A 54,041-nucleotide genomic window follows, 5' to 3' on the forward strand; every position below is an offset into this window, starting at 1 on the left:
TCCTGGAAGTGCATGACCTCATCGCCGGTCCCCCGCGCGTCGCCGTGCGACGCGTCGCTCGCGGTGTCACCGCTCGCGCTGTGTGCAGCCTCGCTTCGGTCGGCCGCGTGGCTCACGGCGTCGCCGTTCGCGCGGTCCGCGTCGCTGCGCGACGCGTGGATCAGCGTCGCCACCGGGTCGTCGCTCATCGGGAGGAGGGTGAGATCGAGGTCGAAGGCGTCCGCGAGCGTCCGCGTGACCTCCGTGAGGCTCTTGCCCTCGTCGAGGAGGCTCGTCCGTAAGAGGTGGACGGCGCGGTCCCGATCGCCGATCGTCATGAACTCGCGCGCCCCGGAGAAGCGCCGCCAGCGCGCGACGTCGCGGCCCGCGGTCTGCGCCTCGGCGTCGAGGTAGCGCGGCCCCGAATCGAGGCCCGCGCGCTCCGCGAGCGAGTCGAGCTCGTCGTGCGTCTCGTGGGTGTCGCCCTCGATCCCCCACCAGAACTCCCGGTCGAGGACGCCGCCGCGATCGAAGAGCACCGTGTCGAGGTCCGGCGAGACGAGGACGCCACCGAGTTCGACGTCGTCGCCCGTGTTGGCGACCACCGTCGTCTCCGCCGGGTCGAAGATCTCGGCCGCGCCGGCGAGGAGCTTGGGGGTCCCGGTCCCCCCGGAGAGGAACGTCGGCATGGATCCCGAGAGGAACGGCGAGCGGTAAACGCTTGCGTCAGCGGTGGGCGACGAGCGCGGTGACTACTCCGCGATCACGCGGTCGTCGTCGTGGTCGTCGTATCGCTGCTCGTCGACGTCTCGGTCGCAGTCGCGGACGTCGAAGTCGTCGTTTCGTTGCTCGCCGTCTCGTTGGCGAAGCGCTGTTCGGCCTGACTCAGCCACGCGGGCGTCGGATCGGTCGAGCCGATCGCGGTGTAGGTCCGCGTCGAGTCGAGCGTGGCCTGTTCGGTCGACACGTGGAACTGCTGGCGCTTCACGACCCCGTCGCTCGTGATGCCGAGCTGGACGGTGACGTTCGCCTCGCTGGCGTTCCCGAAGGCGGAGGTGTTCGCGATCGGCAGCGTCTCGGGGTGCGCGACGTACGTGTGGAGCGTCGATCCGTCGAACGTCGTCGTCCCGTCGTACGTGAAGTTCGTGCGCTCCGTGACCGAGGCCACACCGGGCGACGCGTACGCGCTCGCGTTCGCCGAGCGCAACGCGCCCTGCGCGAACGCCGTGCGGTTGCCGGTGGCGATGCGGGTGTAGGCGGTCCCGTTCGGTCCCTGATACACCTGACTGTCCCGCGCTCCCTGCATGATTCGCAGGGAGTACGCGTTCGTGTCGAGGTCCGCGCGCACCGCGGTCAGACGCGAGGCGGACTGGCCGCTCGCGTAGCTGGCGTTCGACTGAACGCGGTAGGTGAAGCTCCCCGCGTCGCGGACCGCGTCGGCGTGTACCCGGTCGATCTGCGTTCCGTTCAGCGGCGTCTGGTAGGGCTGGGCGGTCGTCGCGTCGCCGCTCGTCCCTTGCGGACCGGAGATCGCGCTACAGCCCGCGAGGGCCACTAGCGCGACGAGACAGAGAGCGGCAAACACTTTCCTGTGGCGCACGCCCGGAAGTCGGGACGCCCTCCGGTATAAGCTGTCGATCCGTCGCACGCCCCCGGCCGTTTTTGTAGGGCGGCGCGCGAACCACCGACCGTGACGACGATCAAGGACAGCGTCCACGACCACATCGAGGTGCGCGGCGTCGCGGCCGCCCTCCTCGATACGCCGCCCGTCCAGCGCCTCCGGCGCGTCCACCAGCTCGGCACCGCGAGCCTCGTCTACCCCGCCGCGAACCACACCCGCTTCGAGCACAGCCTCGGGGTCTACCACCTCGCCCGCGAGGCGCTCGACAGCCTCGACGTGGACGGCGCCCGGGCGAAACGCGTTCGCGCCGCCGCGATCCTCCACGATGCCGGCCACGGCCCGTTCAGCCACGCGATCGAGGACCTGATCCACGACCGGACCGGGAAGTACCACGACGACGTCGACGACCTGCTCGGCTCGGGGGACGTCGCCCGCGTCCTCGATGAGCACGGCCTCGATCCCGCGCGCGTCGCGGCGATGGTGCGCGGCGAGGGCGACCTCGCGGGGATCGTCGCGGGCGAACTCGACGTGGACCGCATGGACTACCTCGTGCGCGACGCCCACCACACCGGCGTCCCGTACGGGACGATCGACCACGGGCGTCTCGTGCGCGCGCTCACCCGCCACGACGGCGCACTCGTGCTCGACGAGGGGAACGTTCAGAGCGCCGAATCGCTCCTGCTCGCGCGCGCCCTGATGAACCCGACCGTCTACAACCACCACGTCGCGCGGATCTCGACGGCGATGCTCCGCCGCGCCGCCGAGCGCCTGCTGGCGACCACGGAGACGACGCCCGAGACCCTCCGCCGGATGGACGATCCCGCGCTCCGGACGGCGCTCCGCGACCGCGACGCGAGCGCCGCCTTCGCCCGACGCCTCGATCGACGCGACCTCTACAAGCGCGCCGTCTGGGCGGAGATGGCCGACGTCGCGGACGATCCGTTCGCGGACGACCCCGTCCTCGACGCCGACGGGGGCGAGGTCCGCGGGTACGAGCGCGAGATCGCCGCCCGGGCCGGCGTGGACCGCGACGCGGTCCTCCTCGACGTCCGCGAGCGCCCGACGATGCGCGAATCCGACTCGCGCGTCCTCGTCAACGGGGAGGTCCGGCGGCTCGACGAGCAGTCGACGCTCGTGCGCGCGCTCCAGATGGCCCAGCGCGAACAGTGGCGCCTCGGCGTCTACGCGCCCCCCGACGAGGTGGACGCCGTCGGCCGCGCCGCCGTCGACGTCCTCGGTCTCGACATCGACGGCGCGCTCGTCAACGAGACGACGCGCGGCCAGTACAACCTCGGTGACTTCGGGGAGAACTAAACCGATGTACCACGCAGACGACCCATGGAGCTAGAGGGAACGATCCTCGCGGGCCGCGACTTCGCGGCCGTCGAGGGGCGCGTCGTCGTCGAGGACGGAGAGATCGTCGCCGTCGAGGAGGCGAGCGTGGACAGCGACGACATCGTCCTCCCGGCGTTCGTGAACGCGCACACGCACATCGGGGACTCGATCGCGAAGGACGCCGGGCGCGGGCTCTCCCTCGAAGAGCTCGTCGCGCCGCCCGACGGACTGAAACACCGCCTCCTGCGCGAGGCGGACCGCACGGCCCTCGTCGAGGGGATGCGCCGCTCGCTGTCCTTCATGGCGGAGTCGGGGACCGCGGCGACGCTGGAGTTCCGCGAGGGCGGCGTGCCGGGCGTGGAAGCGCTGCGCGACGCGAGCGACGGGATCGAGATCGACGCGCTCGCGTTCGGGCGCGACGACCCCGACGTCCTCGACGTTTCCGATGGGTACGGCGCGAGCGGCGCGAACGACGCCGACTTCGCGGTCGAGCGCGGCCGGGCGCGCGACGCCGGCAAACCCTTCGCCATCCACGCCGGCGAGGTCGACGCGACCGACATCCACCCCGCGATCGACCTCGACCCCGACCTGCTCGTCCACATGGTCCACGCCGACGACGAGCACCTCGCGCGCGTCGCGGACGACGGGATCCCGATCGCCGTCTGCCCGCGATCCAACCTCGTGACCGACGTCGGCCTCCCGGACGTCCCCGATCTCCTCGCGCACACGACGGTCGCGCTCGGGACGGACAACGTGATGTTGAACTCGCCGTCAATGTTCCGCGAGATGGCCTATACGGCCAAACGCTACGACGCGACGGCCGTCGAGGTCCTGCGGATGGCGACGACCGCCGGCGCGGAGATCGCCGGGCGAAACGACGGCCTGATCGAGGCGGGACGGGACGCGAACCTCCTCGTCCTCGACGGCGACACGCACAACCTCGCCGGCTACCGCGATCCCGTGCGCGCGGCGGTGCGGCGCGCGGGCGCGAGCGACGTGAAGCGCGTCCTCCACGCCTGACTCGCACTCGCACTACTCCGCGGGGCGGAGGTGTTCGCAGTCGCCGGCGTGGACGATCCGGCGCTCGGCTCCGGTGTCGACGACGAGCGCGCCGGTGTCCGTCACGTCGACGGCCTCGCCGACGATCGTCTCCGAGGGGAGCGTGACGCGCACGCGACGGCCGAGCGTCGCCGCGTGCTCGCGCCACGCCGCACGGGCCGCGTCCGGATCGTCGCGCAGGTCGTCGAAGCGTTCCAACACGCGCTGGACGAGCACGCGGCGATCGACGGGGTCGCCGCCGCGCTCGACGAGGAGGCTCGTCGCGTCCGCCGGCAGCGCGTCGCCCGCCACGTTCGCGTTCAGCCCGAGGCCGGAGATCACCCACGACACCCGCTCGGCCTCGCCCTCCATCTCGGTGAGGATCCCCGCGAGCTTCCGCCCGCCGCGCTCGGCGTCGGGGTCGAGGACGAGGAGGTCGTTCGGCCACTTGATCCGCGCGTCGACGCCCGCCTCGCGGACGGCCCCGCAGGCGGCGGCGCCGGCGGCGATCGTGAGCAGCGAGACGCGCGAGGGGGCGAGCGCCGGCCGGCAGACGACGCTCAGCCAGACGCCGCCCGACGGTGACGACCACGCGCGATCGAGACGGCCGCGACCGCCCGTCTGCTCGTCGGCGAGGACGACGACGTCCGTCGCGCCGTCGGCCGCGAGCTCGCGCGCACGATCGTTCGTGCTCGGGATGCTGTCGTGATACTCGACCTCGAAGGGCGCTTCACAGCCGTACTCGACGGCGAGCCCGCCGAACTCCGGGATCGCGTCGAGGACGTATCCCTCGTCGGTGCTCTCGATGGCGAAGCCGGCCTCGCGCAGCGACTCGACGTGCTTCCACACCGCGGCCCGCGAGACGCCGAGGCGGTCGGCGAGCGCGGGGCCGGCGACGGGACCGGCCGCGAGCGCGTCGAGGATCGCGCGGCGCGTGTCGTTCATGCTCGCGGGTAGGTGATCCGGCGATAAGAACGCCTCCCCTCGCGGTCGGTCCGCCCGACCGACCGCGAGACTCCGCGGCGTGCGTCCAGTACGCTCGGCGCCGCTCGCTCACGCATCGCTCGCTCAGCGCCCGCTTGTTCCCGTTCGGCCACGCCCTCGCTCGTTCGGCTGTGCCTCAGTCGATGACGACGAGCGTATCGCCCATGTCGACGCTCTCCCCCTCCGCGACGGGGACCTGCGAGACGGTCCCGCCGTGGGACGCGACGACGTCGTTCTCCATCTTCATCGCCTCCAAGACGACGAGGACGTCGCCGGGTTCGACGACGTCGCCGGGTTCGACGTCGACGGAGAGGATCGTCCCCTGCATCTCCGCCGCGACGGTCTCGCCGCCGCCCTCGACGACCGTCTCTCCCTCGTCGTCCGCCACGTACGCGGGCGGCTCGGCGCCGTCGTCGTCGCCGATCCCGTCGAGGTCGACGTCGCCGAGCGCGGGTGCGTCGTGGGATTCGAGGGACACCTCGAAGCGCTTGCCGTTCACCTCGACGGTGAACTCGCGCTCGTTCGTCTCCGCGTCGTCCGCCGGGGCGCTCGCTTCGCTCCCCCAGCGCTCTTGGGCTTCGAGGAGACGCGTCTCGTCGAAGCGCTCGTCGAGGTACGTCGTCGTGTGTTCGCCGGCGACGAAGCGCTCGTCGTCGAGCATCAGCCGGTGGAAGGGGACGACGGTGACGATGCCCTCGATCTCGTACTCGGCGAGCGTACGCCTCGCTCGCGCGATGCACTCGGCGCGATCGCTCCCCGAGACGATCAGCTTCGCCACCATCGAATCGTAGTCGGTGACGAGGTCGTCGCCCTGCCGGAGCGCGTCGTCGACGCGGACGCCCGGCCCGCCCGGCGGGTCGTACGTCTCCAGCGTGCCGCCGGTCGCGGGCGCGAAGTCGTCCGCGGCGTTCTCGGCGTTGATCCGGAACTCAATCGCGTGGCCCTCGACGTCCACGTCGTCCTGCGCGAAGTCGATCTCCTCACCCGCGGCGACGCGGAGTTGCCACTTCACGATGTCGATGCCGGTGATCTCCTCGGTGACGGTGTGCTCGACCTGGATGCGGGTGTTCACTTCGAGGAAGTAGAACTCGCCGTCGGCGACGAGGAACTCGACCGTCCCGGCGTTCACGTAGTCGGCGGCCGCGACGCCGCGGCGGGCGGCCGCGTGGATCTCCTCGCGGAGGTCGCCCTCAAGGGTGGGGCTCGGCCCCTCCTCGATGATCTTCTGGTGGCGTCGCTGCAGGGAGCAGTCGCGCTCGCCGAGGTGCCGGACGGTCCCGTGCTCGTCCGCGAGGACCTGTACCTCGATGTGTTTCGGGTCCGCGAGGTAGCGTTCGAGGTAGACGGCGTCGTTCCCGAAGTAGGCCTCGCCCTCGCGTCTCGCGGCGTCGAGTTGCGCCTCGATCTCGCTCGCCGCCTCGACGACCTTCATGCCGCGTCCGCCGCCACCCCCCTCGGCCTTGATGGCGATCGGGTAGCCGTGGCGATCGCCGAACGCCCGGACCTCGTCGGGGTCCGTGACGGGCTCCGTGGTGCCGGGGACGATCGGGACGTCCGCGTCGTCCATCACCTCGCGCGCGCCGGTCTTCTCGCCGAGTCGGCGCATCGACTCGGACGATGGGCCGACCCACGTCACGCCGTCGGTGTCCTCGACGCGCGCCGCGAAGTCGGCGTTCTCCGCGAGGAAGCCGTATCCCGGGTGGATCGCGTCGGCGCCCGACTCCTTCGCGGCCGCGACGATGGCCTCGCCGTCGAGGTACGACTCGGCGGCGCGGGCCGGTCCGACGCGGTAGGCCTCGTCCGCGTACCGGACGTGGCCGGCGTGCTTGTCGGCCTCCGAGTAGACCGCGACCGTCTCGACACCGAGGTCCGCGCACGCCCGCATCACGCGCACGGCTATCTCCCCCCGGTTCGCGACGAGCACCTTCTCGAACATACGACCACTTCCGACAGCGATCACGTTAGCGTGTCGATTCGTGTTATCGACGATCGTCGGGACGGCGAGGCGACACCCCTATGTCCCCGAGGGCGCTCCCGGCGGAGGGACATGGCTCTCAGCGACCGACTCGCCGACGCCTTCGACCTGGACGCGCACGACACCGACCTCCGCACCGAGGTCCTCGCCGGACTCACGACGTTCCTCACGATGTCCTACATCGTCGTCGTCAACCCGGCGATCCTCGTCGCCGCCATCGACACGGGCGCGGGAGAAGCCGCGACGATGCAGATGCTCGCCGTCGTCACCGCCCTCTCCGCCGGCGTCGCCACGCTCGTGATGGCGCTCTACGCGAACCGGCCGTTCGGGCTCGCGCCCGGGATGGGTCTCAACGCCTTCTTCGCGTTCACCGTCGTCGGCGCGATGGGTATCCCCTGGGAGACGGCGCTCGCCGCCATCGTCGTCGAGGGCGTGTTGTTCGTCCTCCTCACGCTCGTCGGCGCGCGCGAGTACGTCATCCGGCTCTTCCCCGAGCCCGTGAAGTTCGCCGTCGGCGCGGCGCTCGGGCTCTTCCTCGCCATCATCGGCCTCGAAAAGACCTTCATCGTCGTCGCTGACCCCTCCACGCTCCTCACGCTCGGACGCATCGCCGCCGATCCCGTGGCGCTCATCAGCGTCCTCGGGCTCTTTCTCACCTTCGGCCTCTACGTTCGCGGCGTCACGGGCAGCATCGTCGTCGGCGTCGCCGTGACGAGCCTCCTCGGGTGGGGCGCGGCCGCCCTCGGCGTCGTCAGCCCGCACGAGTCGGTCCCGCTCGCGCCGAGCCTCCCCGCGCCCACGTGGGACGTCTCGCCGCTCGTCGGCGCGTTCCTCCGCGGCCTCGCGGACGTCGACGCCCTCGCGTTCACGCTCGTCGTCCTCACCTTCTTCTTCGTCGACTTCCTCGAAACCGCGGGGACGCTCGTCGGCGTCGGACAGGCCGGCGGCTTCCTCGACGAGGACGGCGACCTCCCCGAGATGGAAAAGCCCCTGATGGCGGACGCGATCGGCACGACGGTCGGCGGGATGCTCGGTACCTCGACCGTCACGACGTACGTCGAGTCTGCGACCGGCATCGAGGAGGGCGGCCGGACGGGGCTGACCGCGCTCGTCGTCGCGCTCTGCTTCTTCGCCGCCGTCGCGTTCGTTCCGTTCGCCGCCGCGATCCCGCAGTACGCGAGCCACATCGCCCTCGTCGTCGTCGCCGTCCTCATGCTCGGCAACGTCGCCGAGGTCGACTGGCACGACCCGACGCACGCCGTCCCGGCCGGACTGACGGTCATCGTCATGCCCTTCACCTACTCCATCGCGTACGGAATCGCCGCCGGCGTCATCGCCTACCCCGTGATGAAGGCGTTCGCGGGCGAGCGCGGCGACGTCCACCGCGGTCAGTGGGCACTCGCCGTCCTCTTCGCCGGCTACTTCGCCCTCCGGACGGGCGGCGTGCTCGGAAGCGTGTGACCCCTCAGAAGCGGTCCGCGCGCCCCGCCGCGCTCCACGCGTCCGTGGGCGCGCCGTCCGGCACCCGCCCGCCGCGGCCGTCCGCGCCCGTCGCCGCCAACCGCCCGGCGAAGCGCCACTTCGCGCCGTCCCACGTTTCGTTCTCCCCGTCGTCGCTCGCCGCCGCGGCGGCCGCGAGCGCCGCGCGTTCCCCGTCGAGATACGCGCTCACGGCCGCGATCGCCGCGGCCGCCTCCGCGTCGCTCGCCGCCGGCGGTGCCTCGACGGTCGCGTTCATAGCGGGATGTTGCCGTGTTTCTTGTCCGGGCCGTCCTCGCGCTTCGTCGCGAGCATTTCGAGGTCGCTGATGAGGCGCACGCGGGTCTCCGCGGGCTCGATGACGTCGTCGAGGAACCCCCGGTCGGCGGCCGTGTAGGGGTTGGCGAACTCCTCTCTGTACTCCTCGACGAGCGCGTCGCGGAGCTCGTCCGGGTCGTCGGCTTCCGCGAGCTCCGAGCGATAGAGGACGTTGACGGCGCCTCGCGGGCCCATCACGGCGATTTCGGCCGTGGGCCACGCGTAGTTGACGTCCGCGCCGAGGTGCTTCGACGCCATCACGTCGTACGCGCCGCCGTAGGCCTTGCGCGTGATGACGGTCAGCAGGGGCACCGAGGCCTCGCTGTACGCGTAGAGGAGCTTCGCGCCGTGGCGGATGATCCCTTCGTGCTCCTGATCGGTCCCGGGCAGGAACCCCGGGACGTCCACGAACGAGACGACGGGGACGTTGAAGGAGTCGCAAAAGCGCACGAACCGACTCGCCTTCTCGGAGGCGTCGATGTCGAGCGTCCCCGCGTTCACGCGCGGTTGGTTCGCCACGATCCCCACGGAGCGCCCGTCGAGGCGCGCGAATCCCACGACGAGGTTCTTCGCGTAGTCGGGTTGGACCTCGAAGAACGACCCCTCGTCCATCACCTCGTCGACGACGTCCGTCGCGTCGTACGGCTTGCGCGGTTCGTCCGGAACGATGTCTTCGAGGGCCTCGGGGCGCCGCTCCGGGTCGTCCCACGGATCCACCCGTGGCGGGTCCTCGACGTTGTTCTGCGGGAGGTAGGAGAGCAGTCGCTTGATGTTATCGAGGGCGGACTCCTCCGTCTCCTCGGCGAAGTGCGCGACGCCGGACGTCGCGGTGTGGGTCGTCGCGCCGCCGAGCTCGTCGAAACCGACCTCCTCGCCCGTGACGGTCTCGATGACGTCCGGGCCGGTGATGAACATGTGACTCGTCTCCTTCACCATGAAGACGAAGTCCGTGAGCGCCGGCGAGTAGACCGCGCCGCCCGCACAGGGTCCCATGATCGCCGAGATCTGGGGGACGACGCCGCTCGCCTCCTGGTTCTTGCGGAAGATCTCCCCCACGCCGCCGAGGGACTCGACGCCCTCCTGGATGCGCGCGCCGGCGGAGTCGTTGAGGCCGACGACGGGCGCGCCGACCTCCATCGCTTTATCCATGACCTTACAGACCTTCTCGCAGAACACCTCGCCGAGCGACCCGCCGTAGGCCGTGAAGTCGTGGGCGAAGACGAACGTCTTCCGCCCGTTCACCTCGCCGTAGCCGGTGACGACGCCGTCTCCGGGGAGTTTGTTCTCCTCCATCCCGAAGTTGTGCGAGCGGTGCGTCCGCAGCGCGTCGAACTCCCGGAAGGTCCCGTCGTCGAGGAAGTAGTCGATGCGTTCGCGCGCCGTCATCTTGCCCTTCTCGTGTTGGGACTCGATGCGGGATTCGCCGCCGCCCTTCTCGGCGCGGCGTTTGCGCTCGCGCAACTCCTCGATGCGCTCGTCCATCGTCATCTGTTGAATCCCGTTTCACCGGTCGTCGTCAAAAGGTCACCGACACCGACCGCCGGGTCAGAAGACGGAGTCGGGGCGTCGGAGACCGAGGACGGCGATCACCGTCAGGACGACCGCGGCGGCGAGCACGGCCGTCGAGGACGCGACGGTGACGCCGAGCACGGAGAGGGGGGCCGCGGAGACGCCGAGCGTGCTGAGCAGCCGGCTGATGACGGTGAACAGCAGGAAGATCGGGATCGGGACGCCGACGAAGAGGAGCCACGGCGACCCGAGGGCGCGCCCGAGGGGGCCCGCGCCGGCTTCGTACTCCGACAGCGCGTTCTTCCCGAGCACCCACCCGACGAAGAGGAGGAAGCCCGCGAGGCCCGTGGGCATTAGGAGGTTCACGAGCGTGTCCGCGAAGAGGCTGAAGACGCTCGCGTCGAGCGCGCAGACCGCGGCGCCGACGGCGACGACGCCGGCCATGACGCCGGTCGCCCGCCCGCGCGAGAAGTCGCGTTCGTCGACGAGGTAGGCGACGGGGATCTCGAGCATGCTGATCGAGGAGGAGAGCGCCGCGAGGAGGACGACCGCGAAGAAGACGACGCCGAGGACGCGCCCGAAGAGGCCGAGCGTCGAGAACGCGCTCGCCACCGAGACGAAGATCGCGCCGGGACCGCCGCTCCCGACATCGAGCCCGAAGCTGAACAGCAGCGGGAAGACGAGCAGGCCTGCGAGGACGCCGACCGCCGTGTTGAGGACGGCGATGGTCGTGGCGTCGAAGGGGAGCGAGCGCTCCTCGCCGAGGTAGGAGGCGTACGTGATCATCGTCCCCGTCCCGACGGAGAGCGTGAACATCGCCTGTCCGACGGCCGCGGGGAGGATGTCGAGGAAGTGCGTTCGGAGGTACGCGAGGTCGGGCGAGAGGAAGAACGTCAGCCCGTCCATCGAGCCGGGGCGCGTGAACGTCCACGCGATGAGCGCGATGAGGAAGACGACGATGGCGGGCATCATCAGCTTCGTCGCGCGCTCGATGCCGCGCTCGACGCCGCCGTAGACGATGACCGCCGTCGCGGCGAGGAAGAGCAGCGCGAAGCCGAAGGCCGGCAGCCCGTAGTTCACGGAGCCGAAGTAGGCGCCGGGGTCGGCGAAGTAGCCGCCCGTGATCGAGGCGGCGGTGTAGCGGACGAACCAGCCGCCCACGACGGTGTAAAACGAGACCAAGAGAACGGTCGTACAGACCGCGAGCAATCCGAACGCCCCCCAGAGGCGCGAGCCACCGGAGAGCGAGCGGAGCGCGCCGACCGGGTTGCGTTTCGATCGGCGCCCGATGACGAATGCCCCGAGGAGTCCGGGGACGCCGACCAGCACGATGATACAGAGATAGAGGAGGAGGAACGCGCTACCGCCGTTGTTCGCGGTCATCCACGGGAATCGCCAGACGTTCCCGAGGCCGACCGCCGAACCGACCGCGGCGAGGATGAACCCCACCTGTGTCTTCCACGTCTCTCGTGTCATGGGACGCCGTAGCGTGCAGGTGCTCAAGAGGGTTTCGTATAGCTACGCGCCCGGCGGCTCGACGAAAACGGACGAACACCGGCGCTCGGTGCGCCGCGGTGTCCCCTCAGAAGTACGCGCCGGTCACGATACCGCTGTAGAAGTTCGTCACGCCGAGGTAGAGCGTGTAGGCGACGACGATGGGGATGACGACGCGCACCCACCAGAGCCAGAGCGTCGTCGCGCCCTCCCCGAGCGTGGTGCCGCGTCCGAGCTCGTCGACGGACTCGCGGTTGGCGACCCACCCGGCGAAGAGCGCGATGAACAGCACCGCGACCGGGAGGAGGATGTTGAATACGAAGTCGTTGAACAGCCCGACGTAGCCGTAGGCGGGCGCGATGCCGATGACGAAGCTGACGACGCCGACGCCGACGGCGACCTTCGGGCGGTCGACCCCGTAGCGATCGACGACGTACGACGACGGCGCTTCGAGCAGGCTGATCGAGGAGGAGAGCGCCGCGAACAGCAGGACGATGAAGAAGACGAGACCGATGATCTGGCCGGCGGGGAGCTGGCCGAACGCGCCGGCGAGGGCGACGAAGGCGGTGCCGGCACCGCCGGAGGCGCCGCCGACGCCGCTCGTCGCGGCGAGGATCGGGAAGACGGCGAAGCCGGCGAGCAGCGCGACGACCGTGTTGAGCACGACGATGATCGCGCTGTCGGCGGGGAGACTGTCGTCACGGCCGAGGTAGGAGGCGTACGCGATCATCACGCCGAACCCGAGCGAGAGGGTGAAGAACGCCTGTCCCATCGCGGAGGGAACGATCGAGGTGAAGTTGTTGGCGATGACGCCGAAGTCCGGCGAGAGGTAGTACGCGTACCCGGCGGCGGAGCCGGAGAGCGTCGACGCCCACGCGGCGAGGCCGACGAGCAGGACGAGGATCGCGGGGATCATGAACTTGGTCGCCCGCTCGATCCCGTCCGCGACGCCGCCCGCGACGATGGCGATCGTGATCGCCATGAAGACGGCGTGTGCGCCGATAGCCACCGTTCCCGAGGAGACGGAGCCGAAGAAGGTGCCGGCCTGTCCGAGGTAGCCGCCGGTGACGCTCCCGACGATGTAGCTGATCACCCAGCCGCCGACGACGCTGTAGAACGAGAGCGTAATGAACGACGCGACGACGCCGATCGCGCCGGCGAACGTCCAGTTACCGTACCCCAACTCCGAGAAGGCCGAGACCGCGTTCTGTTTCGAGCGACGCCCGATGACGAACTCGATGAGCATCGTCGGGAAGCCGATGAGGAAGACCGCGAGCAGGTAGACGACGAGGAACGCCGCCCCGCCGTTCGATGCGGTCTGGAACGGGAACGACCAGATGTTGCCCAGCCCGACCGCGCTACCCACCGCGGCGAAGATGAACCCGACGCGTGACGTCCACGTCTCTCGTTGTGCCATGTCTACTCACGTGATGATGCGGGGGACTTATTAAGGGTACGCTTCCGCGGACCTTAGCGCCGGCTCAGGGCTCCACGACGAGCTTGCCGAAGAAGGAGTCCTCGACGACGGCGCGGTGCGCGTCGGCGGCCTCGTCGAGACCGTAGGTGCGCTCGATCTCGGGCGCGAGGCGACCGTCCGCGAGCAGTCCGGCGAGCCGGTCGAGCACGGCGCCGATGTCGGGCGTGTTGTACATGCTCATCAGCGAGACGGTGAGCTCCTTCGCGCGTGCGCTCGGAACGTCGGGGATCGTCGCCGCGGGTTCGGTGTCGCCGAGCCCGACGACGCGTGCGCCGTGGGCCGCGACGTCCGCGTCGAGGCCGACGTAGTCGTTCAGCCGGTGGTCGACGATCACGTCGGGCGCGCCCGCCTCGGTGACGGCCGCGGCGAGGTCGTCGCGGCCGTAGTCGAGGACGGCGTCCGCGCCCAGCGTCCGTAGGCGGTCGTGGTACGCGTCGCTCGCGGTCGTCGTGACCGTCGCGCCCGCCGCGTCCGCGATCTGGACGGCCGCGTGGCCGACGCCGCCCGACCCGCCGTGGATCAGGCATGTCTCCGCGGGCTCGACGTCGGCGTGATCGACGAGCGCGCGCCACGCGGTGACGCCGACGACGGCGATCGCCGCGCCCTCCGCGAACGAGACGCCGTCGGGCAGCGCGGCGAGGTCCCCCGCGGGAACCGTGGCGTACTCGGCGTACGACCCGCGGCCGCTCGCGCCGATCCCCGTCCCGAAGACGCGATCGCCCGCCCGCCACGCGCCGACGCCCGGACCGACGGCGTCGACGACGCCCGCGACGTCGTCGCCCGGGATCGCGGGCAGACCGGGGAGCTCGTAGTCGCCCGCCCGATAGTAGGTGTCGACGGGGTTGACGGCCGCGGCCGCGACGTCGATCCGGACCTCGCCGTGGCCGGGTTCGGGCGTCGGGACGTCCTCGTCGACCTGCAGTACCTCCGGGCCGCCGGTCTCGTGGTAGCGGACAGCGCGCATACGGCCCCTATCGGCGGGGCGGCGAATAAGTGTGATCGATGGCGCGGCGGTCGGGAACCGATCCCTCGCGGTCGCTCGGCCTCACACGGGGGCGCCGCCCGGCGCCCCGTCCCACGCTTCGAGCGCCATCGCGGCCATGGCGGCGGTGAGCAGGACCCCCCAGACGAACGCGAGCATGCCGAGTCGCGGGAGGCCGAGCGCCGCCTGCACGACGAGCGTCGCGGGAAGGAGCCACTGGCCGATGACGAACCACCAGACGGCGACGCTCCGGCGCGTCCCGCTTGTGCCGTAGTGATCGACCGCGAGACCCGTGACGACGGCGAGGATTCCGAGGACGCCGAAGTGGGCGTGCGCGCCGACCAGTTGTCCCCAGTACGGCGGCACGCCGACGACGTGTCCCGCGACGTTTCCGATCCCCCAGAGCATCTGTACGGTCAGCCCCACGAATCCGGACGCCATGAGAACTCTCGGCATCGCGCGACAGTAGACGGATCGTATCATGTATCTTTTGTGCCGGGTGCGTCGCTCGACGGGCGGTGTGTGGCGCTCAGTCACGTTCCGATACTACTAACTCACCATCTCGGGAACCTACGGACGAGTTACACATGAGGCTGCACGAGTACCAGGCGAAGGACGTCTTCGCCGACGCGGGTGTCCCGACGCCCCCGTCCGCGCTCGCGACGACGGTCGACGAGGCCGTCGAGCACGCGGAGGAGATCGGGTATCCGGTGGCGGTGAAGGCACAGGTCCACGTCGGCGGACGTGGGAAGGCCGGCGGCATCAAGCTCGTCGAGAACGCCGAGGAGGCCCGCGAGGCCGCCGACGCGATCCTTGGCATGGACCTCAAGGGCTACCACGTCGACAAGGTCCTCGTTGAGGGGGCGGTCGACTTCAAGAACGAGCTCTACGTCGGGATCACGATGGATCGCGGCGAGGGCAAGCCCGTCGCCATGGTATCCACGCAGGGCGGCGTGAACATCGAGGAGGTGGCCGCGGAGAACCCCGAGGCCATCGCCCGCGAGCACATCGACCCCGCGTTCGGGATGCACCCCTATCAGGCCCGGAAGGCCGTCTACGACGCGGGCGTCCCGAAGGCGGTCGCACGCGACGTCGCGAGCGTCCTCACGACGCTCTACGACCTCTGGGAGAACAACGACGCGAGCGACGCCGAGATCAACCCCCTGATGATCACGGAGGACGACGAGGTCATCGCGGCCGACGCCGTCCTCAACGTCGACGACGACGCGCTCTTCCGTCACCCCGACCTCGCCGAGATGGAGGACGAGGCCGCGGAGGACGCCCTCGAAGCCAAGGCCAACGAGTACGGCTTCGACTACGTCCGCTTGGACGGGAACGTCGGCATCATCGGCAACGGCGCCGGCCTCGTCATGACGACGCTCGACCTCGTCGACTACTACGGCGGGAAGCCCGCGAACTTCCTCGACATCGGCGGCGGCGCGAAGGCCGAGCGCGTCGTGAACGCCCTCGACATGGTGTTCAGCGACGACAACGTCGACGCGGTCGTCTTCAACATCTTTGGCGGCATCACGCGTGGCGACGAGGTCGCCAAGGGCATCAACGAGGCCCTCGGCCAGTTCGACGAGATCCCGAAACCGGTCGTCGTCCGACTCGCCGGAACGAACGCCGAAGAGGGCCGTGAGATCCTCAACGACGAGCTCGTCACGGTCGAAGAGACGCTCGAAGGGGCGGTCCAGCGGACCGTCGAATACGCGGAGGACGAACAATGAGCATTCTAGTCGACGAAGACACCCGCGTCGTCGTGCAGGGTATCACGGGCGGCGAGGGTAAGTTCCACACCGAACAGATGATCGAGTACGGGACGAACGTCGTCGCCGGCACGTCGCCCGGCAAAGGCGGTCAGGAGGTCGCCGGCGTCCCGGTCTATGACACCGTGGAGGAAGCCGTCGAAGCGGAGGACGCCGACGCCTCGGTCGTCTTCGTCCCGCCCGCGTTCGCCGCGGACGCCATCTTCGAGGCCCTCGACACGGACCTCGACCTCGTCGTCGCCATCACGGAGGGCATCCCGACACAGGACATGGCGAAGGTCAACAAGCGCCTCGATGAGGTCGACACGCGCCTACAGGGCCCGAACTGCCCCGGCATCATCACGCCCGGCGAGTCGAAACTCGGCATCCTCCCGGGGAACATCTTCTCCGAGGGGAACGTCGGTCTCGTCTCGCGCTCCGGCACCCTCACCTACCAGGTCGTCGACTCGCTCACCCAGCGCGGCATCGGGCAGACGACCGCCATCGGAATCGGCGGCGACCCCATCATCGGCACGTCGTTCATCGACGCGCTCGAACTCTTCGAGAACGACCCCGACACCGACGCCGTGGTCATGTGCGGCGAAATCGGCGGCGAGGACGAGGAGGAGGCCGCCGCGTACATCGCCGAGCACATGGACACGCCCGTCGCGGGCTTCATCGCCGGCCGCACCGCGCCCCCGGGCAAGCGCATGGGGCACGCCGGCGCCATCGTCTCCGGCTCCGGGACGGGAACCGCCGCGTCCAAGATCGACGCGCTCAACGACGCCGGCGTTCCCGTGGGTGACACCCCCGAGGAAGTCGCCGACGACGTCGAAGATCTGCTGTAAGCGACGCGGCGCACCCGCCGGCCGTTCTCCGTTTTCGCGTTCGGCTTCTCCGCTCTGCCGGCCGGTCGCTCCCCTCGCATCGGGCGTTTCGTCTCGACCGACCGGGGACGACACGCCTCGGGCCGCACCGACCCGGGAAGTTAAAGGTGCCCCCGTCCCCACGCTCGCTCATGCCGGCCGACACCACTGCGGGGCGTCTCCCCGGATTCTTCTACCGATTCGCTCACCCGGCGCTCGCCGTCGTCAGCACCGTCGGGAGCCTCTTCTGGCTCGTCGGCTTCGCCCTCGCCGGCGCCGGCGTCGCGCTCCGCGCGAGCGATCCCGCGACCGCGTACCCCCTGTTTTTCTACGGGTCGATCGCCAGCCTCGTCGGCATCGCCGCCATCGGCGCCGTCGTCGGCTATCTCGTCGTCCTCTGGCTCCTCCGTGACGTCCTCGGCGTGCTCGACCGGGAGAAACCCGAACCGGGCGCGCGCCGCTAGCGACGCATCAGAACCGTTAATCCATCGAGGTGATACGCTCTCGCATGGAGACTACCCATCGCGTCGTCGCGGCCGACGCGCGGGACCTCGGCGCCCTCGACGACGACAGCGTCGATCTCGTCGTCACCTCCCCGCCCTACCCGATGGTCGAGATGTGGGACGACCTCTTCTGCGATCTCGATCCCGCCGTCGGCGACGCGCTCGACGCCGGCGACGGTCAGCGCGCCTACGACGCGATGCACCGGATTCTCGACGACGTCTGGGACGAGATCGCGCGCGTCCTCGCCCCCGGCGGGCTCGCGTGCCTCGACGTCGGCGACGCGACTCGAACCGTCGAGAACTACCGGGTCTACCGCAACCACGCTCGCGTCGCCGACGCGTTCGCCGAGCGCGGCTTCCATCCCCTCCCGGGGGTCCTCTGGCGCAAACCCACCAACACCGCCGCGAAGTTCATGGGGAGCGGGACCCTCCCACCCAACGCCTACGTCACCCTCGAGCACGAACACGTGCTCGTCCTCCGCAACGGCCCCGAACCCCGGGATTTCCCGCCCCACGACCCCGACCGCTACGCCGCCGCGTACTTCTGGGAGGAACGCAATCGTTGGTTCAGCGACGTCTGGACCGACGTCCGGGGCCGCCGACAGTCGCTTCCCGCCGCACGCGGCGAGCGCGAGCGCTCCGCCGCCTACCCCTTCGAGATCCCGTATCGGCTCATCAATATGTTCAGCGTCCGGGGCGACACCGTCCTCGATCCCTTCTGGGGGACCGGCACGACGACGCTCGCCGCGATGGCCGCCGCGCGCCACTCCGTCGGCTACGAACTCGACGACGGCCTCGTCGAGGGGTTCGCGAAGCGCGCCGCCGACGTCGAAACGTTCAGCGCTGACGTCGCCCGCGACCGACTGGAGCGCCACCGCGAGTTCGTCCGCGAGAGCGACGCCGCCTTCGACTACGACGCCACCCACTACGACGTCCCCGTGAAGACCAAACGCGAACGCGACATCCGCCTCTACCGCGTCAGTGACGTCGAACGCGAAGCGTGGGGCTACCGAACGAAACACGATCCGATCAGAGGGTGAGTCGGAACCGCGACCCCCTTCACGAGCGGCAAGGAACCGAGTGGGTCGGGGCGGATTCGAACCGCCGGCCTGCTCCGTGTGAAGGAGCCGTCATAACCGGACTAGACCACCGACCCGCACGACGTGGTAGCGGCAGGGCGGACTTAAGGCTGCTTATTCGACCCCGATCGCCGACGCGGTCCCACACACCGTGTCAGTACGTGGGTTCGTCTTCGGGGACGCCGTTGCGGGCGTTGAGGAGTCTGGCGAGCGTGAACAGCGCGTCCGAGAGGCGGTTGAGGTAGACGACGACGGTCTCGTTGATCGCCTCGTCCTCGGCGAGCGCGACGGCGCGGCGTTCGGCGCGCCGGGCGACCGAGCGAGCGTGATGAAGGGACGCGCCGGACTCGCTCCCTCCGGGGAGGACGAAGTTGGTGAGCGGCTCGAGTTCGTCGTCGGCGTCGTCGATCCAGCCCTCGACGGTCTCGACGTGTGCGTCGGTGATTCGAGGGTCCTCGTCGGGGTCGGGATTGGCGAGGTCGGCCTGCGCGACGTGGAGGTGATGCTGTGCGTCGTGGAGGGCGCGATCGACGTCGTCGTAGCCCGTCGGGAGCGCGACGCCGAGGAGGCTGTTCACCTCGTCGACGGTGCCGTAGGCCTCGATCCGGGGGTTCGTCTTGGAGACGCGTTCCGCTCCGCGGAGGTCGGTGCGGCCTTCGTCGCCGCGGCCGGTGTAGATGGTCACGTCCCCGCCTCGGCGTCCGCGAGCGTTCGTTCGACGTAGGTACAGATGTTCTCGGATTCGGGCATCGTGACGCCGCGTTCGTCGTCGACGAGGACGGGGACGGCCCGCTGGCCGCTGATTCGCTTGACCGCGTCGCGCTCGGAGTGCAGGGCCGCCGTCCACACCGTCTCGTAGTCGATGTCGTTCGCGTCGAGGGCGTCGTGCACCCGCTCGCAGTAGGGACACCCCTCCAGCGCGTAGAGCGTGATACTCACGCCGACGTGTGCGTGTCGCGGGGCAAAGAAGGTCCCGCCTGTGCGTCGTCCGCGGCGTCGCACGCCCGCGCCCGCTCGGTGCGGCGAGTGCCTTTATGCGTCCGTCTCTCCTCGATAGAGGCGTGCGATACAGCGCGTTCGGGGCGACGTTCGACATCGACACGAGCCCGCTGGACGTCGCGGAGTCGTCGCTCCGCGCACAGCTCGCGTCGTACGAACGCGGGGGGCGAACGGCGTTCGACGTCGGCGTGACTTACGCCGAGGGGTTCACGGGCGAGGTGATGGCCGCGATGGCGGCGATCCCGTACGGGGAGACACGGACGTACGGCGACCTCGCGGCGACGCTCGATAGCGCGGCGGTCGCGGTCGGGCAGGCCTGCGGGCGCAACGCCGTCCCGATCGTCGTCCCGTGCCATCGCGTCGTCGCGGCGGACGGTCTCGGGGGGTTCTCGATCGACCACCCGGACGCGCTCGGGGTGAAGCGGCGCCTGCTCGAACACGAGGGCGCACTCGACGGCTCGCGGCAGGCGACGCTACCGGTGTAGCGCGCTCGGTCCCGATACGTTAAACACCCTCGCGCGTCGACCCGGAGGCATGGCCACGGAGCTCGATCACGACTGTCCGGAGTGCGAGGAGGAGCAGACGTTCTACCGCGCGGCGGCGACCAACCTCCACCTCGGGCTGAAGACGAAGTGGTACTGCCCGGAGTGCGACTACGGGTTCGTCCGCGTGAACGGCGACATCGACTCGTCGACGGCGTAAGAAGGACCGTTTTTCGCGCTCGCGCGTCAGTCCCGCGTGGCGTGCTCGTAGAACGCGATGGCCGCGCCGAGCAGCGTGAGGTTCTGCAGGAACGACGTGAGCTCCTCGCCGCGCGACTCCTCATCGACGTTCCAGAAGTCGTGCATGACCGGCGTGACGCCGAGGAAGAACCCGGCGATGCTGGCGGCGGCGAGCCGGGGGAGCTTCCAGAAGCCGATGCTCGCGCTCCCGCCGAGGAGGAGCGCGCTCGCCGCGGGGACGAGCTTGTCGGGGGCCGGGACGCCCTTCGCGTCCGCGTAGGCGATGCGACCGTCGAGGTTGGTGAGGTTCCGGATGGCGAGGATCGCGAGACCGCTCGCAAAGAGGAGGCGACTCAATCGTGACGGGACAGTGCCCGTGTCGTCAGCGTCCGTCATCGGCGTAACCGGAGGGTATCGATCGGTATAGTCGTCTCCCTCTCCGAGAGTACCGCCGGTATCGGTCGCCGTGTCGCGGGCCGCGCGCCGCGTGACGGAGAGCCTAGTACTCGGGATCCCGCGGTCCGCGCTCGACGACGCCGGGGTCCGCGCTCCCGACGGCGTTCGGGTCGCTCGCCGTGAGGGAGTCGTGGAGGTCCGGGATGTCGGCGAGCGACGGGCCGGTGTCGTCGCTCGGGGGACGCGGTGCCGGACCGGCGCCGCCCGCCGAACGCGCCGCCCGTCGCGCGCGGTCGGTCGCGTCCTCGTTCGCGGCGTCGTCGCGCTTCGCGGCGACGCGGTCGCGCGAGCGATCGAGATCCGCGGCCTCGTAGTGTTCGACGGCGGCGTCGAGGTGCGTCTCCACCGCCCCGTCGTCCTCGCGGCGGGCGAGGAGCGCGAGGCGCTCGTGACGCTGACCGCGGAGGTGATGTCGGATCTCGTCGGCGCGCGTCTCCGGGATGTCGTACGCCGCGAGCGCGTCGAGACCGTCCTCCAACACCCCGACGGCCCCGGCGTGGTCGCCCGCGGCCGAACGCGCGTTCGACGCCACGACCGTCCGACTGTAGAGCGGGTCCCAGGGCGCCACGTCGTCGTCCGGGCAGGACGCGGCGACGTCGCGGGCGCGCTCGAAGGCCGCGATGGCGAGCGCGTGGTTCGTCGCGCTCCGGTGGCGGTGGCCGACGGCGCGCGCTCGCTCGTAGCGCGCGCGGACGCGGATCCAGTCGAGGTCGGCGGGGACGGCGGCGAGCGCACCCTCGTAGCAGAGCTCGTCCGCGCGGGCGTCCGTTCTGCCGGTCTCGCCCGTCCAGTAACAGGCGTTGGCGAGCACGTATCGGAAGGTCTCCCGCGAGCGGCGGCTCGCGGGGCCGCAGAGCGCGCGCCACGCCGCGCCGCGTTCGCGGTACTCGGCGGTGACCGCTCGGTCCTTCAGCCGAGCGTAGTCGTTGCCGTCGCCGCTCTCGTGCGCCCCCGCGACGTCGCGGGCCGCGTCGATCCCGCGGTCGCGGGCGAGCGCGGCGAGCCAGTACGCTCGGAAGCGGCCGTCGCCGCGGTGCGCGAGTCGGACGAGGTCGTAGCCGAGGGCCCGGACGGTGTCGAGGCCGTGGACCGCGACCAGATCACCGAGGGCGTCGAGCGCGTCCACCTCGCCGATCTCGGCCGCCGAATCGAGGCCGTCGACGAGCGCCTCGAAGGCTTCGGGACCGGTGACCGCGAGGCCGTTGGTACCGCGCGCGGCGGCGCGACAGAGCGCGTATCGGCGGGCGTGAAGTTCATCGGAGGCCGTCCCGCTCGCGTCGGCGAGCGCGTCGACGAGCGCGACGATCCCCTCGGTGTCGAGGGCGTGCGCGCAGGCGTGGACGGCGGCGACGGCGGTTCCACGGGCCGCGACGAGCGAGCGCGCGGCGTCACCGTCGCCGCGGAGGGCGTCGGTCAGGGTGGCGCCGAGCGTCGGGCCGAGGAGGGGGATCGCGCTCCGGCCGTCCTCGGCGGTCAGTCGGAGGCGGACGACGCCCGCGCCGTCGGGCACGACGACGATGAGGCGATCGTCGCCGTCCCCGTCCTCGCGCGTCATGCGCACGCGCTCGTCGGGCGTCGACGCCGTGACGTCGCTGGGTAGTCGGCAGTCGTAGCGCCGGCGCGCGTCGTCGCCGCTCTCGTGCGCCCCGGCGACGCGTGAAACCGTGGCGTCGCGGCCGTCGGCGAGCGTGTGCGTCCAGCGGAAGCGTTGCGCCATTCGTCTCCCCGAACGGGCTCGTCGGGTTTCACCCCCTCGGATCGCGCCCGACCCCCGGTGGCCGCGGCGCGACGTGCCGATTCCCCGGAGCACAATGGGGACGGGGCGCATAGATGAGGTATGATCGAAGACGACAGCGTCGCGCTCGTCACGGGTGCATCGTCGGGGATCGGTGCGGAGACCGCCGTCCAGCTCGCCGAGGCCGGCGCGGACGTCGCGCTCGCCGCGCGCCGCGAGGGGCGCCTTCGAGAGGTCGCGGACCGCGTCGAGGCGACGGGCAGCGAGGCGCTCGTCGTCCCCGCGGACGTCAGCGAGCGCGACGAGGTCGTTCGCATGGTCGCCGACACCGTCGACGAACTCGGCGGGCTCGACGTCCTCGTGAACAACGCGGGCGTGATGCTCCTCGAAGCCGTCGCGGACGCCGACCCGTCGAACTGGCGGACGATGATCGAGGTGAACCTCATCGGGCTGATGAACGCCACGAAGGAGGCGCTCCCGCACCTCCGCGAGGGCGGCCACGTGATCAACGTCTCGTCGGTCGCGGGCCGCGTCGCGGGCGAGACGTCGAGTGGATACAGCGCCACGAAGTTCGGCGTCAACGCCTTCACCGAGGGGCTCCGCCAGGAGGAGGCCGACAACGGCCTGCGGACGACGCTGATCGAACCCGGATTCGTCGAGACCGAGCTCGCCGATCACATCCCCGACGAGGACATCCAGGACCACACCGAGGAGATGCTCGCGGAGATGGACGTCCTCCAGCCCGCGGACATCGCGCGCGCCATCGTCTACGCGACCGATCAGCCCGAACACGTGAGCGTCAACGAGCTCATGGTGCGTCCGACCGGCCAGGGACAGCCGTAACGCTACGGCGCGTCCGTCTCTCGGACGGTACGGGACGAGCGCCGTCGTGCTCGGAGCGGGCTTTCGCCACCGCTTTACTCGCGGGCCGCCCAGTGAGCGGTATGGAACGGCTCCGTGACGCCCTGACGGGCGGCGAGGCGGGCGTCGCGCTCTTCGTCGACGGCCCGAACGTCCTGCGCGACGAGTTCGACGTCGACTTGGACGACGTACTGCACGCGGCCCGCGAGGAGGGACGGCTCGTCGTCTCGCGGCTCTACCTCGACGAACACGCGACGCCCGGCCTCATCCAGGCGGGCGAGGCGCGCGGCTACGACGTCCGCGTCACGAGCGGTGACGTGGACGTGAAACTCGCCGTCGACGCGACCGAACTCGTCCTGAGCGAGCACGTCGACCTGCTCGCCATCGCCTCGCGCGACACCGACTTCAAGCCCGTCCTGGAGAAGGCCGGGGAGAACGGCGTCGGGACGCTCGCCATCGCGCCGGGCGAACACGGCCGCTCGGACGCCCTGCGAAACGCCGCGGACGACGCGCTCGTCCTCGAAGAACCGGGCGGGGAGTAGGTCCGACGCCCCGCACGGCGACGCGGCCGAACGGGCCGGGTTTTTCGTCGTGGAACCCCGACCCCCGGTATGCGCGACCTAGGGACTCCCGTCCTCGACGACCATCTGCATCTCGACCGCGACGGCGCGCGCGGCATCGACGCCGTCCGGGAGTTCGCACGAGCGGGCGGCACGCACCTGCTCGTCGTGAACAAGCCCTCGTGGCACCTCGGCGTCGAGGCGGACGTCGGCGCGGACTTCCGGCCGGTCTTCGAGGAAACCCTCGGGATCGTCGCGGACGCCACCGCGGAACTCCGCGGGCGGGCGTGGCCCGTCCTCGGGGTGCATCCCGGACTGCTCTCGCGGCTCGTCGACGAGCGCGGCTTCGCGCCCGACGAGGCCGCCGAACTGCTGTGCGCGGGCCTCGACGTCGCCGCGGAGTACGCCGCCGACGGCGAGGCGGTCGCGCTGAAGTCCGGGCGCCCGCACTACGAGGTGAGCGACGAGGTGTGGGACGCCTCGAACCGCGTGCTGCGCCACGCCCTCGACTGCGCGGCGGAGACGGGCGTCGCCCTCCAGTTGCACACCGAGGCCACGGAGGATCTGACGGACGTCGCGGCGTGGGCGGAGGCGGCCGGCGTGCCGCCGGAACGCGTCGTGAAACACTACGCGAGCGGGACGCTCGCGGGCGTGACGAAGAGCGTGATGTGCGAGAAGGAGTACCTGAACGAGGCGGTCGCGTCGGACGAGCCGTTCTTGATGGAGACGGACTACGTGGACGACGCCGACCGGCCGGGCGCGGTGATGGGGCCGAAGACGGTGCCCCGGCGGGTAGCGTGGCTCCAGGAGCGCGGCGACGATGCGGCGGTGCGCCGGGCGCACGTCGAGACGCCCGACGCGGTTTACGGCATCGACACCACCGCGACGCTCGACTGACGGCGCGAGGCGGGCGTGCGAGCGCGTGACGCGCCGTCGCGCATAGGAAAGGCATTTGTCCCGCGCTCCGGACGTATGGGGTATGAGCGACACCGAGGAGGAGTTCTACTCCGCCGAACGCTGGCAAAACTGGCTCGATCGACTCCGCGACGAGGACCTCGATCCCGAGGACGAGGACTCCGCGCGCCTGCTCTACAACCTCCAAGACGACGTCGCCATCGCCGTGGCGAAGATCGTCTCCGCCCACCAGGACGACGAGATCACGCAGGACGAGGCGGTCGCGGAACTCGAATCCATCCGCGAGGTCGTCCTCGCCGAACCCGAGTTCGACGACGAGGACAAGCGGATGCTCGTCGAGGGCGTCCAGACGAGCCTCGTCGCCGTCTTCTACTCTGCGGACGTCTACGTCTCCAACGGCGCCGCGGAGGACGCCAGCGTCCAGGAGTACGTCGAGGCGGCCGCGGCCGCCGAGCAGGACGAGGAGTTCGATCGCGCACTCGATCTCGTTGCGGGCGCGGGGTCGCGCCTCTTCGAGGGCGACGAGATCGACCTCTCCATCACGGAGGAACTGGAGTACGGCCCGCTGACGGACTGGCTGAGCGGACTCGACAGCCTCCAGAGCGCCCTCGCCGACCCGGAGGTCATCGAGGACGACGAGGAGTCGGCGTAACCGCCGGGTTTACGACTACGCCGGCCGAAAGCCGTGCCAATGAGCGATCGGAGGGCCGTCGCCGGACTCATCGGCGCGGTGTTACTGTTCGGCATCCTCGTCATCTCCCTCTCCCTCTATCAGGCCCAGGTCGTTCCAAGCGAGAACCAACGCGCGGAGTTCGAACACAGCCAGCAGGTCCAAAACCAACTGGAGGACGTCCGAAACGCGATCCTCCGAACGGCGTGGTCGGGGAACAGCCAGCCGACCTCGGTGACGCTCGGTACACGCTACCCCAGCCGGACCGTCGCGGTCAATCCGCCGCCCGCGACGGGCCAATTAGCGACGGCGGAGTTGGGGAACGTCACGGTCACGAACGTTCGCGCGGCGAGCGGGCCGGAGGGGTTACAAGCGTACTTGCAGAGTAAGGGCCACACTCTCACCTACCCGACGAGCGCGCTCGTCTACACGCCGGACTACAACGAGTACCGGAACGCGCCGACGACCGTCTACGAGAACACCCTCCTCTACAACACCTTCACGAGCGGCGGCGATCCGCGCTCCCTCCCGCTCACGAACGACTCGCTCGTCTCGGCGTCGGGCGATCGCGTCTCGCTCGTCGTCCTCCAGGGCGACTACGGCGAGACCGGGATCGGAAGCGCGACGGTCGATCCCGAGTCGGTGAGCAGGCCGAGCGGCGGCACCTACGTGAACGGCTCGTTGAACGTCTCGCTCCCGACGCGCTACCCGGTGAGCGGGACGGGTACGACGTGGAGCGACCTGCTCCCGCGGAGCGAACTTGGAGGTGACGGCCGTGTGAACGTCTCGGCGACGAACGCGACCCTCCGAATCGGGGCCGTGAGTGTGGGGGGTGAAGCGACGAGCGAGCCGGCGTACGTCACACGGGAATCGGCGCAAGCGTTGCGGGTGTCCAGTGGTGAGACCATCAGCCTCAGTGTACAGGCGCACGACCAGTACCTCAATCCTTACGCGGGAATGATAATAAACGCGAGTACAGATGGCGGAGAGATCCAAGATACGAGCCAGATTACAAACAGGAACGGAAAAGCGAGATTCGACTACACGGCTCCGGAAACGAGCGGTACGTACAGTGTGAACGTCTCGTTCGGGCCGAACGGGACCGACGGCCCACGAGTGCAGCGGACGAACTTCACGGTGACCGTTCCCAGCAGTACGAGTGATGACGAAAATAACGATCCCAACGATAGAGAGACGTTAATTTACAACGGCGACGCCGGGCCGTACAACGGAGGAAGTACGATTCAATTTACGATGACTGCGTCTGAAGCCGCCACAATCACGAAGATCAGCGTTTCCCTCCCGTCGAGCGATGCGACTCGGCTTCAGGATCAGAGTAGTGGGCAGCCGGAAATACACATCGGAGATGGCTACTACGACGCCAACGACGATAACACAGCGAACAACGACCTCACCTACTATCCTCTCGGCGAAACCGTCTCGCTGACGAGCGATGCAACGATCGAGGCGAGCGAAGAAACCGTCGTACGTCTACAACGGTTCCAGAAGCCAAGTGGTACCGGACAAGGAAACGGCTGGCCCCCTTGGGGTAATCCCGGACAAGGTAACGACAGGGTCGAACCGGTTGACGTGCAGAACGAGCCTGTCCGAATCACGTTCACGTTCTCCGACGGATCGACGCAAACGCTCTCGTTCCAGAACGGTGCATATTGAGGGTCTCTCACCTCCGAATCAGGTGTGAATAACCCGATTCTATCGGCATCATTGAGCCCAGGAATCACTAATCACTTGGCCTCCGACCAGACGGTCCTTCGTATTCACCGTACCCTTTAGGCTCTCTGCCGACTAACGCGACGGCATGAGCGACGAGCGCACGGTCGCCGGGTTGATCGGCGATACTGTTGTTCGGGATGCTCGTGATCGCGCTGTCGCTCTATCAGGCGCAGGTCGTGCCGGCGTCGAACGCGCGGGCGGCGTTCCGGCACAGCCAGACCGTCCAGAATCAGCTCGTCGAGGTGCGAAACGCGATCCTGCGGACGTCGTGGTCGGGCGACGCCCGGCCCGGCCCGTCCCGGTGACGCTCGGGACGCGCTATCCCGGTCAGACGAACGGGCGGAACCCGCCGCCGGCGACCGGACGGTTGGCGACGGAGAACTTCTCGGGGCGCTCGGAGATCGTCGTCCTACGCGGCGACTACGCGGAGAAGGCGTCGGGAGCGTCGCGCTCGATCCCGCGCCGGTGAGCACGCCGCAGGGCGGACTGATCGCGCGGGGGCCCGTGCGCGTCTCCGTTCCGACCGCGTTCCCGGTGGCCGCGGGGACGAGCGCGACGGCGTCGTGGCAGCGGCTGCTCTGCGGCGACGGCGTGACCGTGTCCCCGTCACGAAGCGACGTCTACGCGTCGTAGCGTCCGCGGCGTTCGTCACCCGTCGAAGCACCTATCGACAGACACATACGCCAGTTTCGTGAATGACAGCCCATGACAGCCGTCGGCATCGACGCGGTCGAGGTCTGGACCGGTAAGTTGTCGCTCGACCTCGCCGAGACGTTCGCCCCGGAGCAGGGCGACGATCCGGCGAAGTACACGAAGGGATTGGGGCTCCGCGAGAGTTCGTTCCCCGACGCCCACGAGGACATCGTGACGATGGGCGCGAACGCCGCGTACCGACTGATGGAACGTAAGGGACTCGCTCCCGACGACGTCGGCCGGATCGACGTCGCCACCGAGTCCGCGTTCGACAACTCGAAGCCCGTCTCCACCTACATCGCGGGCTGCCTCGAACAGGTGTACGAGGGCGACTTCCACCACGCGAACAAGGGCGAGCGGAAGTTCGCCTGCATCGCGGGCACCCAGAGTCTGGACGACGCGTGCAACTGGATCCGCGCGGGGCGACACCGGGGGCGGGGCGCGCTCGTGATCGCGAGCGACACCGCCCTCTACGAGCGCGGCGACGCGGGCGAGGCGACGCAGGGTGCGGGTGCGGTGGCGATGTGGGTCACCGAGGACCCCTCGCTCGTCGCGCTCTCCGTCGAACAGGGGTACGGGTCGGCCGACGAGACGGACTTCCTGAAGCCCAATCAGCAGTTCCCGAGCGTCGACGGGAAGCGCTCGATCAAGGTCTATCTCGCGCGGATGCGCGAGGCGCTGGAGGACTTCGAGAGCGTCGCGGGCCGCGTCGAGCCCGACGACTACGCGTACGCGCCGTTCCACACGCCGTATCCGGGGATGGTACGCAAGGCCGCGCTCTTGGCGTACCGACACACGATCCGCGGGACGGACGTCGAGGACGCCCTCGCCGCGGACATCGGTCGCCAGCCGCGCCGCGAGGCGTTCGACGACGAGGGCGCGTTCGAGGACGCCGTCAGCGACTACACGGACGCGCTGAAAGAGCGTCCGGAGTACCGCGAGTGGTACGACGCGCGCATCCAGCCGACGCTGGCGCTCAGCGAGCGCGTCGGCAACTGGTACACGGGGTCGGTCCACCTCGCACGCCTCTCGGCGCTCCGCCACGCCGCGCAGAGCGGGCGCGACCTCGCGGACGAGGAACTGCTCGTCGCCTCCTACGGGTCGGGCGCGCAGGCGGAGGTGCACGCCGAGACGGTCCGCGAGGGGTGGCGCGAGGAGATCGACGCGCTCTCGATCTTCGATCGCCTCGGGGCTCGGTACGACCTCACGTTCTCGGAGTACGAGCGGGTCCACGACCGTCACAACCACGCGAAGCAGTCCGAGATGGCGGCGTTCACCACCCCCGAGGACGAGTTCGTCTTCGACGGCTGGGGGCCGATGAACGAGCGGACGTACCGATACGTGGACTGACGCGGTTGACGCGATCGCGTGGGCTGACGAGACCGCGTGAGAACGAGCGGGCGGAAGCGTGGCGCGGAACGGAACCGGAACCGAGACGCGCCGAGCGCCGGTCGGAACGACGGCGCGCTCGACGCTTAGTCGGCGATCGAGCGGAGCGCGTCGAGCATCTCGTCGACCGGGGTGGTACAGACGGCGAGGGAGAACCCGTCGCGCTGGGCGAGTCGCGGGGCGTGCTCCCAGAGGTCCGCCTCGTCCAGCCCGTGGAGGAGAACGGCGTTCGGCGTCGGGTTGACGACGCGGAGCGCGACGAGCGGCGACTCGCCGCGCGTGACGCCGGTGAAGCCGAGAATGCGGTTCGTCGACTGGCCGTAGAGCCGGTAGAACTCGTCGCTGGTGAGTCGAGTGATGGCCTTGATGCTGTCGATGATGGTGTGTCCGCTCACGCGGTCGCGATCGCCGGAGACGATCTCGGTCGCGCCGATGGCGTCGTAGACGTCCGCGAGCGGGACGGTCGCCGGATACTCGCGGAGGTCGAGGACGACGTCGCTCTCGAAGCCCGCGGAGAGGACGCGGGCGTACTGCCGGATCCGATCGCCGCCACGGCGCTCGTCGATGTCGAGGAGGGCGACGACGAGCCGGGAGACGAGACCGATCCCCGGGCTCTCACGGCGTCCGCTCTCGTAGTCGGAGATGACGGAGGAGGAGACGTCGAGCTGGTCGGCCAGCTCGGTCTGCGAGACGTCGAAGTCGGTGCGCCACTTGCGCAGTGTCGCGCCGGGATCGTCGCTGAGCGTGATCTCGCCCGCGATACGCTCCGCGAGGCCGGCGCGTGCGTCCGAATCCATACGCCCCTCAACCCGATACGTGACCTAATGCGTGTCGGAGCGGGTTCGACAGGTGCCGATACACCCTCGGCCGGCTCAGTCGCTCGTGAGTGCGGCGAGGGCGCCGCCGATGGCCCCGAAAGCGACGGGGTAGACGACGCCGGCGAGGACGAGCCCGAGGGCGACCGCGGGCCCCATCCACGCGCCGTCGGTCGTGACCCGGACGGCGAAGACGCCGATCCACGCCGGGATCGCGTAGCCGAGCGAGACGACGGTCCCGCAGAGTGCGCCGTCGCGGGGCGCGGCGAGGCCGACGTAGCGGACGAGGACGACGCCCGCGACGAGGAGGAACAGCGGCGGGAGGACGTAGAGCAACTGGGGGGCGTTGCCGCTCGCGATGAGGTTCGTCGTCGCCCGCCCGCCGCCGAGCGCCGGGCGCGTGAGGTCGACGAAGTGCGCGTTGTAGAAGAGCCAGCCGACGACCTTCCACGCGGGGATCGCCTGCCCGCCGACGAGTTCGATGATCGCGTTGAGCCCTTCGAGGTTCTCGCGCACCCGGTTCGCCTGCCAGAGGTAGACGACGAGGAACTCGAGAGCGAAGGCGACGGCTCCGGTGACGGCCGCGGGGAGCCACGGGACGGCGCGCGACGTGTCGTGTGCCATGACCCGCACTTCGTCGGGTGGCACGAAAGGCGTTGCGTCGGTTTCGAGCGCCAAACGATCCCGCGGGATACCGGACGCGTGGCGCGCTCGACAGCCACCAAGCTGAAACCGGGTCCGGACGAACCGTCGGACACGATGATCGACGTCTCGCGTCGACGGTTCCTCGGTGCCGCGACCGGAGCCGCGCTCGCGTGGGGGACGACGGGAACCGCGAGCGCCGCCGGAACGGGATCGGGGCGCGACTGGCAGCCGGTGGACTCACCGACCGACCGGGCGCTCCACGGCGTCGCGCGCGCGGGCGATCGGACGTACGCGGTCGGCGGCGGCGGCGTCGTCCTCGAACGCACCTCCGACGCGGGCGAGTGGCGCGTCCTCACGGCGAACGGCCCGGACGGGAACGGATCGAACCTCCACGCCGCCGCGAGTGACGGCGAGCGCGTCTGGATCGTGGGCGCCAGCGGCGCGCTCGCGGTCGTCGACGCCGCGACGGGCGACGTCACCACCCACCGCGCGCCGGACGACGTGACGAATCAGTTCACGAGCGTCGCGCTCGAACCGGGCGACGGGACGAGCGTCTACGTCGCCGATAGCTCCGGGCACGTCCACGTCTCGACCGAGGAGCGCGGGCGCGAGCGCGATTGGACGCACGCGACGCCCGGAAGCGGGGCGGCGATTCGGGACGTGACGGCCGCTGACGGACGCGTCGTCGCGGTCGACTCGAACGGGGACGTCTTCGAGACGCGCGATGGGGCCTCGTGGGACCGGATCGGAATCGACGACGCGGACGCGACGCTGCGCGGTGTCGCCGTCGCCGGCGGAACGGCGCACGCCGTTGGCGGCGCGCTCTACAGCGAGACGGCCGACGGATGGGACGTCGCCGATCCCTGCGAGGCGACGCTCGCCGCCGTCGAAATCGGTTCGTGTGGCTGCGTCTCCGCCGTCGGGGCCGACGGAGCCGTCCTCCACCGACCCGGACGCGACATCCCTGCGGGGGCGACGCTGGCGAGATGGCTCGGGCGTTGGGAGACGACGCGACCCGTCCAGACGGAACTCGACGCGCTCGTCCTCGGCACACCGGCTATCGCCGTCGGGGCAAACGGCACGATCATCGAGCGCTGACGACTCGACGCGACAGTGGGCGACGCGCGTCCCCCGTTCTCGATCGACGGTCGACGGGCGACGCCGCCCGAGCGACCCCCGGACCCCGAACGGGCGGCGATCGGAGACGACGCGGCTCCACAAGAGTGATGCCCCGAGGCGACCCAGCGACCGTATGGCTCTCAGTATCGATCCCGGTCAACTCGGGCTCCACTTCGGCTCCGGTGCCGTCATCGGCGGCGTCACGGGGTTCGCCGCGAAGAAGGTCGCGAAGCTCATCGCCGTCCTCATCGGCATCGAGCTCGCCCTCTTCGCCTTCCTCGAATCGCGCGGGATCCTCGTCGTGAAGTGGGACCGCCTCAGCGCCGGCCTCCTCAGCGCCGGTCAAGACGCCGCGTCGTCGACGCCGCCCTCGTGGCTGATGTCGATCCTCTCGACGCTCTCCATCTCCGCCGGCTTCACCGGCGGGTTCCTCGTCGGCTTCCGAAAGGGGTAGGCCGAGCACGTCCGCGATCCGCGAGTCCGGAACGTCGGCCGCGTCGTGCGGTCTCGACCGTACCCGTGTCCTTTCTCGCCGCCGTGACGCTCCCTCGATCGATCGCGCGCCGATCGGTCACCTCGTTGATCGATCAGCGCGTTCGCAGGTCGTCCTTGTCCTTGATGACGCGCGTCTCCCCCTCGCCGCTCGTGACCTCCGCGACGAGGTCGTAGAGCTCGTTTCGCATCCCCGCGGGGAAGGTGAGGACGCCGACCCACGAGCCGTCCGACTGCCACTCCTCGCGTTCGAGCTCGCCGAACTCCCGGATCTGCGCCTGGCCGGAGCCCGCGTAATCCGCGGGGAGGCTGACCGCGACCGTCACCTCCTCGAAGCGGATCGGGATGACCGGCCGGAGCGCGTCGAGCGCGTCGTCGACCTGCGCCTCCACGGGTTCCATCGGGTCGACCGTGAACCCCGCCTGTTCGAGCGCGGACTCGATGCGCTCCGGCGGGTGGGGCGCGTTGTCCATCTGCGGGTTCACGGCGTTGCGCGCGATGGTGTTGACGAGCTGTCTGCGCTTTCGCTCCTGCATCTCCTCGCGTTGCTCGGCCGTGATCTGGATCTCACCCCGCTCGATGACCTCGGGGATGATCTCCATCGGATCCGTCGTCCCGAAGACGGTCTCCAAGTCCTCCTCCGCGGGCCGATCGCCCCGCGAGGCGTTCTCGAAGACGTCGCGCGCGGCGATGACGTCCTCCAGTTCGCCATCGAACTCCCCGCGCTTGATGGCGAGTGCGGCGTCCGGGTCGACGAGCACCTCGAAGCGCTCGCCGTGCGACTCCAAACGGGCCGTCACGGCCTCGTCGAGCGAAATCATGTCCGACAGTTGCGGCGGACGGTTGAAGGCCTTTCCGGGGAAGACGTGATTCCGGAGGAGCCACGAGTACGCGAGCGGTGAAACCGCGAGTCATGAGCGGCGCGATTCCATCCTCCGGTACGGATATGACAGGGGCGTTCAAACGGTCGACCGCTGGCGCAGTTGCGCCAGCGAGAGACATGTCTGTAGGTTTGCTTTCGATTTTGGCGGTTTTGCTAGCTCTGTTTGGAAGGTCGCTGTTCCTCCTCAATAGCGTCCGTGACAACTGGGACACGCTGGATATGGAGATTGATATATTCAGATTCGTTCGTTTCCAGTTGCGTGCCAGTCGTTCCGACGGGGACTGAAGCCGCTCGGAAGACTGGGGCCCACCGGGGGCCGTTTCGTGGTCTCGTCTCAGAGCGTCGCCACTCCGCGGTCTGAAAAAACGGGGGAGGTGTGGTGGGTTATTCGGACTGCTCGTCCGCGTCCGCGTCCGCGTCGCCCTCGTCGTCCTCAGCGAGGAGGTCGTTCTCGACGAGGTACTCCTCGATCTCGTCGTTGGTGAGCTCGATGAACGAGCCGGATTCGGCGTCCACGGTGGCGACGCCGATCCCCTCAGGCGTCAGGCCGTCCTCGTGGACCTCGCCGAGGCCGGCGAGTGCGAGGCCGACGGCGTCTTCCAGTGCGACGTCCTCGCTGTACTCGTCTTCGAGGTGCTGTTGGATGTCGTCGCGGCCCGACCCGATAGCGAGCGCCTTCCACTCGTTGGGCGTGCCCGAGGGATCGGTCTCGTAGAGACGGGGTTCGCCGTCCTCGATGCCGCCGATGAGGAGCGCGACGCCGAACGGGCGCGCACCGCCGACCTGCGTGTACTGCTGGATGTGGTCGGTGATGTCCTTCGTGAGGCTCTCGACGCCGATCGGCTCGTCGTAGCGCACGCGGTTGACCTGCGAGTCGCGGCGCGCGAAGTCGATGAGCTGGCGGGCGTCGGCGACGTGCCCCGCGGACGCGATGCCGATGTGGTTGTCGGCCTTGTGGATCTTCTCGACGCTCGTCTCCTCCATCAGGGGCGAGCGGATGCGCTTGTCGACGACGAGCACCACGCCGTCCTTCGCGCGGACGCCGATCGAGGCCGATCCGCGCTTGACGGCCTCACGCGCGTACTCGACCTGATAGAGTCGGCCGTCGGGTGAGAAGATAGTGATACCTCGGTCGTACGCTTGCTGTTGGGCTTGTCCCTGCATGATGTGTCACTCCAAATCAGCGCGAGTCGCGCCCACGAACCCACCGTCGACGGTGACGTCGACCAGGCCGTCGCGGCTGACGGCCTGTGCGGTGGCGTTCCTGAACACGACGGCTTCCTCTGCCGAATTTTCACGCGCGCGTCCTAAATACCTTTCTTCACCGGCACGGACCGTGCCCGAGACGCCCCGTACGCGGACCCCTACGGGGTCGTCGCGCACGGCGTCGACGCACGCGAGCGCCGCCCGCGCTTCCGAGACGTACCCCCGGCGCGCGCGGACGACCGCCTCGCCCTCCCCGGCGTCGAACTCGTAGCTGAGGACGCGGAGGTCGGCGTCCGCGCTCGCGGCGTCCCCGAGGAGGTTCTGGGCGGCGAACCAGACGCTCCGCTGGAAGTCCCGCCGGGAGACGTCGGCGTTCGGCCACGCCTCGATCCCCACGAGGAGGTAGCGCCAGCGCGGGCGGAGGTGTTTCGGGAGGTGTTTCACGGTTTCCCCGCGCGTCCCTCAGCGCTCCGTGTCATGTCGTCCGCGTTCGAGCCCCGGCGCAATGAAGTCGGCGGAGCGCCGCCGGCGGTTCCGCTCGGCGAGGACGCCCCACTCCGCGAGGCCGGCCTCGATCGCCGCGGCATCGAAGCCGATCGCTTCGCCGAGCGCCCGGAGCTCCCGCGGTGCGCGCATCTGGAGGTGCGACCTCGGCGACCCCGAGACGACGTAGGGGACGTCGTACTGCTCGACGAGCTCGCGGAGCTTTCGGAGGCCGCGCAGCGCCTGCACGCGCGGGCCGCCGGACGCGCGCAACACGTCCCCGAGGTCGAACTCCACGCGGACGTCGTGGTCGGCCGCGGCCCGCGCGATGACGTGGTTGACGTCGCCCCGTCCCGCCATCGGCTTCGTCAGGACGTCGACGCGCTCCTCCTCGGCGGCGAAGCGGTTGAGCTTCGGCGTACCGCCGCGCACGCAGAGCACGGTGTGCGCGCGACGCGCTTCGCTCAGCGGCCCGCTGGCGCCGGTCGGATCGTCGGCGACGACCTCCGTGGCGTCCACGACGTCGACGTCGTGCGCCTCGCGGACGGCTGTCGCGTCGAACGCCGGGTCGGCCTCTTCGGTGTTCCGGACGACGACGCCGTCGAACCCCTGCCGGGCCGCCGTCGCGGCGAAACGCCGGACCGTGCTCTCCCCGTCCGGCGTCGCGGTGACCGCCTCGTACATACGGACGGGGACGCGCGGCGCGCGCTAAAGCGGTGCGGTCTCACCGCTACGGTTTTGACGGTTCGTGCCGAACGTTCCCACGTGACAGACGCCGACCCGACCGACGTCGACTGGGAGGACCCCGAGCGTTGCCCGTGGTGCGGCGCCGCCGTCCGCGACGGCGGCGCGGGCTTCATCGAACACGTCGAGGAGCACCCCGACTGCGCGGCCGCCTTCGAGACGTGGCGCGAGAACATCGCCGACGACATCGGTGGCGAGTGGACGTCCTGAAGCGTCAGGCGAGCGCCTCGCGGGCGTTCTCCACCGCGGCCTCGCGCGTCGCCGGGTACGCCTCGACCTTCGCGCGAAAGGAGATGCCCTCACCGAGTCGGCTCTCGCCGCCGAACGCGGCCTGCTTGTCGAGGTGCGCCATGAACGCGCAGTTCTCGTTCACCCGCTGGTCGAGTTCCTCGCGCAGGCGGTCGACGTCCGCGCCGTCGCGCAGGCGGTCGAGGACGTGGCGGATCCCGTCCGCGTTCTCGACGCGGGCCGACAGCACCACGATCCGATCGCCGTTGTGTCCGGTGCTCTCCGCGCGCTGGACCTCGAACTCCTCGGGGAGGAAGTGTCTGAGCGCGCGCTCGACGCGCGCCTCGTCCTCCGTGTCGTAACAGAACGTGCGCAGGTCGACGTAGTGGAAGGGGACGCTCATGGGCGTTCGGACGCGCCCGAGCGGCAAAAGGGTACGACTCTCGGGGTCGGTGCGACTAGTCCTCGCCGGCGGCTTCGAGGTTGTCCTCGGGGACGCCCTGCTCCTGTCCGTCCTCGAAGGCGACGGTGTAGTTCGCGTCGCCGAACATCGTCTCGACCTTCTGCGTGATCTCGCCGGTCTCGCCGTCGAACTCGCTGTGCTCGTCGTGGAGGACCACGGAATCGCCTTCTTCGAAGCTCATACTCCGCGTTCGGTGTGGGCCACGCAAAAGCGCCCCGATTCCCCCTCAGGACCCGAGGAGCCGACGGGCGACCGCCGGCCCCGTCTTCCGGAGGATGTTCAGGCTGATGACGACGAGCATCGCCGTCACGACCCAGTCGAAGCGACGCTCGTCGAAGCCGACCCGGCGCAGCGCCGTTCCGGCGAGCAGGCCGACGAGCGTCACGACCGCGAGCGCGCAGCCCAACCAGAGTCGATACGTCGTCAGGAGGTCAGTGAAGAACGCCATCTGGACGATCCGCGCCGTGAAGACGACCGTGAACACCATTGAGAGCCCGCCGATGTAGCGCTCGCGGTCGCGCTCGAACGTGTGGAGGTAGGCGGGGAGGAGCGGCCCGAGGTTCGCCACCGCGAGGAAGAACCCCTCCAAGAGCCCGAAGAGCCCGAGCAACACCGGGTGGTGCGCGCCCTCCACGACGACGAACGACGTCGCCACCTGATAGGCCGCGTAACCGAGCAGGATCACGCCGATAACGAACGGGACGAGCGGTCCCGTCGAGACCGACGCGAGGACGTAGACGCCGACGACGCTCCCGACGAGCGCGAGCGCGACGAGCTGCCACTCGCGTCTAACGTAGGCGAGGCCGGTGTTCGTCTCGCCCACCTGGAAGACGTTGATCATCCACGGGGGGATCGCCAACACGACGACGGCCATCGTCGGATCGATCACGGACGCGAATATCGGCGTCGTGATGAGCGCGTAACCGAAGCCGACCGCGCCCTTCACCGCGCCCGCGATCACCGCGACGACGAGTAGGAACGCGAACAGGAGGGGCGTCACACCGCCCTGAATCCCCCTCGCCACGCTCTCCGTCCCCGGGAAGAGGACGACGCTCCCGGCGAACACGGCGAGCGCCGCGAACGCCATCAGCAGCTCCCGGTACCGCAGCTCTCGGAGGTTCCTAACGAACGTCGCCGCGCGGGTCGCCGAACTCACCATCTCTCTGTGGCTCACCGTACGCGTTCGGGACGGGAAACCCCCTCAGAGCAGGCGATCACCGCGCGAAGCCGCGACGGGATTCGTCGACCGGATCAGTGGTCTGTATCGCTGTTCGGGGCCGCTCAGACGCCTACGACCGCGCGCGCACTCGTCGCCGGTCCCGGAGAGTATTGCGACGCCGCGGACCCCACAGCACCTCGCTTCGATCGACGCTCGCGTTCGGGCCGCCCGGGACGTCTCGGGGGAACGATGTCCGCGGCACTCGCTGGTCGCGTCGCCCCGGGTTCGACGCTCTCGCCCGCGAGGCTGTCACGCTACCCCCACTCGACGCCGTCTCGCGCCTCGGCGTCCCAGCGTCGCAACACCGCCCGGGCGTTCCCCGAGTGGTAGCCGAAGTAGACGCCGTCGGCCTGCGCTTCGACCGTCTCGGCCGCGGCCGCGAGCGCGTCCACGTCGGGGTCGACCGCGTAGAGCTCGACGCCGAGGCGAGCGTCGAGGTCCGTCAATCGGTCCGCGAAGCCGGAGGCGAGGCTCTCCAGCCAGTACGTCGTCCCGTACGCCGTGTCGTAGAGCGGGACGACGAACTCGTCGACGTGCGCGGCGAGCGCTTCGAGGTCGATCCCCGAGCGCGCGAACAGGTGCCCCGGATACGGGTCGGGGTGGAGCGTGAGGTAGAGATCGCCGGGGACGCGCTCGGCCGCCCCCGCGACGAACGACGTGAGCACCGACGCACGCCACGCCGCCCACTCGTCGTACTCGCTCTCCGCGAACGCCCCCTCGCAGCGCTCGCAGTGACAGAAACCGGGGCCGGGAAAGCCGACCTCGTCGAGACGGACGTCGCCGCTCGCGCGCGTGCACGCCTCGATCACCTCGTAGAGTCCGTTTCGGTACCCCTCGTCGCTCGGGCAGACGTGCCCCGAATCGAGGTCCGGGTGGTCCGTCGTCGCGGGCCGCCCCGACGAATCGACGGCGACGGCGTCGTCCTCGGTCGCGGCGCTCGCCGTATCGGCGAAACAGGAGACGAGGTTGACGGCGCCCTCGACGGGTTCGCCGTGCTGGCCGGTGACGCGTTTGACCTCGTAGAATCCGACGTCGAACTCCGACCACTCGATCTCCTCGGCGTTCCGCGTGACGATACCGTACATGTACACGGATCGGGGACCCGGCCGCCTAAAGCGTTCGTTCCGCCGAGGAGCGTACCGATCGGGCGCCGATCAGTCGATACGGTCGATGTCGTCCTCGGGTGCGCCACCCGCGACGAGCTTGTAGACGAGGACGATCAGGACCAGTGCCAGGGCGAGCTTGATGGACGTGCGCATATCCACTCGCTACACGTCGGGCCACTATACCTTTTCGGGACGCCGGTCTGGCGTCTCAGACGGCGAGGTGGTCGGTGATCTCCTCGCGGACGATCGTCTCGCAGTACGCACAGCGGACCCCCTCGTCGAGGACGTCGAAACGGGTCTCGACCGGCTCGCCGGCGTTCGTGATGCAGTGGCGGTTCGGACAGCTGAGGAGCCCGGCGACCTGCTCGGGGGGTTCGATCTCGGTCTTCTCCGCGACCTCGTACTCCCGGACGATGTTGACCGTCGCGTCGGGCGCGATGAGCGAGAGGACGTCGAGTTCGGCCTGGCTCATCTCGCGGCCCTCGACTTTCACGATGTCCTTGTGTCCCATCGTCTCGCTCGGCACGTTCATCCCGAGGCTGACGCCCTCGCCACCGCTCCCATCGATACCGAGGATGGCGAGAACGTGGAGGGCCTCGCCGGCCGGCACGTGGTCGATGACGGTCCCGTCGCGGATCTTCGAGATGCGGAGTTCGGTGTCCGTCCCCGTCATTCCGCGTCACCCCCCTCTCGGAGCAGGAGATCGAGCAGCGCCATCCGCACCGGGACGCCGTTGTGCGCTTGCTCGAAGTAGGTCGCGTTCGGCGACGCGTCGATCTCCGGGTCGATCTCGTCGATCCGCGGGAGCGGATGCATCACGGCAAGGTCGTCCGACGCGGCCCCGAGCGTCTCCGCGTCGATCCGGTATTCGCCCGCCACCTTCTCGTACTCCTCCTCGTCCGGGAAGCGCTCGCGCTGGATCCGCGTCACGTAGAGCACGTCGAGCTCGGGGAGGACGGCGTCGAGGTCGTCGTGCTCGCGGACGTTCGCCCCGGCCTCGTGGAGGTCGTAGCGGACGGATCGCGGCAGCCGGAGGCTCTCCGGGCTGATGAAGTGCTGACGGACGTCGAAGTTCGTCAGCGCGTGCGCGAGCGAGTGGACCGTTCGCCCGTACTTCAGATCGCCCATGACTCCGATCGTGAGATCGTCGAGACCCGCGTTCTCATCGATCGTGTAGAGATCGAGGAGCGTCTGACTCGGGTGGTGGCCCGCGCCGTCGCCCGCGTTCACGAGCGGAACGTCGACGAACTCGCTCGCCATCCGCGCCGCGCCCTGACTCGGGTGTCGGAGAACGATCCCGTCCGCGTACCCCTCGACGACGCGGGCGGTGTCCGCGAGCGACTCGCCCTTCTTCACCGACGAGTCCTCGACCGCCCCCATGTCGATGACGTCGCCGCCGAGGCGCTTCGCCGCGGTCTCGAAGCTCATCTTCGTCCGCGTGCTCGGCTCGAAAAAGCAGAGCGCGAGCAGCGCGCCGGGGTGCCGGTCCGCGTGCGCGGCGGGATCGTCCGCGAACTCCCGCGCGCGCGCTAAGACCGCCTCGATGTCCGCCCGCGAGAGCTGTTTCGCGGTCAGCAGGTGGTCGTGGCGCATCGTCACTACACCCGCGCGGGGACGCCTTGAAGCTCCCGAACCTTTGTATCGGATGGGGGCGCCACCCGTGGGCATGCTTGCCATCGCGGGCGGGAAGGGCGGCGTCGGAAAGACCACGACGGCGCTCTGCCTCGCGGACGCCTACGTGCGCCGCCGCCGTCGACCGCTCGCCGTCGACGCCGACCGCGGGATGCCGAACTGCCACCTCTACGCGGGGACCGCGGGTGAGCGCGGCGTCGCCGACATCGCCGCCGGCGTCCCCATCGATGCGGCCGCCGAACCCGCGGCGGCCCCGCCCGGCGTCGACGTGCTCGCCGGGGGCGATGCCGACCCCGAAACGTACCTCGACGCGCTCCCGGCCGATCGGCCGGTGATCCTCGACACCGCCGCCGCCGGCGCGGGCGCGGACGTCGGCGCGGCCCTCGCCGCCGCCGACGCCGCCGTCGTGGTCGCGACCCCCGACCGGGACGCCGTCCGAGACGGGCTGAAGAGCGCCGCGCTCGCTCGGGCGCTCGGCACGCCCGTCGTCGCGTGCGTCGTCGTCGCAACCGCGGGCGACGTGACCGGGATCGAGCGCGTCGTCGAGGCGCTCACCGCGCCCGTACCCGCCGCCCGTGACCCGCTCACCGACGTGGCCGTGGCAGTCGCTCACGGCCGCGTCGCGGGGGTTATCGGTCCGAACGCTTAACAATACGATCGCCCCTATTTGAGTAGCATGGCGGATCGGCTCCCCACGGGAATCGACGTGCTCGACCGGAAGCTCGGCGGTGGGCTCCCGGCCGGGAGCCTCGTCGTCTACGAGTCGCCGCCGGCGAGTCAAGGGGAGCTGTTACTCCACGAGTTCGCCGCCGCCCGCGACACCCTCTACCTGACCGCCGACCGGACCGAGGACGCCGTCGTCGACGCCTTCGAGGACGCCGCCGTCCCACCGGAGACCCCCGACGTCCGCTACCTGGCGAGCGACTCCCCGCTCGACGACGGGCGCCGGCTCTTCCGGAACGTTGGCGAGAGCGAGACGCTCATCGTCGATCCCGTCGACGCCCTCGAACGGAGCGATCGCGCCCGCTACGAGACCTTCCTCTCCGAGCTCCAGAACCACATGCACAACACGGGGAGCGTCGCCGTCCTCCACGGCCTCCGCGGGGGCTACGTCCCCGAACTCCGCGACACGACGATCCACATCGCGGACGTCACCTTCCGCCTGCGCACCGAGATCTCCGGCGGAGACGTCGAGAACTCACTCTCGGTCCTGAAGTTCCGCGGCGGGAACGCACTCGACGAGACGATCAAGCTCAACCTCGGCGACCGCGTCGGGATCGACACCTCGCGCGACATCGCCTGACGCGTCGCTCGCCGCTCGTCCGCGTCGATAGAAGGGCACGCTGGGGGGCCGGCGTACGATCGCCGTCAGCGCCCGTTACTCCGCCGTCTCCGCGCAACGACGGGACTCCTCACGGGTCGTGCCTCCCCGCTCGGTAGTCCGTCGTTCCCCTAGAACGACGTTATTCCTCGTCGAGCTCGTCGACGATTTCGTCCGCGTCGACGTCCGCGTCCTCGAGGGCGTCCTCGATGTCGCCGAGGTCCTCCTCGCCGCCGCCCATGCCGCCCATCATACCGCCCATACCGCCCATCATGCCGCCCATGCCGGCGCCGTCGATGACCTCCTGGACGATGACCCGATCGACGTCGATCTGGTCCATGACCTGCTGGAGGATCTGCTGTTTGCCCATCATCCACTGCTGATTGAACTGGAGCTGCGGGCTCTGCTCGATGTACAGCGTCTCCTTCTCGACGGTCTCCGTCTCGAACTCGGGCTCGGCGTCCTCGTCCTCGCTCTCGACTTCGACCTCCTCCTCGACCTCGTCCGTCTCGATGTGCATGTCGAGGTCGACGTCGAAGTACATGCTGAGGAGGCCCTGGGCCTTCTCGACGCGGTCCGTGACCTCGCCGATGACCTCGTACTGGTACTCGATGTCCTGACCGGCGAGCATGTGGTTGAAGTCGACGCGCGCGCGTCCGCCGATGATCGTCTCGACGTGGCCGTGCTGGCCCTCGATGTCGACGTGCGCGCCGGGGTAGCGGTCGTCCTCCGGGATCTTCTCGGCGCTCACGGTGCGGACCTCGCTCTCGTCGTACTCGCCGAAGGCGTCGGCCGCGGGGACGACGACGGTCCCGGTGTCGCCGACCTCCTTGCCGATGATGTCGTCCTCGACCGGCTCGAAGATGTGGCCCTCGCCGAGCACGATCGTACGCGGAGCGAACTCCTGCTCGTCGGTGTCGACGCCCTCCTCCTCGGCGACCTCCTGATCGGTCGTGTCGACGAGGTCGCCGTCCTCGACGGTGCGTGCGGTGTACGCGAGTTCGATGAAGTCGCCCGCCTGAAGCCCCTCGGACTCCTCGGCGTCTGTGTCGTCGGCTGCCTCGGCCTCTTGCTGGTCGCTCATACGCACACGGACACCCGTTCGACCCTTAAGAATCACGTTTCTACCGCGCGAGCCGAACCGGTCAGCGCATGCTTTCGAGGTCGCGGACCACGCTCGCGTTCACGGAGAGCCACGTCGTCAGCCGAGTCGCCTCGTCGGCGTCGTCAGGGTAACACGTACAGCGATCCGGACCGCGCTCCTGTCGGACGACGACCGATTCGAGCGCGTACTCGGGAGCGGGGACGGTCGGACGCGGCGCGTCGCCGGCGGCGGAGTCTGCTGACATCCCACCTGTGAGTGGACCGTCACCGGATAAGAAGCCTGCTAAGAGGGGTACGGATCCCTCAATAGTCGCCCGTCCCACCGGCGTCCCGCCGGCGCGCCGAGCCGTTTCGGACGCCTTTTCACCGCGCCCACCGACGCCTCGCCCATGTACGAAGTCGAGGTGAAGGTGCCCGCGGACCACGGCGACGTCCGCGACGCCCTGGAGTCGGCGGGCGCGGAGCGCGGGGAGACGGTCGAACAGGTCGACACCTATTACGACGCGCCGCACCGCGACTTCGCGGAGACGGACGAGGCCCTCCGTGTCAGACGCGTGACGGACGACGAGGGCGAGCGCGCCCGGATCACCTACAAGGGACCGAAGGTCGACAGCGAGTCGAAGGCCCGCGAGGAAGTCGAGACCGGCGTCGAGGACGGTGCGGACGCCGGCGCGATCTTCGAGGGCGTCGGTTTCACGCCCGCCGCGACGGTCGAGAAGACCCGGACCTACTACGCCTACGACGGCTACACCGTCGTCCTCGACGACGTGAGCGGCCTCGGACAGTTCGTCGAGGTCGAACGCGAGAGCGAGGACGTCGAGGCCGCCCGCGAGGGCGCGTTCGACGTCCTGCGTCGCCTCGGTCTCGACCCGAGCGACCAGATCCGGGCCTCCTACCTCGGCCTCCTCTTGGAGTAGTCCGCGCGACGATCCCATAACCGCAGAGCATATTCGACGACGCTTTCGTTTCCGCAAGTTATAGAACCGCCGACGGCCAAACGTGGCCAATGACCGAGCGGAACATCCGCGTCCAGCCGATTGACCGCGGGGCCGTCGAGGACGAGACCGTCGAGATCGTCGAGCGAAAGGGGGTCGGCCACCCCGACTCCATCTGCGACGGCGTCGCCGAACACGTCTCCGAGGCCCTCGCGCAGGCCTACCTCGATCGCGTCGGGAAGGTCCTCCACTACAACACCGACGAGACGCAACTCGTCGCCGGCACCGCCGCGCCCGCCTTCGGCGGCGGCGAGGTCATCGAGCCCGTCTACCTCCTCGTCGTCGGACGCGCCACGAAACACTACGTCGACGAGACGGGCACGGAACACCACATCCCCGTCGACGCCATCGCCCTCGAGGCCGCCCGCGACTACCTCCGCGAGACGCTCCCCGCTCTCGACCTCGAAACCGACATCGTCGTCGACGTCCGCCTCGGCGAGGGTTCCGGCGACCTCCAGGAGGTCTTCGGCGAGGACGAACGCCACGTCCCCGAGGCGAACGACACCTCCTTCGGCGTCGGCCACGCGCCCCTCACCGAGACGGAGAAGCTCGTCTTCGAAACCGAACGCCACCTCAACGGCCCCTATCACGCTGAGCACCCCGCGATCGGACAGGACGTGAAGGTCATGGGCAAACGCGAGGGCGACCACATCGACCTCACCGTCGCCGTCGCGCTCGTCGACCGCCACGTCCCCGACATCGACGCCTACGAGGCCGAGATCGAGGGCGTCCGCGAGACCGTCGCGGCCCTCGCCGACGACCACACAGACCGCGACGTCACCGTCCACGTCAACACCGCCGACGACTACGAGGAGGGCTCCGTTTACCTCACCGTCACCGGCACCAGCGCCGAACAGGGCGACGACGGATCGGTGGGGCGGGGCAACCGCGCGAACGGCCTCATCACCCCGAACCGCTCGATGAGCATGGAGGCCACGTCGGGTAAGAACCCGGTCAACCACATCGGGAAGATCTACAACCTCCTCTCCACCCAGATCGCGGAGAGCGTCGTCGACGACGTCGAGGGCATCCGGGATCTTCGAGTCCGACTCCTCAGCCAGATCGGCCGCCCGATCGACCAACCCCACGTCGCCGACGTCCACGTCGTCACCGACGAGGGCGTCGCCATCGCCGACATCGAGGCCGACGTCCGCGAGATCGTCGACGCCGAACTCGCCGACGTCACCTCCATCACCCAGCGCGTCATCGACGGCGAGCTCACCACGTTCTAACGGACTTTTTGCAGCGCTTGAACGCGCCTCCAGCGCGCTCTGCGCTCGCAAAACCTCCACTGAAAGCGCGGCGTGACCCCTACGGGGTCACTTGCGCCTCGCGACTGAGTCGCGAGTGAACCGCGCGACTACCGGGTCCTACCGGACCGCTCGTCGCGCGGACGCTAGCCCCGGGCACGGTTCATCGCTTGTCGTCGTAGGAGTACCGGTCCATCCGTGCGCGTACCGACCGGGAATCGGTCACTGACCGGTCACGTGGATCGCGTTTTAGGTAACTCGTCGTGTTGGGTACCGTCTGTCGGATAGTATACCGCTACGACAGAAGTTACGGGCAGACCTCACGGAGAATCTGCTCGTCAGCGGTGTTGCTGTGGTACTTGCCGTCGTCGCGTTCGCCGTCCTCTTCTCGCTCGGCGTGCCGTTTATCGTGCTGTTCGGGTGTGTTCTCGCTATTGGGACGTTCGTCCCACGGATCTACGAGGAGTATTGGCCGAGTACACGGGGCCGCGGATTCCGGATCGGGTGGACGGTCCTGATGGCCGTCGTCACGACGGCGATCATCCTCGTCGTGTACGAAGCGACGCTCCCATTCCTCTCACGCCGATATGCCGCCATCGTCGCGGTCGTCATCACACCGCTCGCCCAGTACGCTCTCGCCGCACTCGTCGCGGGACGGCGATGGCCGGTGTGAGTGCCTCGTCCCCGATCAGTGAGGGGACCGGGAAGCGACGTTTCTTTACTCCGCGCGCTCGTTTCGCGCAGTATGCATCCGCCGGACGCCGACGCCGTGCTCGTCCGCCACGGCGACGTCGGCATCAAGAGCCGCTCCGTCCAGACGCGCATGGAGGAGCGCCTCGTCGAGGACCTCCGGGCGCACCTCGACGCGCGCGCGATCGACGGCCGCGTCGCCCGCGAGTACGGTCGGCTCGTGATCCACACCGCGGACGTCGAGGCGGCGACCGCCGCCGCAACGGACACCTTCGGCGTCGTGTCGGCCAGCCCCGCGCGGATCGTCGACGCCTCCCTCGACGCGATCACGGACGCGCTGGCGGCGACCGCGCGCGAGCGCTACCACGGCGGGACGTTCGGCGTCGACGCGCGCCGCGCCGGCGAACACGACTTCGGGAGCCACGACATCGGCCGCGAGGGCGGACAGGCCGTCTGGGAGGCCGTCGAGGACGACTTCGACCCCGCGGTGGACCTCGACGATCCCGACCGCACCTTCGGCGTGGAGTGTCGGGACGCGCGGGCGTTCGTCTTCCTCGAAGAACGCGACGGCCCGGGCGGGATGCCGCTCGGGACGCAGGAGCCGCTCGTCGCGCTCGTTTCCGGTGGTATCGACTCGCCCGTCGCCGCGTGGCTGGCGATGAAGCGCGGCGCGCCCGTCGTGCCCGTCTACCTCGATCTCGGACCGTACGGCGGCGCCGACCACGAGGCCCGGGCCGTCGAGACCGTCCGGCACCTCGCCAAGTGGGCGCCCGGACGCGACCTCGACGTCCGGCGCGTCCCCGCCGGCGAGGCCGTCGAGCGACTCGACGCCGAGGTCGGCAACACCCGGATGCTCTCCTTCCGGCGTTTCATGTACCGCGTCGCCGAGCGCGTCGCCCGCGACGTCGGCGCGGTCGGCATCGTCACCGGCGAAGCCGTCGGCCAGAAGTCGAGTCAGACCACCGCGAACATGGCCGCCGTCGCGGGCGCGAGCGACCTCCCGGTCCATCGGCCGCTGCTCTCGTGGGACAAACAGGATGTCGTCGCACGGGCCCGCGACCTCGGGACGTACCGCGACGCCACGATGAACGTCGGCTGCGACCGCCTCGCCCCTGCCCAGCCCGCGACCGCCGCGAGCGCCGAGCGGGTCGTCGCCGCCGAGCCGGACGACCTCCTCGACCTCGCCGAGGCCGCCGCCGACGCGCGCGACGTCGTCCCGGTCGATCCGATCGCCGTCGAACCGGACCCGGAACCGGAGGTGTCGCCGTGACCGCGTCCTGCGTGGCTCCCGACGGACCGAACAAAGTGGCCGGGCGGCCGAATCCGGGTGTCTCCCGTGACTGAGGTCTGCATCGTCGGGAAGGACGACGTCACGCTCCCCGACGACCTCTACGCCTACGAGACGGCCTACCGCGCGCTCGCCACCTACGACCCGACGTTCCTGTGGGAGAACGCGCTCGTCGTCGAGACGATCAGCTTGGGGACGGCGGTGTCGCTCCTCAACGATCTCGACTGGTACCTCGCGCGCGTCGCCGCCGACGCGTTCGTCCGCGATCCGAGCGTCAGCGAGACGGAGTGGCTCTCTCGCCCCCTCGCCCGCAAACTCCGCGACGGCGGCGGCGACCCCGAGGAGCGCGTGAACCGACTCACGGTCTACGGCGTCGCGGACGGGCGTCTCGTCGATCCCACGATGGTCCTCCGGGGCGACGCCCAGGAAGGGACGTACGAGCGCCCCGAGTACGACGACACCGTCGTGGTGCGCGTCACCAAAGAGGAGTTCTTCTGAACCGCGCGCGTCTCGGGGCGCGTTGCGTCGCGTCGTCCGTCAGTGCTCGTCGTCGAACTGCACGTAGCTGAGATCCGCCCAGTAGACGGTGTCGTCGTAGCGGACGATCCACGAGCCGCGCGTCTCCTCGCGCTGTACGGCGTCGTCGTCGTGCGCCCGGAAGCGTTCGAGGACGCCGCGGAAGGCCGTGTCGTCGGTGTCCTCGGCGTAGTAGCTCCCGTTGATGGCCTCGGAGACGACGGCGCGTTCGCTCTCGTTGAGTCCGTCGAGCGTGAACAGGTGCTCGTCCTTCAACTGCCGGGCGTAGGCGTCGGCGTCGTCAGCGACGACCGTCGACGTGTAGCGATACGTGTTGAACGTGACGTCGTGGGTGTTACTGACGCGAATCGGATACGCGTCGCCCTCGTAGACGACGGCGTCGTACTCCTGCGTGGGGACGAGGACGGAGCGGTTGGCTTCGGCGTCGGTGTACGTCCCGTCGGTCCCGAGGTCGTAGCCCTCCGTGCGTCGGTTGTCGCCCGGCGGGAAGAGCATGTCGAGGGCGCGCTGATCGGATTCGGGGAGGTCGTCGTACGCTATCCGGTTCGCGGAGACGTTCGAGGCGTTGTAGTCGACTTCGATGTCGACGCCGGTCGCCTCGCGCTCCCCGACGATCGTCCACGAGAGGTCGTAGTACGACCCCCGGTACGCGAACGGCAAGCCCGCCTCGACGGGTTCGTGTCGGTCCTCGATGGTCGCGGAGCCGTTCCGGATGGCGTCGCGAATCATCCGAGCTTCGGGGTCCGGTTCGGCCTCGTCGGTGGGCGCGTCTCGACTCGCGTGATCGACGAGCTCGGCGTTCGAGACCGGGTCCATCGAGATGCTTCCGGCAGCCGAGCAGCCAGCGAGCAGTACCAGCGGGAGAAGGGCGGCGAGCACGATGACGTGTCGGCGCATACGCATTCTCGTGTGAGGCGGGTGGAATAACTTTCGCAGACTCAAAGCGCGACTTGAGCCGGTCCGCAGGTGACGGGGTCGGTGCGCACGCGACCCCGGGGTTTTGCGTGCGAGACGGCGACGCCGTCGCACGGCGAACGGGTCAGTCGAAGACGCCCGCCGTCAGGTAGCGCTCCCCGCTGTCCCAGAACATCGTCACGATGAGGGGCTCTTCGTCGTCGTCGGCCTCGTAGGCGTAGCGCTCGGCGACGCGCTGGGCGACGAGCGAGACGGCGCCGGAGGACTGGCCGACGAGGACGCCCTGCTCGCGCGCGAGACTGCGACACTCGGCCTCGGCGTCGTCGATGTCGACGGTCTCGATGGTGTCAATGACCTCGACGTCGAGGATGTCGGAGACGAATCCCGGACCCATCCCCTGGAAGGCGTCCTCGCCGGGCTCCTCGCCGGAGAGGACGGCGTTCCCCTCCGGTTCGACGGCGACGACCTCCATGTCGGGGAACTCCTCTCGGAGGCGGTGGCTCGTGCCGGTGATCGTACCACCAGTACCGACGGCGGCGACGAAGGCGTCGATGTCGCGTCCCTCGACCTGTTCGAGGATCTCCTCGGCGGTCGTGCGGTAGTGCGCGCGCGGGTTCGCGTCGTTCTCGAACTGCCGGATGGGGTAGGCGTCGGTCTCGGCGGCGATCTCGGCGGCGCGCTCGTTCGCGTCCGTCATCGACCCCTCGACGAGCTCGAGGTCGGCGCCGTAGGCCCGCAGGAGGTTCCGGCGCTCCTGTGACATGTCGGCGGGCATGACGATGGTGAGGTCGTAGCCGCGCGCGGCGGAGACGACGGCGAGGCCGATGCCGGTGTTCCCGCTCGTCGCCTCGACGATGCGATCGCCCGGGGAGAGGTCGCCGGACTCCTCGGCGGCCAACACCATCTCGCGGGCCGGGCGGTCCTTCGCGGAGCCACCGGGGTTGAACGACTCGACCTTCGCGGCGATTGTCGCGCCCTCGGGCGACGGGACGCGGAGGAGCGGCGTCCCGATGGCGTCGAGGATGCTGTCGATCATCACGCCGTGGTACGCGTGAGGGGGTTAAACCGATGGCGCTCGCGGCCGCCGACTCGGCGAGCGTCCCCCGGGGCGGGGGCGTTAAGCCCGTCGAGCGTCTACGGGCGCGTATGTCCGACCACCGACTCGAGACGATGAACCCCAACCCGGCGTGGGACGCCAACGCGTACGAAGACACCGTCGAGACGTGGCGACGCCTCAGCGACGACGTGACCGTGAAGGTGTGGGGCGGCGACTGGTGTGGCGACTGCCGCGGGCAACTCCCCGACTTCGCGGCCGCCCTGGAGGCCGCGGGCGTCGAGGACGTCGAGCACTACCCCGTCGAGCGCGTCGACGGCGAGAAGCAGGGCCCCGGCGTCGAGGAGTACGGCATCGAACTCATCCCGACCGTCGTCGTCGAAGACGCGGAGGGGACGGAGCTCGCGCGCTTCGTCGAGGAGGAGGACCGACCGATCGCGGTCTGGCTCGCCGAGCGCCTCGACGAACTCGAGGCGTCCGCCTGAGCTAGCGGTACTCTTCTAGCCACTCGGTGAGCGCGTCGGTGTCCGTGACCGGCGGCGAGCACGCGCGCCGGCAGACGTACGCGGTCGGGCCGTCGTCGGTTCGCGGGTCGCGTTGCTCTCCGCTCGAACGTTCAGCGGCGTCCGCGGGTCGCCGCCCGCGCCCCGTCCAGATCGGCGGCGCCTCGTCGAGGCCCAGCCGGTCGAGCCAGCCGTCGAGGCCGTCGGCCGTCGGCGGACGCCGCGAGAGCAGGCGGTCGGGGAGGTAGCGCGCGGCGACCGCCTCGCGCCACGCGTCGGGTATCTCGTCGGCCGCGACGGTCACTTCGAGGTGGCCGCGTTCGCGCGTGTCGGCGGCGAGCGCGAGCGACGGATGCGTGAGCGCTCGCGTCTCGATCGTCTCGGCGTGCGTGGCGAGCACGGCGTCCGCGACGTCCCGATACCCGCCCTCGGGTCGGAACGCCGCGAGCGCGTCGAGCACGGAGACGGCGACGCCGGTCGGCGACGGCGTCGACCTGTCCGCGAGCTCCTGCGGGCGCGCGAGGAGTTCCTCGCCGCTCGCCGGCGTGAAGTAGAGCGTCCCCTCGCTCTCGTCCCAGTGCTCGGCCACGAGCGCGTCCGCGAGATCGCACGCGAACGCGAGGTGCGCGACGTCGCCCGTCGCCTCGTAGGTCGTCAGCGCGCCCGCCGCCAGGAAGGCGTAGTCTTCGAGGTAGCCGTCGCCCTTCGCGTCGCCGTCCGCGTAGCGTCGCGCGAGCCGTCCTCTCTCCGCGTCCCAGAGGTGTTCGCGGACGAAGTCGAGGGCGTCGGCGGCGCGCGCCGCGTAATCCGCGTCGAGGACGATCCCCGCCTCCGCGAACGCGCGGATCGCCAGCCCGTTCCACGCGCCGATCACCTTCTCGTCGCGCGCCGGCCGCGTCCGCTCGGTGCGCGCCGCGTAGACCTGCGCGTGCGCGCGGTCGAGGCGCTCGCGCGCCTCGCCCTCGTCCATCCCGAGCTCGTCGGCGATGTCCGCGAGGTCGCGCCGGCGGGTGAAGACGCTCGCCCCCTCGAAGTTCCCCGACTGCGTCACGCCGTAGTACGCGCCGAAGACGGTGGCGTCCGTCGGGTCGTCGACCGCGTCGCTCACCTCGTCGAGCGTCCAGACGTAGAAGGCCCCCTCCTCGCCCCCGCTCCGGGCGTCGAGCGTGCTGTAGAAGCCCCCGTCGGGGTGGGAGAGCTCGTCGGCGACGAAGTCGAGCGCGCCCGCCGCGACCGTCCGGTAGCGCTCCGCGCCGGTGTGCTGGTACGCGGCGAGGTACGCCCGCGGGAGCTCGGCGTTGTCGTAGAGCATCTTCTCGAAGTGCGGCACCGTCCAGTCGCGGTCGACGCAGTAGCGGTGGAACCCCCCGCCGAGCTGGTCGTAGAGGCCGCCGTTCGCCATCGCGTCCAGCGTCTCCGTGGCGACCGCCTCGGCCTCGTCGTCGCCCCGCGCGGCGGCGCGCAGGAGGACGTGGAGGCGACCGGGCTGGGGGAACTTCTGGCCGCCGCCCCATCCGCCGTGTTCGCGGTCGGCGCGCTCGACGGCGGCGCTCGCGGCGGCGTCGAGGGCGTCGCTCCCCGGCGGTTCCGCGTCCGCGTCCGCGTCCGCGTCCGGGACGGCCTCGACCTCGCCCTCCAGTGCGCTCGCCCACTGGTCGGCGCGCGATTCGATCGCCTCGCGATCTGTCTCCCAGCGCTCGTGGAGGGATCGGAGCACGTCGAGGAACCCCGGCTGATCCCCGCTCGACTCGCGCGGGAAGTACGTCCCGACGTAAAACGGTCGCTTGTCGGGGGTGAGCCAGACGGAGAGCGGCCACCCGCCGCCGCCCGTCGCCAACTGCGCCACGGTCATGTAGAGGTCGTCGACGTCCGGGCGCTCCTCCCGGTCGACCTTGACGGGGACGAAGTGCTCGTTGAGATACGCGGCGACGGTCTCGTCCTCGAAGGACTCCTCGGCCATCACGTGACACCAGTGACAGGCCGAGTAGCCGATGGAGAGGAAGACCGGCACGTCGCGCTCCTCGGCGGCCGAGAAGGCCGGGTCGTCCCACGGCTGCCAGTTGACGGGGTTGTCCGCGTGTTGCTGGAGATACGGACTCGCCTCCGCGTCGAGGCGATTCTGGTCCGTCGGATCGTTCATGGGCGGTGGTTGGGCCGGAAGCGGGTAAAGGATCGTGCGTCGGCGGCCGCTCGTACCCACGTCCGTGTACACTTCTGCCGTCTGTAAGAGCAACGTTTACACCCCTGTGCTTTCTCGATTCGCCCATGTCCGAGACCGTCCTGCTGATCGGTGGCGGCGGCCGCGAACACGCCATCGCGCGCGCGCTCGCCGACGACTGTGACCTCTACGCCTGCGCGTCGAACCGGAACCCGGGTATCGCCTCGCTCGCCGAGTCGGTCGAGACGGTGGACGAGAGCGACCCCGACGCCGTCGTCGACTACGCGACGGCGATCGACGCCGACCTCGCCGTCGTCGGCCCGGAGGGACCGCTCGCGGCCGGCGTCGTGGACGCCCTCGAAGACGCCGGCGTCTACGCCTTCGGCCCGACGCAGGCCGACGCGCGCATCGAGACGGACAAGCAGTTCCAGCGCGAGTTCATGGCCGAGAACGACGTCCCCGGGACGCCGTGGTTCGAGACGTTCGACGACGCCGGCGCGGCCGCGGACTATGTCGAGGCGTTGGCGGACGAGGGCGAGGACGCGGCGGTCAAGCCCGCGGGCCTCACCGGCGGGAAGGGCGTGCGCGTCACGGGCGATCAGGTGACGCACGCGGAAGCCGCCGACTACGTCCGCGAGAGCGGCCACGACGAGTGGGTGATCGAGGAGCGCCTCGTCGGCGAGGAGTTCACCGTGCAGGCGTTCGTCGCCGACGGCGAGGTGCGCCCGACGCTCGCCGTGCAGGACCACAAGCGCGCCTACGAGGGCGACGAGGGGCCCAACACTGGGGGGATGGGGAGTTACAGCGGCGTCGGCGCGACGCTCCCGTTCATGACCGAAGAGGACTACGACGACGCCGTGGCGATCATCGAGGCCGTCGTCGCGGCGCTCGACGACTATCGAGGCGTCCTCTACGGGCAGTTCATGCTCACCGCCGAGGGACCGCGGGTCGTCGAGTTCAACGCGCGCTTCGGCGACCCCGAGGCGATGAACACCCTCGCCGTGCTCGAAACGCCGTTCATCGACGTCCTCACGGCGGGCCGCGACGGCGACGCGCTCCCGACGCTCGACTTCACGGGCGAGGCGACCGTCTGTAAGTACGCCGTCCCCGAAGGGTACCCCACGGACCCCGAAGCGGGCGCCGAGGTGACGCTCGACGAGTCGAGCGTCGGCGACGCTCTGCTCTTCTACGCGAGCGTCGACGCCCGCGCGGACGGCATCTACACGACGACGTCGCGCTCCTTCGCCGTCGTCGGTCGCGGCGACACGATCGAGGCCGCCGAGTCGCAGGCCGCCGCCGCGCTCTCCGGCCTCGGCGCGGGATTCCGCGTCCGCCACGACGTCGGCAAAGCGGCCCTCGTGCGCCAGCGCGTCGATCACATGGACGAGCTGCGCTGAGCAACTGCTCGACGCCGCGAGCGTTCCAGTTCGTGGCCTCGTTCGGCGGCGGCCCGTACTTATAGGTAGGTGCCGGGTGAAGCAACACCCATGGCAGAAGACGAAGTCATCCGACTGCTGAAAAAGGCGTATCAGGACGAGATCGAGACGGTCATGAACTACATGACGAACTCCATCGTCCTTGACGGCGTCCGTGCCGAGGAGATCAAGGAGTCCCTGCAGGCGGACATCCAGGAGGAGCTCGGGCACGCGGAGGAGCTCGGCAACCGCCTGAAACAACTCGACGAGTCACCGCCCGGCTCTGGAGTGTTCGAGGCGACGCAGGACACCCTCCAGCCACCCGAAGACACGACGGACGTCGTCTCCGTCATTGAGGGCGTTCTGGACGCCGAGAACGACGCCATCGATACGTACCGGGACCTCGTGCACGCCGCCGGCGACGCGGACGACCCGGTCACCGAGGATCTCGCGACCACCATTCTCGCGGACGAGGAGGCCCACCGCACCGAGTTCCGCGGCTACCGCAAGGAGTACAAGCAGTAGACTCCGCGGAGGCCATCGGGAACGTCCTCGAAACGTGCCGCACGCCACTCGCACTCACTTCTTTGACCCAGCGTTCGCGCAGCGTCGGTGCCACGCCTCGCAGGGAACGTCTCAAGCCTGACTCGGCGCG

The 54,041-nt window shown here is 69.8% G+C and carries 63 protein-coding genes and 1 tRNA gene (2 of these 64 running past the window's edge); 31 read left to right on the forward strand and 33 right to left on the reverse strand.

Features of this window, described 5'->3' with window-relative positions; genetic code table 11:
* Positions 1-668: the 5' portion of a 2-phospho-L-lactate transferase CofD family protein gene (locus tag IEX91_RS07160; protein WP_188878017.1), read on the reverse strand. The gene continues 454 nt to the left of window position 1, outside the view; the window shows 668 of its 1,122 coding nt (coding positions 1-668); the start codon lies at positions 666-668; the stop codon falls past the left edge of the window.
* Positions 669-742: 74 nt separating this feature from the next.
* Positions 743-1,771, reverse strand: a complete 1,029-nt coding sequence (locus tag IEX91_RS07165) for a DUF7537 family lipoprotein (RefSeq protein WP_425350959.1) — start codon at positions 1,769-1,771, stop codon at positions 743-745.
* On the opposite strand from IEX91_RS07165, the gene IEX91_RS07170 reads away from it, so the two are divergent.
* Both IEX91_RS07170 and IEX91_RS07175 read left to right on the forward strand, forming a co-directional pair.
* Complete coding sequence (locus tag IEX91_RS07170) at positions 1,670-2,914, forward strand: HD domain-containing protein (RefSeq protein ID WP_188878020.1); 1,245 nt, start codon at positions 1,670-1,672, stop codon at positions 2,912-2,914. The genes IEX91_RS07165 and IEX91_RS07170 overlap by 102 nt on opposite strands.
* 24 nt (positions 2,915-2,938) lie before the next feature.
* Positions 2,939-3,955, forward strand: coding sequence for an amidohydrolase family protein (locus tag IEX91_RS07175; RefSeq protein ID WP_188878021.1), 1,017 nt, complete (start codon positions 2,939-2,941; stop codon positions 3,953-3,955).
* Between the two features lie 12 nt (positions 3,956-3,967).
* Here the strand turns inward: IEX91_RS07175 and IEX91_RS07180 are convergent, their stop codons facing one another.
* On the reverse strand, positions 3,968-4,918 hold the full coding sequence (locus IEX91_RS07180) for a biotin--[acetyl-CoA-carboxylase] ligase (RefSeq protein WP_188878022.1): 951 nt from the start codon (positions 4,916-4,918) through the stop codon (positions 3,968-3,970).
* A gap of 175 nt (positions 4,919-5,093) precedes the next feature.
* Positions 5,094-6,893 (reverse strand): acetyl-CoA carboxylase biotin carboxylase subunit, encoded by a 1,800-nt coding sequence (locus IEX91_RS07185; protein ID WP_188878023.1) that lies wholly within the window; start codon positions 6,891-6,893, stop codon positions 5,094-5,096.
* Positions 6,894-7,004: 111 nt separating this feature from the next.
* Between IEX91_RS07185 and IEX91_RS07190 the strand changes: the two genes are divergently transcribed.
* Complete coding sequence (locus IEX91_RS07190; RefSeq protein ID WP_188878024.1) at positions 7,005-8,393, forward strand: NCS2 family permease; 1,389 nt, start codon at positions 7,005-7,007, stop codon at positions 8,391-8,393.
* A gap of 4 nt (positions 8,394-8,397) precedes the next feature.
* On the opposite strand, the gene IEX91_RS07195 is transcribed toward IEX91_RS07190, so the two are convergent.
* The 6 genes from IEX91_RS07195 to IEX91_RS07220 all read right to left on the reverse strand — a co-directional run bounded on the left by IEX91_RS07195 (position 8,398) and on the right by IEX91_RS07220 (position 14,647).
* Entirely contained in the window at positions 8,398-8,670 is a 273-nt protein-coding gene (locus IEX91_RS07195) for an acc operon protein (protein WP_188878025.1), read from the reverse strand.
* Positions 8,667-10,211 carry an acyl-CoA carboxylase subunit beta gene (locus IEX91_RS07200; RefSeq protein WP_188878435.1) on the reverse strand — a complete coding sequence of 515 codons (1,545 nt, stop codon included), beginning with the start codon at positions 10,209-10,211 and terminating at the stop codon, positions 8,667-8,669. The genes IEX91_RS07195 and IEX91_RS07200 overlap by 4 nt, the downstream gene beginning before the upstream one ends.
* 63 nt (positions 10,212-10,274) lie before the next feature.
* A complete protein-coding gene (locus IEX91_RS07205) occupies positions 10,275-11,714 on the reverse strand; it encodes a sodium-dependent transporter (protein WP_188878026.1) in 1,440 nt (479 codons plus the stop codon).
* Between the two features lie 106 nt (positions 11,715-11,820).
* A complete protein-coding gene (locus tag IEX91_RS07210; RefSeq protein ID WP_188878027.1) occupies positions 11,821-13,149 on the reverse strand; it encodes a sodium-dependent transporter in 1,329 nt (442 codons plus the stop codon).
* Between the two features lie 64 nt (positions 13,150-13,213).
* Positions 13,214-14,173: an NADPH:quinone reductase gene (locus IEX91_RS07215; protein ID WP_188878028.1), complete on the reverse strand. Its 960-nt coding sequence runs from the start codon at positions 14,171-14,173 to the stop codon at positions 13,214-13,216.
* 81 nt (positions 14,174-14,254) lie between these two features.
* Positions 14,255-14,647, reverse strand: a complete 393-nt coding sequence (locus IEX91_RS07220; protein ID WP_188878029.1) for a hypothetical protein — start codon at positions 14,645-14,647, stop codon at positions 14,255-14,257.
* A gap of 131 nt (positions 14,648-14,778) precedes the next feature.
* On the opposite strand from IEX91_RS07220, the gene sucC reads away from it, so the two are divergent.
* The 4 genes from sucC to IEX91_RS07240 all read left to right on the forward strand — a co-directional run bounded on the left by sucC (position 14,779) and on the right by IEX91_RS07240 (position 18,348).
* Positions 14,779-15,921, forward strand: coding sequence for an ADP-forming succinate--CoA ligase subunit beta (sucC, locus tag IEX91_RS07225; RefSeq protein ID WP_188878030.1), 1,143 nt, complete (start codon positions 14,779-14,781; stop codon positions 15,919-15,921).
* Positions 15,918-16,787, forward strand: a complete 870-nt coding sequence (gene sucD, locus IEX91_RS07230; protein ID WP_188878031.1) for a succinate--CoA ligase subunit alpha — start codon at positions 15,918-15,920, stop codon at positions 16,785-16,787. The genes sucC and sucD overlap by 4 nt, the downstream gene beginning before the upstream one ends.
* Positions 16,788-16,957: 170 nt before the next feature.
* Entirely contained in the window at positions 16,958-17,269 is a 312-nt protein-coding gene (locus IEX91_RS07235; protein ID WP_188878033.1) for a hypothetical protein, read from the forward strand.
* A gap of 44 nt (positions 17,270-17,313) precedes the next feature.
* Entirely contained in the window at positions 17,314-18,348 is a 1,035-nt protein-coding gene (locus IEX91_RS07240; RefSeq protein ID WP_188878035.1) for a DNA-methyltransferase, read from the forward strand.
* Between the two features lie 41 nt (positions 18,349-18,389).
* Here the strand turns inward: IEX91_RS07240 and IEX91_RS07245 are convergent.
* From IEX91_RS07245 to IEX91_RS07255, 3 genes are all read right to left on the reverse strand, one after another.
* Positions 18,390-18,464: transfer RNA gene (locus IEX91_RS07245), tRNA-Val, on the reverse strand.
* Between the two features lie 77 nt (positions 18,465-18,541).
* Complete coding sequence (locus IEX91_RS07250; protein WP_188878036.1) at positions 18,542-19,072, reverse strand: cob(I)yrinic acid a,c-diamide adenosyltransferase; 531 nt, start codon at positions 19,070-19,072, stop codon at positions 18,542-18,544.
* Positions 19,069-19,326: a glutaredoxin family protein gene (locus IEX91_RS07255; RefSeq protein WP_188878037.1), complete on the reverse strand. Its 258-nt coding sequence runs from the start codon at positions 19,324-19,326 to the stop codon at positions 19,069-19,071. The genes IEX91_RS07250 and IEX91_RS07255 overlap by 4 nt, the downstream gene beginning before the upstream one ends.
* 122 nt (positions 19,327-19,448) lie before the next feature.
* Between IEX91_RS07255 and IEX91_RS07260 the strand changes: the two genes are divergently transcribed.
* Positions 19,449-19,871 (forward strand): methylated-DNA--[protein]-cysteine S-methyltransferase, encoded by a 423-nt coding sequence (locus IEX91_RS07260; protein ID WP_229772821.1) that lies wholly within the window; start codon positions 19,449-19,451, stop codon positions 19,869-19,871.
* 49 nt (positions 19,872-19,920) lie between these two features.
* A complete protein-coding gene (locus IEX91_RS07265) occupies positions 19,921-20,088 on the forward strand; it encodes a DUF7838 family putative zinc beta-ribbon protein (RefSeq protein ID WP_188878039.1) in 168 nt (55 codons plus the stop codon).
* 26 nt (positions 20,089-20,114) lie between these two features.
* On the opposite strand, the gene IEX91_RS07270 is transcribed toward IEX91_RS07265, so the two are convergent.
* Positions 20,115-20,504, reverse strand: coding sequence for a DoxX family protein (locus tag IEX91_RS07270; protein WP_188878040.1), 390 nt, complete (start codon positions 20,502-20,504; stop codon positions 20,115-20,117).
* A 103-nt stretch (positions 20,505-20,607) separates the two neighbouring features.
* Positions 20,608-22,281 carry a hypothetical protein gene (locus tag IEX91_RS07275; RefSeq protein ID WP_188878041.1) on the reverse strand — a complete coding sequence of 558 codons (1,674 nt, stop codon included), beginning with the start codon at positions 22,279-22,281 and terminating at the stop codon, positions 20,608-20,610.
* A gap of 120 nt (positions 22,282-22,401) precedes the next feature.
* Here IEX91_RS07275 and IEX91_RS07280 point away from each other — a divergent pair, with 120 nt between their 5' ends.
* The 9 genes from IEX91_RS07280 (at position 22,402) to hmgB (ending at position 29,082) form a co-directional block, all read left to right on the forward strand.
* Positions 22,402-23,142, forward strand: coding sequence for an SDR family oxidoreductase (locus IEX91_RS07280; RefSeq protein ID WP_188878042.1), 741 nt, complete (start codon positions 22,402-22,404; stop codon positions 23,140-23,142).
* 101 nt (positions 23,143-23,243) lie between these two features.
* Positions 23,244-23,702 (forward strand): NYN domain-containing protein, encoded by a 459-nt coding sequence (locus tag IEX91_RS07285; protein ID WP_188878043.1) that lies wholly within the window; start codon positions 23,244-23,246, stop codon positions 23,700-23,702.
* A 69-nt stretch (positions 23,703-23,771) separates the two neighbouring features.
* Complete coding sequence (locus tag IEX91_RS07290; protein WP_188878044.1) at positions 23,772-24,617, forward strand: TatD family hydrolase; 846 nt, start codon at positions 23,772-23,774, stop codon at positions 24,615-24,617.
* 82 nt (positions 24,618-24,699) lie between these two features.
* Complete coding sequence (locus tag IEX91_RS07295; protein ID WP_188878045.1) at positions 24,700-25,287, forward strand: DUF2150 family protein; 588 nt, start codon at positions 24,700-24,702, stop codon at positions 25,285-25,287.
* A 39-nt stretch (positions 25,288-25,326) separates the two neighbouring features.
* Positions 25,327-26,979, forward strand: a complete 1,653-nt coding sequence (locus IEX91_RS07300) for an Ig-like domain-containing protein (protein WP_188878046.1) — start codon at positions 25,327-25,329, stop codon at positions 26,977-26,979.
* Positions 26,980-27,182: 203 nt separating this feature from the next.
* On the forward strand, positions 27,183-27,344 hold the full coding sequence (locus IEX91_RS07305; RefSeq protein ID WP_188878047.1) for a hypothetical protein: 162 nt from the start codon (positions 27,183-27,185) through the stop codon (positions 27,342-27,344).
* Positions 27,341-27,508 carry a hypothetical protein gene (locus IEX91_RS07310; protein WP_188878048.1) on the forward strand — a complete coding sequence of 56 codons (168 nt, stop codon included), beginning with the start codon at positions 27,341-27,343 and terminating at the stop codon, positions 27,506-27,508. Before IEX91_RS07305 ends, IEX91_RS07310 begins: the two co-directional genes overlap by 4 nt.
* Positions 27,505-27,672, forward strand: a complete 168-nt coding sequence (locus IEX91_RS07315) for a hypothetical protein (protein WP_188878049.1) — start codon at positions 27,505-27,507, stop codon at positions 27,670-27,672. Before IEX91_RS07310 ends, IEX91_RS07315 begins: the two co-directional genes overlap by 4 nt.
* Before the next feature lie 72 nt (positions 27,673-27,744).
* Entirely contained in the window at positions 27,745-29,082 is a 1,338-nt protein-coding gene (gene hmgB, locus IEX91_RS07320) for a hydroxymethylglutaryl-CoA synthase (RefSeq protein ID WP_188878050.1), read from the forward strand.
* A gap of 125 nt (positions 29,083-29,207) precedes the next feature.
* Here hmgB and IEX91_RS07325 read toward each other — a convergent pair whose 3' ends face one another.
* Positions 29,208-29,918: a helix-turn-helix domain-containing protein gene (locus IEX91_RS07325; protein WP_188878051.1), complete on the reverse strand. Its 711-nt coding sequence runs from the start codon at positions 29,916-29,918 to the stop codon at positions 29,208-29,210.
* 75 nt (positions 29,919-29,993) lie between these two features.
* A complete protein-coding gene (locus IEX91_RS07330; RefSeq protein ID WP_188878052.1) occupies positions 29,994-30,560 on the reverse strand; it encodes a transporter in 567 nt (188 codons plus the stop codon).
* Positions 30,561-30,695: 135 nt separating this feature from the next.
* Between IEX91_RS07330 and IEX91_RS07335 the strand changes: the two genes are divergently transcribed.
* Both IEX91_RS07335 and IEX91_RS07340 read left to right on the forward strand, forming a co-directional pair.
* Positions 30,696-31,679, forward strand: coding sequence for a PQQ-like beta-propeller repeat protein (locus tag IEX91_RS07335; protein ID WP_188878053.1), 984 nt, complete (start codon positions 30,696-30,698; stop codon positions 31,677-31,679).
* Between the two features lie 154 nt (positions 31,680-31,833).
* Positions 31,834-32,154: an FUN14 domain-containing protein gene (locus tag IEX91_RS07340; RefSeq protein ID WP_188878054.1), complete on the forward strand. Its 321-nt coding sequence runs from the start codon at positions 31,834-31,836 to the stop codon at positions 32,152-32,154.
* A 133-nt stretch (positions 32,155-32,287) separates the two neighbouring features.
* Here the strand turns inward: IEX91_RS07340 and IEX91_RS07345 are convergent, their stop codons facing one another.
* The 4 genes from IEX91_RS07345 to IEX91_RS07360 form a co-directional block, all read right to left on the reverse strand.
* Complete coding sequence (locus tag IEX91_RS07345; RefSeq protein WP_188878055.1) at positions 32,288-33,013, reverse strand: ribosome assembly factor SBDS; 726 nt, start codon at positions 33,011-33,013, stop codon at positions 32,288-32,290.
* Between the two features lie 446 nt (positions 33,014-33,459).
* Entirely contained in the window at positions 33,460-34,239 is a 780-nt protein-coding gene (gene psmA, locus IEX91_RS07350) for an archaeal proteasome endopeptidase complex subunit alpha (protein WP_188878056.1), read from the reverse strand.
* Between the two features lie 6 nt (positions 34,240-34,245).
* Positions 34,246-34,725 (reverse strand): Rpp14/Pop5 family protein, encoded by a 480-nt coding sequence (locus IEX91_RS07355; RefSeq protein ID WP_188878057.1) that lies wholly within the window; start codon positions 34,723-34,725, stop codon positions 34,246-34,248.
* Positions 34,726-34,743: 18 nt separating this feature from the next.
* Entirely contained in the window at positions 34,744-35,448 is a 705-nt protein-coding gene (locus IEX91_RS07360) for an RNase P subunit p30 family protein (RefSeq protein ID WP_188878058.1), read from the reverse strand.
* Positions 35,449-35,529: 81 nt separating this feature from the next.
* Here IEX91_RS07360 and IEX91_RS07365 point away from each other — a divergent pair, with 81 nt between their 5' ends.
* Complete coding sequence (locus tag IEX91_RS07365; RefSeq protein ID WP_188878059.1) at positions 35,530-35,718, forward strand: DUF7501 family protein; 189 nt, start codon at positions 35,530-35,532, stop codon at positions 35,716-35,718.
* A gap of 4 nt (positions 35,719-35,722) precedes the next feature.
* Here IEX91_RS07365 and IEX91_RS07370 read toward each other — a convergent pair whose 3' ends face one another.
* From IEX91_RS07370 to pyrB, 6 genes are all read right to left on the reverse strand, one after another.
* Positions 35,723-36,139 (reverse strand): RNA-binding protein, encoded by a 417-nt coding sequence (locus IEX91_RS07370; protein WP_188878060.1) that lies wholly within the window; start codon positions 36,137-36,139, stop codon positions 35,723-35,725.
* A gap of 55 nt (positions 36,140-36,194) precedes the next feature.
* Positions 36,195-36,380: a DUF1918 domain-containing protein gene (locus IEX91_RS07375; protein ID WP_188878062.1), complete on the reverse strand. Its 186-nt coding sequence runs from the start codon at positions 36,378-36,380 to the stop codon at positions 36,195-36,197.
* A gap of 45 nt (positions 36,381-36,425) precedes the next feature.
* A complete protein-coding gene (locus tag IEX91_RS07380; RefSeq protein ID WP_211086858.1) occupies positions 36,426-37,286 on the reverse strand; it encodes a TSUP family transporter in 861 nt (286 codons plus the stop codon).
* A 386-nt stretch (positions 37,287-37,672) separates the two neighbouring features.
* Positions 37,673-38,503, reverse strand: coding sequence for a hypothetical protein (locus tag IEX91_RS07385; protein ID WP_188878063.1), 831 nt, complete (start codon positions 38,501-38,503; stop codon positions 37,673-37,675).
* Positions 38,504-38,732: 229 nt separating this feature from the next.
* Positions 38,733-39,197, reverse strand: a complete 465-nt coding sequence (gene pyrI / locus IEX91_RS07390; protein ID WP_188878065.1) for an aspartate carbamoyltransferase regulatory subunit — start codon at positions 39,195-39,197, stop codon at positions 38,733-38,735.
* Entirely contained in the window at positions 39,194-40,117 is a 924-nt protein-coding gene (gene pyrB / locus IEX91_RS07395) for an aspartate carbamoyltransferase (protein ID WP_188878067.1), read from the reverse strand. The genes pyrI and pyrB overlap by 4 nt, the downstream gene beginning before the upstream one ends.
* A gap of 73 nt (positions 40,118-40,190) precedes the next feature.
* Here pyrB and IEX91_RS07400 point away from each other — a divergent pair, with 73 nt between their 5' ends.
* Together IEX91_RS07400 and IEX91_RS07405 are read left to right on the forward strand one after the other, a co-directional pair.
* The gene (locus IEX91_RS07400; RefSeq protein ID WP_188878068.1) at positions 40,191-40,805 is read left to right on the forward strand and encodes a nucleotide-binding protein; all 615 of its coding nucleotides are present in this window, start codon (positions 40,191-40,193) and stop codon (positions 40,803-40,805) included.
* 27 nt (positions 40,806-40,832) lie between these two features.
* Entirely contained in the window at positions 40,833-41,459 is a 627-nt protein-coding gene (locus IEX91_RS07405) for an RAD55 family ATPase (protein WP_188878070.1), read from the forward strand.
* Positions 41,460-41,619: 160 nt separating this feature from the next.
* On the opposite strand, the gene IEX91_RS07410 is transcribed toward IEX91_RS07405, so the two are convergent.
* Both IEX91_RS07410 and IEX91_RS07415 read right to left on the reverse strand, forming a co-directional pair.
* A complete protein-coding gene (locus tag IEX91_RS07410) occupies positions 41,620-42,561 on the reverse strand; it encodes an FKBP-type peptidyl-prolyl cis-trans isomerase (RefSeq protein ID WP_188878071.1) in 942 nt (313 codons plus the stop codon).
* 61 nt (positions 42,562-42,622) lie between these two features.
* A complete protein-coding gene (locus IEX91_RS07415; RefSeq protein ID WP_188878073.1) occupies positions 42,623-42,826 on the reverse strand; it encodes a DUF7511 domain-containing protein in 204 nt (67 codons plus the stop codon).
* Positions 42,827-42,970: 144 nt separating this feature from the next.
* Here IEX91_RS07415 and cyaB point away from each other — a divergent pair, with 144 nt between their 5' ends.
* The 5 genes from cyaB (at position 42,971) to IEX91_RS07440 (ending at position 47,302) form a co-directional block, all read left to right on the forward strand.
* Positions 42,971-43,498, forward strand: coding sequence for a class IV adenylate cyclase (gene cyaB, locus IEX91_RS07420; protein WP_188878074.1), 528 nt, complete (start codon positions 42,971-42,973; stop codon positions 43,496-43,498).
* A gap of 89 nt (positions 43,499-43,587) precedes the next feature.
* Positions 43,588-44,808: a methionine adenosyltransferase gene (locus IEX91_RS07425; RefSeq protein ID WP_188878075.1), complete on the forward strand. Its 1,221-nt coding sequence runs from the start codon at positions 43,588-43,590 to the stop codon at positions 44,806-44,808.
* A gap of 370 nt (positions 44,809-45,178) precedes the next feature.
* Positions 45,179-45,499 carry a hypothetical protein gene (locus tag IEX91_RS07430; protein WP_188878076.1) on the forward strand — a complete coding sequence of 107 codons (321 nt, stop codon included), beginning with the start codon at positions 45,179-45,181 and terminating at the stop codon, positions 45,497-45,499.
* 72 nt (positions 45,500-45,571) lie between these two features.
* The gene (locus IEX91_RS07435) at positions 45,572-46,786 is read left to right on the forward strand and encodes a tRNA sulfurtransferase (protein ID WP_188878077.1); all 1,215 of its coding nucleotides are present in this window, start codon (positions 45,572-45,574) and stop codon (positions 46,784-46,786) included.
* A gap of 66 nt (positions 46,787-46,852) precedes the next feature.
* On the forward strand, positions 46,853-47,302 hold the full coding sequence (locus IEX91_RS07440) for a DUF5804 family protein (RefSeq protein ID WP_188878078.1): 450 nt from the start codon (positions 46,853-46,855) through the stop codon (positions 47,300-47,302).
* Positions 47,303-47,341: 39 nt separating this feature from the next.
* Here IEX91_RS07440 and IEX91_RS07445 read toward each other — a convergent pair whose 3' ends face one another.
* Together IEX91_RS07445 and IEX91_RS07450 are read right to left on the reverse strand one after the other, a co-directional pair.
* Positions 47,342-48,238, reverse strand: a complete 897-nt coding sequence (locus IEX91_RS07445; RefSeq protein WP_188878079.1) for a hypothetical protein — start codon at positions 48,236-48,238, stop codon at positions 47,342-47,344.
* Positions 48,239-48,380: 142 nt separating this feature from the next.
* A complete protein-coding gene (locus IEX91_RS07450; protein ID WP_188878080.1) occupies positions 48,381-49,292 on the reverse strand; it encodes a PLP-dependent cysteine synthase family protein in 912 nt (303 codons plus the stop codon).
* 110 nt (positions 49,293-49,402) lie between these two features.
* On the opposite strand from IEX91_RS07450, the gene IEX91_RS07455 reads away from it, so the two are divergent.
* Entirely contained in the window at positions 49,403-49,795 is a 393-nt protein-coding gene (locus tag IEX91_RS07455) for a TlpA family protein disulfide reductase (RefSeq protein ID WP_188878082.1), read from the forward strand.
* 1 nt (position 49,796) lies between these two features.
* On the opposite strand, the gene IEX91_RS07460 is transcribed toward IEX91_RS07455, so the two are convergent.
* Positions 49,797-51,953, reverse strand: a complete 2,157-nt coding sequence (locus IEX91_RS07460; RefSeq protein ID WP_188878083.1) for a thioredoxin domain-containing protein — start codon at positions 51,951-51,953, stop codon at positions 49,797-49,799.
* A gap of 125 nt (positions 51,954-52,078) precedes the next feature.
* Here IEX91_RS07460 and purD point away from each other — a divergent pair, with 125 nt between their 5' ends.
* Together purD and IEX91_RS07470 are read left to right on the forward strand one after the other, a co-directional pair.
* The gene (purD, locus tag IEX91_RS07465) at positions 52,079-53,368 is read left to right on the forward strand and encodes a phosphoribosylamine--glycine ligase (RefSeq protein WP_188878084.1); all 1,290 of its coding nucleotides are present in this window, start codon (positions 52,079-52,081) and stop codon (positions 53,366-53,368) included.
* A gap of 90 nt (positions 53,369-53,458) precedes the next feature.
* On the forward strand, positions 53,459-53,911 hold the full coding sequence (locus IEX91_RS07470; protein WP_188878085.1) for a ferritin-like domain-containing protein: 453 nt from the start codon (positions 53,459-53,461) through the stop codon (positions 53,909-53,911).
* 111 nt (positions 53,912-54,022) lie between these two features.
* Here IEX91_RS07470 and IEX91_RS07475 read toward each other — a convergent pair whose 3' ends face one another.
* Positions 54,023-54,041: the final stretch of a 5'-deoxyadenosine deaminase gene (locus IEX91_RS07475; protein ID WP_188878086.1), read on the reverse strand. The gene runs 1,295 nt beyond the window's last position; only the last 19 of its 1,314 coding nucleotides appear in the window; its start codon lies beyond the right edge, outside the window — the gene reads right to left on this strand; it ends in the stop codon at positions 54,023-54,025.

Origin of the sequence: Halarchaeum nitratireducens (genome assembly GCF_014647155.1) — an archaeon.
GTDB classification, from domain to species: Archaea; Halobacteriota; Halobacteria; order Halobacteriales; family Halobacteriaceae; genus Halarchaeum; species Halarchaeum nitratireducens.

Coding starts and splice junctions, on each gene's coding strand:
- IEX91_RS07385 (WP_188878063.1), bottom strand. CDS start 38,503: ATGTACGGTATCGTCACGCGGAACGCCGAGGAGATCGAGTGGTCGGAG.
- psmA (WP_188878056.1), bottom strand. CDS start 34,239: ATGCAGGGACAAGCCCAACAGCAAGCGTACGACCGAGGTATCACTATC.
- IEX91_RS07455 (WP_188878082.1), top strand. CDS start 49,403: ATGTCCGACCACCGACTCGAGACGATGAACCCCAACCCGGCGTGGGAC.
- IEX91_RS07195 (WP_188878025.1), bottom strand. CDS start 8,670: ATGAACGCGACCGTCGAGGCACCGCCGGCGGCGAGCGACGCGGAGGCG.
- IEX91_RS07360 (WP_188878058.1), bottom strand. CDS start 35,448: ATGTACGAGGCGGTCACCGCGACGCCGGACGGGGAGAGCACGGTCCGG.
- IEX91_RS07345 (WP_188878055.1), bottom strand. CDS start 33,013: ATGATTTCGCTCGACGAGGCCGTGACGGCCCGTTTGGAGTCGCACGGC.
- sucC (WP_188878030.1), top strand. CDS start 14,779: ATGAGGCTGCACGAGTACCAGGCGAAGGACGTCTTCGCCGACGCGGGT.
- IEX91_RS07295 (WP_188878045.1), top strand. CDS start 24,700: ATGAGCGACACCGAGGAGGAGTTCTACTCCGCCGAACGCTGGCAAAAC.
- purD (WP_188878084.1), top strand. CDS start 52,079: ATGTCCGAGACCGTCCTGCTGATCGGTGGCGGCGGCCGCGAACACGCC.
- IEX91_RS07210 (WP_188878027.1), bottom strand. CDS start 13,149: ATGGCACAACGAGAGACGTGGACGTCACGCGTCGGGTTCATCTTCGCC.
- IEX91_RS07405 (WP_188878070.1), top strand. CDS start 40,833: ATGGCGGATCGGCTCCCCACGGGAATCGACGTGCTCGACCGGAAGCTC.
- IEX91_RS07240 (WP_188878035.1), top strand. CDS start 17,314: ATGGAGACTACCCATCGCGTCGTCGCGGCCGACGCGCGGGACCTCGGC.
- IEX91_RS07220 (WP_188878029.1), bottom strand. CDS start 14,647: ATGCCGAGAGTTCTCATGGCGTCCGGATTCGTGGGGCTGACCGTACAG.
- IEX91_RS07400 (WP_188878068.1), top strand. CDS start 40,191: ATGCTTGCCATCGCGGGCGGGAAGGGCGGCGTCGGAAAGACCACGACG.
- IEX91_RS07205 (WP_188878026.1), bottom strand. CDS start 11,714: ATGACACGAGAGACGTGGAAGACACAGGTGGGGTTCATCCTCGCCGCG.
- IEX91_RS07325 (WP_188878051.1), bottom strand. CDS start 29,918: ATGGATTCGGACGCACGCGCCGGCCTCGCGGAGCGTATCGCGGGCGAG.
- IEX91_RS07290 (WP_188878044.1), top strand. CDS start 23,772: ATGCGCGACCTAGGGACTCCCGTCCTCGACGACCATCTGCATCTCGAC.
- cyaB (WP_188878074.1), top strand. CDS start 42,971: ATGTACGAAGTCGAGGTGAAGGTGCCCGCGGACCACGGCGACGTCCGC.
- IEX91_RS07425 (WP_188878075.1), top strand. CDS start 43,588: ATGACCGAGCGGAACATCCGCGTCCAGCCGATTGACCGCGGGGCCGTC.
- IEX91_RS07330 (WP_188878052.1), bottom strand. CDS start 30,560: ATGGCACACGACACGTCGCGCGCCGTCCCGTGGCTCCCCGCGGCCGTC.
- IEX91_RS07470 (WP_188878085.1), top strand. CDS start 53,459: ATGGCAGAAGACGAAGTCATCCGACTGCTGAAAAAGGCGTATCAGGAC.
- IEX91_RS07435 (WP_188878077.1), top strand. CDS start 45,572: ATGCATCCGCCGGACGCCGACGCCGTGCTCGTCCGCCACGGCGACGTC.
- IEX91_RS07275 (WP_188878041.1), bottom strand. CDS start 22,281: ATGGCGCAACGCTTCCGCTGGACGCACACGCTCGCCGACGGCCGCGAC.
- IEX91_RS07380 (WP_211086858.1), bottom strand. CDS start 37,286: ATGGCGTTCGCGGCGCTCGCCGTGTTCGCCGGGAGCGTCGTCCTCTTC.
- pyrB (WP_188878067.1), bottom strand. CDS start 40,117: ATGCGCCACGACCACCTGCTGACCGCGAAACAGCTCTCGCGGGCGGAC.
- IEX91_RS07460 (WP_188878083.1), bottom strand. CDS start 51,953: ATGAACGATCCGACGGACCAGAATCGCCTCGACGCGGAGGCGAGTCCG.
- IEX91_RS07300 (WP_188878046.1), top strand. CDS start 25,327: ATGAGCGATCGGAGGGCCGTCGCCGGACTCATCGGCGCGGTGTTACTG.
- IEX91_RS07200 (WP_188878435.1), bottom strand. CDS start 10,211: ATGGACGAGCGCATCGAGGAGTTGCGCGAGCGCAAACGCCGCGCCGAG.
- IEX91_RS07335 (WP_188878053.1), top strand. CDS start 30,696: ATGATCGACGTCTCGCGTCGACGGTTCCTCGGTGCCGCGACCGGAGCC.
- IEX91_RS07235 (WP_188878033.1), top strand. CDS start 16,958: ATGCCGGCCGACACCACTGCGGGGCGTCTCCCCGGATTCTTCTACCGA.
- IEX91_RS07180 (WP_188878022.1), bottom strand. CDS start 4,918: ATGAACGACACGCGCCGCGCGATCCTCGACGCGCTCGCGGCCGGTCCC.
- IEX91_RS07270 (WP_188878040.1), bottom strand. CDS start 20,504: ATGACGGACGCTGACGACACGGGCACTGTCCCGTCACGATTGAGTCGC.
- IEX91_RS07265 (WP_188878039.1), top strand. CDS start 19,921: ATGGCCACGGAGCTCGATCACGACTGTCCGGAGTGCGAGGAGGAGCAG.
- hmgB (WP_188878050.1), top strand. CDS start 27,745: ATGACAGCCGTCGGCATCGACGCGGTCGAGGTCTGGACCGGTAAGTTG.
- IEX91_RS07175 (WP_188878021.1), top strand. CDS start 2,939: ATGGAGCTAGAGGGAACGATCCTCGCGGGCCGCGACTTCGCGGCCGTC.
- IEX91_RS07375 (WP_188878062.1), bottom strand. CDS start 36,380: ATGAGCTTCGAAGAAGGCGATTCCGTGGTCCTCCACGACGAGCACAGC.
- IEX91_RS07410 (WP_188878071.1), bottom strand. CDS start 42,561: ATGAGCGACCAGCAAGAGGCCGAGGCAGCCGACGACACAGACGCCGAG.
- IEX91_RS07370 (WP_188878060.1), bottom strand. CDS start 36,139: ATGAGCGTCCCCTTCCACTACGTCGACCTGCGCACGTTCTGTTACGAC.
- IEX91_RS07280 (WP_188878042.1), top strand. CDS start 22,402: ATGATCGAAGACGACAGCGTCGCGCTCGTCACGGGTGCATCGTCGGGG.
- IEX91_RS07340 (WP_188878054.1), top strand. CDS start 31,834: ATGGCTCTCAGTATCGATCCCGGTCAACTCGGGCTCCACTTCGGCTCC.
- IEX91_RS07415 (WP_188878073.1), bottom strand. CDS start 42,826: ATGTCAGCAGACTCCGCCGCCGGCGACGCGCCGCGTCCGACCGTCCCC.
- IEX91_RS07285 (WP_188878043.1), top strand. CDS start 23,244: ATGGAACGGCTCCGTGACGCCCTGACGGGCGGCGAGGCGGGCGTCGCG.
- sucD (WP_188878031.1), top strand. CDS start 15,918: ATGAGCATTCTAGTCGACGAAGACACCCGCGTCGTCGTGCAGGGTATC.
- IEX91_RS07445 (WP_188878079.1), bottom strand. CDS start 48,238: ATGCGCCGACACGTCATCGTGCTCGCCGCCCTTCTCCCGCTGGTACTG.
- IEX91_RS07190 (WP_188878024.1), top strand. CDS start 7,005: ATGGCTCTCAGCGACCGACTCGCCGACGCCTTCGACCTGGACGCGCAC.
- pyrI (WP_188878065.1), bottom strand. CDS start 39,197: ATGACGGGGACGGACACCGAACTCCGCATCTCGAAGATCCGCGACGGG.
- IEX91_RS07215 (WP_188878028.1), bottom strand. CDS start 14,173: ATGCGCGCTGTCCGCTACCACGAGACCGGCGGCCCGGAGGTACTGCAG.
- IEX91_RS07185 (WP_188878023.1), bottom strand. CDS start 6,893: ATGTTCGAGAAGGTGCTCGTCGCGAACCGGGGGGAGATAGCCGTGCGC.
- IEX91_RS07450 (WP_188878080.1), bottom strand. CDS start 49,292: ATGATCGACAGCATCCTCGACGCCATCGGGACGCCGCTCCTCCGCGTC.